The sequence below is a fragment of the Ochrobactrum sp. BTU1 genome, assembly GCA_018798825.1.
Classification (GTDB): domain Bacteria; phylum Pseudomonadota; class Alphaproteobacteria; order Rhizobiales; family Rhizobiaceae; genus Brucella.
Map to the genome: position 1 here is coordinate 1,395,172 of CP076355.1, position 57,671 is coordinate 1,452,842.

Sequence of the window (57,671 nt, forward strand, 5' to 3'; positions counted from 1 at the left end):
GGTCTTTTGGCTGGCGCACAATCTTCTGGCCATGCTGCATAGAGCAGGCAGAATGATAGGCAACCGTCAGCATCTTCGGCTCTTCCGGTTGCGGCAGTTCAATGGTCGTCAGATATTCGGTGATATCTTGGGCGAGCGATGATACAAGCGCAGCTTTATCCTTGTAGGCTGGGTCGAGCCGCAACATGTAACCGTAATCCTTGATCGTCGTTCCGCAGCCAGAAGCCGTCACGATAATCGCATCGAGACCGCCCTTCTCGATCTCTCGCGTCCAGACATCGACATTATGCCGGGCCTGATCGAGCGCCTGCTCCTCACGTCCCATATGGTGAACAAGTGAACCACAGCAACCTTCATTCTTCGGGGCTACCACTTCAATGCCAAACCGATTGAGCAATCTGAGTGTCGCGGCATTGATGCCTGGATTAAGCACGGGTTGCGCGCATCCATTGAGGATCGCAACACGTCCGCGCTTTTCGCCCTTGGCAACGCTTATTTCTACAGGATCCGCTTTGGCGGGAAGGTTATGCGGTGCGAGTGCCAGCATGGCTGCGATAGGCTTCAGGCTCGCACTTTTCTGCATAAGCGGTGCGAATGGTTGTCCGAGTTTGGCGAGCTTCAGCGCTAAACGAAACCGGCCCGGATAGGGTAAAACTTGCGCCAGCACACCGCGCAGAAATCGGTTCATAAAAGGCCGCTTATAGGTTTTTTCAATATGGGCACGCGCATGATCGACCAGATGCATGTAATTGACGCCCGACGGACAGGTGCTCATACAGGAAAGACATGAAAGACACCGATCAACGTGGCGTACAACTTCTTCGTCAGCGGGACGCCCGTTTTCGAGCATATCCTTGATGAGATAAATGCGTCCACGCGGACTATCGAGTTCATTACCAAGCGTAACATAGGTTGGACATGTCGCTGTGCAAAAGCCGCAATGCACGCATTTACGCAGGATTTTATCTGCTTCGCTGACACCTGGATCGAGCAATTGTTCAGGGCTGAAATGGGTCTGCATGGCTCACACTCCCGCCTGCTCAGGATACATACGTCCCGGATTCAGAATGTTTTCCGGATCAAACTGGTATTTCAGCCGCTGTGAAAGCGCTGCAAGCGCTGCCGGTTGCGGTTCAAATACATCAATGTTGGCACGCATAAATTCCGGTGCGCGTATCAGCGTTGCATGGCCGCCACCGTATTTGACGACCAGCTTCCGCAGTGTCCGAGCTTCCGGCTCGGCTTCCATACGCAACCAGATCAAGCCACCCTGCCAGTCATAATAGGCATCGACGCCTGCATGGCGGCGAAACTCATCAATCATACGCCAGCCCTGCAACGGTGCCATTGAAACACGCCAGACCGCGCGGGCATCGCCAGCCTGCGCATAGGGCAGCACATCGCGAACTTCTGTCCAGAGCTGTATCGATTGAGGCTCGTCAATCACGTCGACTGTTACCGCCCGGCCAAATAAGGCTTGTAACTGCCTGCTTCGATGCGCGACGGACGGTGCGAAACCTTCCAGCCGCAGAATGGTTGCGGCTTCCCAGCCAAGCTTACCATCGAGAAAACGATTGGCGACAGTGGGCGGCAAATGGGCGCTCGATGACACTTCCTCACGTGATCCCATAGCCATGGCCATGATACGGGATGCCTGCTCGTCATCCAGTCCGCGAACGGCGAGCGTCACAGAGGTTTCGGGCTTGGGCAGAACCTTGAACGTTACTTCCGTTGCCACCCCCAGCGTACCCCAGGAATTAGCCATGCCCTTGGAAAGATCATAGCCCGTCACATTCTTGACCACACGCCCACCGGATTTGAACAATTCACCCCGACCCGAAACCACCCGCACACCCAAAATATGGTCTCGCGCAGCGCCCGCCTTCAACCGACGCGGCCCCGACAGATTGGAAGCCAAAACACCGCCAATTGTCCCACGGCCTGCCTTGCCACCCAACAATGGCCCATAATCCATCGGTTCAAAATGAAAGCACTGGTTGTTTGCGATGAGAAGTTTTTCAATCTCGGCAACAGGTGTGCCAGCCTTTGCCGCCAGCACCAACTCATCGGGCTCATAGAGCGTGATACCCGAAAGCTGCGACACATCCAGAACATGGTCCGCCTGAACAGGGCGACCAATCCCACGCTTTGAACCATTGCCGATAATCTCCAGCGGGGTGGACGTCCCGAGTGCCCATTGGACGGCCTCAACGACACGCGCTTCATCCTGCGGTATTAAAATATTTGCATCAGTCATCTTCACAACCAAAGATCAGAAACGCGGAATGTCGGGGAAGGCGAGCTCGCCCCGATGGACATGCATACGGCCAAGCTCGGCACAACGGCGCAGTTGCGGAAAGACCTTGCCGGGATTGAGCAGGTGCTTGGCATCAAAGGCACATTTCACACGCATCTGCTGATCGAGATCAATTTCGTTGAACATCTCCGGCATGAGATCGCGCTTTTCGATACCCACGCCGTGCTCGCCAGTCAGCACGCCACCAACCTTCACGCAAAGACGCAGAATGTCGGCGCCGAAATCTTCCGCTGCCTCCAGCTCTCCAGGAATGTTTGCATCATAGAGGATGAGCGGATGCAAATTGCCATCGCCTGCATGAAAAACGTTGGCGACCCGAAGGCCGTATTTTTCTGAGAGCTCACGCATTCCCGACAAGACCCGCGGGAGTTCCTTGCGGGGGATAGTTCCATCCATGCAAAGATAATCCGGCGAGATACGCCCCACCGCTGGGAAGGCCGCCTTACGACCAGCCCAGAAAGCCAGTCGCTGTTCTTCCGACTGCGACAGGATGCAAGTGGTCGAGCCATTTTTGAGTGCAATGCTCTCCACCGCTCCAATCAGGTGATCGACTTCAATCGGCGGCCCATCAAGTTCCACGATCAAAAGCGCCTCGACATCAAGCGGATAGCCAACGCGGACAAAATCTTCTGCTGCGCGGATAGCAGGCCGGTCCATCATTTCCATACCACCCGGAATGATCCCGGCACCAATAATATCAGCGACGCATTGTCCAGCCTGCTCGCTCGATGGAAACCCGACCATCACAGCACGGGCAGTTTCAGGCTTTTGCAGAATGCGAACGGTGATTTCTGTCACGACCCCAAGCAAACCTTCTGAACCCGTCATCAGTCCCAGAAGATCATAGCCTTCGCAATCAAGGTGCTTGCCGCCAAGGCGTAACACTTCGCCTGTTATAAGCACCATTTCGATGCCAAGCACGTTGTTGGCAGTAAGCCCATATTTCAAGCAATGCACGCCACCTGCGTTTTCGGCAACATTGCCGCCTATCGAGCAGGCAATCTGAGATGATGGGTCAGGCGCATAGTAAAATCCCTCATGCTCGACTGCCTTGGTAATTCCAAGATTGGTTACACCAGGTTGCACGACAGCCACACGATTGGGATAATCGATTTCCAGAATCTGATTGAACCGCGACATGCCAAGAAGCACGGCATCGGCCAGCGGCATGGCCCCCCCAGACAATGAGGTGCCAGCACCGCGTGGCACCACGCGAATACCGTTGTCATGACAATATCTCAAAACACTCGAGACTTGATCGACTGTTTCAGGCAGGACAACGACGAGGGGAAGCGAACGATGAGCGGTCAGCCCGTCACTTTCAAAGACGCGCATTGCATTGATCGTGTCGACTATCCCTTCCCCGGGTACGATATTGCGTAAGTCTGCAACAATTGCAGCCCGTCTTTGCAAAACGTTCGCATCCGGCTCCGGCATGACCAATCCGCTCATATTTCCTCCGCCTCCCAGCGACTTTGCATGATTGGTAAACTATTTTTACCAATCATGCCTATGGCGAAACAGTTTTGACACTGCGGCATAATCGCCTTGCGATCCCAACGATGCCTCGGCTAGATGAAGGTCGGCACAAAAGGCTGTCGGGGAGGATTTGAAACTATCATGATGAGCAGTCTGGCCGATATGGAGATTTTCGCGCGCGTTGTCGCAACCGGCAGCATGTCAGCAGCAGCACGCGATCTCGGCCTGTCACCTGCCGTTGTCTCCAAGCGGCTCGGCCGTCTTGAGGAGCGCCTCGGGACTCGTCTGCTCCAACGCACGACGCGCCAAATAGCACTTACTGAAGCAGGTCATGGTTATCATGAACGCGTGCTTGCTATTCTATCCAACATCGAAGAGGCGGAAGCCTTTGTGGCGCGGCGCTCTGCGGATGCCCGCGGGACACTGAAAATCTCCGCTCCCACAACTTTCGGCCGAATGCATATTGCGCCTTATCTGGTGCCTTTCATGCGTGCCAATGCCGACCTTACCGTCAATATGCAGCTCTCAGACGAAATGGTCGATATTGTCGGTGACGGTTATGACCTTGCCATCCGGATTGGCGAACTATCCGATTCTACCCTAGTCGCTCGCCGCCTTGCGCCAGTGCGCAGAATTCTCGCAGCATCCCCGCACTATATTGCAGAACGCGGGAAGCCGGAGACGATCGATGATCTTGCCGATCATATCTGTCTCGCTCCACACAACAATGATCCGTGGCGGCTTGAAGGTCCGAAAGGACCGATCACCATTCGACCAGTAGGTCCGCTTCAGACCAATTCGAGCGAAATGGTACGCGAGGCAGTACTGGCGGGTCTTGGAATCGCACAGCGTTCAACCTGGGATATTGGCCCTGAACTCGCTGAAGGCAAGCTCGTCCAAGTATTGCCGGAATATGCCGCATCGCGAAATGTTGCCATCCACGCCGTTTACCCCTCTAAACAGTTCCTGCCAGCCAAGGTGCGTCTCTTCATCGACTATCTGGCAGACCTTTACGGGCCGATTCCTTATTGGGAAAGTGGCAGCTCACCAGAAAGCCCGCCTAAGAAATAGACTAAGTTTAGCTATTTGCGTATGAACGCGCTTGACCTTCGCTGAAGGCATCTAAATAATAGTCGGCTAAGCATCTGTTTTTCAACAAGCTTATTGCCATCCAGCCCGTCAATCAAACGAATCAAATGGTTTTCCTCCCTGCCATTTCGATTTTCGAGGAATGATGATGAACACACCTACACGCCTTATTCTAGCACTCATTGTTGCCGTCATTGTCGGCTGCGGCTTCATGTTCTACGACAAGTCGCGCGGCGCAGAATGGGTTGTTTCCCCCCAGCAGATCGAGCAGGCAAAGGCCGAAGGCAAAACCGGCTTTGAAAGCCGCCCTGGTACTGTGACTGTGCTTCCAATCCGCAGCGAAACCGCAGATGTCCTTCCCTTCAAGTGGGCAATGTATGGCCTCGTAGCTGGGATCGTTGTTTTCGTTTCAGGCCGCAAACGCAAGAAGGCTTGATAAAGCCCCTGTTCCCCCCACCCCGGAAGCCTCGTTTCCGGGGTTTTTATTTATCAAATTTAAGACCCGTTGCTCCCCTGATGGCTTAGGGATAGTTTGCAGCCATGACGGAGGCTGCAGACGACATGGTCGAGACAATTTTTTCCCGCATTCACGCAAGCCGCACGGCGGACGATGTTGTACATCAGATCGAGAGCCTGATTCTCGAAGGCGTTCTGCGAGGCGGGGATCGTCTTCCTGGCGAGCGTGACCTTGCACGGCAATTTGATGTCTCGCGTCCCATTCTGCGTGACGCGCTCAAGCGTCTTGAAAGTGCCGGACTTCTCAACTCGCGCCACGGCGAAGGAACATTTGTGGCCAACGTAATTGGTCAAGTGTTCAGCGCGCCTGTTGTGAAGCTTTTTGGTGAGCATAAAAAAGCAACCACCGACTACCTCGAATATCGCCGTGAGATCGAGAGCGTGGCAGCCGAATATGCGGCCCTTCGCGCTACGTCAGCCGACAAGGCTCTCCTGGCCGAAATTATGACCGCTATGGAAGACGCCAACCGCGCCAGCGATCTTAATAAAGGTGCGCAGCTCGATGTCGAGTTCCACAATGCCATCGGTGAAGCTGCACACAATATCGTGCTGCTGCACACTTTGCGTTCCTGTTATCAATTGCTGAAGGATGGTGTCTTTTACAATCGCGGGCTTATTTACAGCTATCCAGGCGTCGCTGATATGCTGCTGTCACAGCACCGCACTATTTACGACGCCGTTATTGCCGGTAATCCCCAAGCCGCACGCGAAGCGGTGCAAAAACATATCCGCTTTGTGGAACAGGCAACGAACGACCGTGAACTCAACGACGAACGCGAACGCGTATCGCAATTGCGCTATCGTCAGCGAGTGGGCAAAGACACCACCGCATAATCTTGCCTTGTTATGTTTCCAACGAGCTAAAATTATGCAGAAATTCAATGCGTTATAGCGTCAGTTGTGCGTCTGTTTTGACGCGGCGCTTTACTGAAGGCAACGACTATGAGTGGCGTTACTCTACAGCATGCGAAAGGCCCGGAAGGCATCCGGCTATATGCAATTGGCGATGTGCATGGTCGCCTTGATCTGTTGCAGGATATGCACGGATTAATCCATGCCGATATTGATCGCAACCCAACCCACGACTGGCGCATCATTCATTTAGGCGACTACATCGACAGAGGACCGGATTCCAAAGGTGTTCTGGACTTTCTGATCCACGCGTCAACACACGATCCCCGCACTCTCTCGCTGATCGGCAATCATGACGACGGTTTTCTGCGCTATCTCGCCACCGGCGATACGAATGGCATTTTTGCGCTTCATGGTGGCAGTGACACGGCTAGATCATACGGCGTGGAAGTAGACTATACCAACACGGCTTCGGCTGCAGAAGCATATAAGCAACTGGTCAACAGGATCCCGGCGGCGCATATAGATTATATTCGCTCGATGCCGTCCTGGTTGAGTTTTGGTGATTTCTTTTTCTGTCATGCAGGCGTGAACCCGGCAGTTTCTCTCAATGCACAGGATCGCGACGACCTGATGTGGATCAGGACTCTGTTTCTGAGATGGACTGATCCATTGGAAAAGGTCATCATCCACGGGCATACCCCGCAGAGTGCTGTCGATGTTCAGACCAATCGTGTCAATCTTGATACTTATGCATGGAAAAGCGGCAAACTTTCAGCCATCGTGATCGACGGGCTGGAGAAGCGTTTTCTGGAAGCGACTGGCCCCGCCGCCACCAACACTATAATTTAACGCGCGCTTGAAATGCCGTAGCCGTCAGTAGACGTCATGCTGTTTCCAGCATCGACGGTGAAAATGCCAACTGCCATAAACACAATCGCAGAGATCATCAGGACAGTGAGAAGTGCGGCATGCTTAGCGGTCATGGTCGAAAACTCTTTCGAGGTTACCAAGGGAAACGATGAACCGAGCTTTCCTGATAGCCAAGGCCTGAACCTTGCCTAGTCACTGACCGCCCAGAAGTTGGCCTCAGTTACACCTGAAAAAAGTTACCTGCAACTGAACGAACAGACTACAATTGCCGCTTTCCGCTGGAAAAACCCAAATGGTTTTGCCCTGTGGCAAAGTCGCAACGCCTTATCCGTCCATGACGTTGTTTGCCGCCAATTTTTTAGTCGTTATTGCCGATTACACCAACCCAGGCACGCGCCAAAGCAGCCCCCGCCTTGTCCGCTGCAGCGCCCGATTGCAGAAGATTATCCGGGAGTGCCGCCGCCCAATCAGAATCGAATCTGGCAATCGTATCGCAGAGCGTTTCGCTCCATTCAACGACGAGTTTGGTATCGGCCTCGAAATGAAACTGTGTAGCGTAAACTGCACGCCCGATGCGGTAGGCCTGATGAGCCGTCATGTCGCTGGTCGCCATATGAATAGCGGCCTCCGGCAGGGTGAATGTGTCCCGGTGCCAGTGAAAAATAGGGAAGGTTGAACCGGCCGCAGACAGAACCGGATCGCTTTGCCCCTCCTTCGTCAGGCGCACCTGATGCCAGCCAAATTCCATCGGGCGGTCGAGAATATTTTTCCCGCCATAGGCGCGCGCAACGAGCTGACTGCCAAGACAAATGCCAAGCACAGCCTTGTCGTTCTTGCCAAAGGCCCGAATTAGATTGAGCAAACGAGGGAAATATGGATAGTCGCCATCGTCTAGCGCGTTCTGCTCGCCACCAAGCACGATCAAAGCCTCGTGCTGATTGTCATCCTGGGGAAGCAGATCGCCATTATAGGCGTGTCGGATATCGATTGTGTGACCCGCCTCAATCAGAATCGGCTCAATCTGCCCCAGGCCTGAATCTGGATAATTCTGGACGACCAACACGCTCATGTTTCAGTTCCCAAGCTTTTGCTAACAAAGAGCTATCATGAAAAAAGCCCGGGCAACAGCCGGGCTTTGACTTGCGTAAATTACATCGTTTGATCAGTTAACGACTGAAACGCTGACAGTTCGCCCTGCCACCAGATGCACACCCTGCGGCACATCTTCAAGCTTCACACGCACAGGAACCCGCTGCGCCAGACGCACCCAGTTAAATGTCGGTGAAACATTGGCCAGGAGACTGGTTGAATCGCTACGTTCGCGATCTTCAATACCGCCGGCGATGCCTTCAACCTGCCCCTTAAGCTTCAGCTTGCTACCCATCACGTCGATCACAACTGGATCGCCGATATTGATGCGTTCAAGTTTGTTTTCCTCAAAATAGCCCGACACGTAGAACGAGTCCGTATCGACCAACGCCGTGACTGCGGAACCGGCGGTTACATAATCGCCGGGCTGAAGCGAGAAATTGGTGATGACACCATTTACCGGCGCTTTGACAGACGAACGTTCCAGATTGAGTGAAGCGAGATCACGGTCGAGTTCGGCCTGACGATAGGTGGCCTCTGCCTGCATCGTCGTGGTTTCGATCTGCTCCATCTTCTGTTGTGTGACCGTGGTGTCATTCAGCTTGCGATAGCGGGTAAGATCACGATTGGCCATATCGAGTGCGGCCTTGCTGCTGGCAAGCTTAGCTTGTGCCTGCTGCAAGGCAAGCTTGTAGCGTGCCTGATCGATACGGAAAATCACATCACCCTGTTTGATGTCCTGATTGTCGTGCACCAGAACCTCGCTCACCAGACCCGAAACATCGGGTGCAAGACGCACCACATCGGCGCGGATCTTGCCGTCACGTGTCCACGGGGCGTTCATGTAATAATCCCAGAGGTGCCAGCCGAGAAGCCCTGCCATTGTGACCATGACGAGAGTTAGAAAGACCCGGCCCGAATGTGCGAAAAGCTTCTTCATAGTGGTATTCCATTTAAGATGACGGCGCTTGCGCCAAGAATGCAGAAGTACATGGCGGCATCAAAAAGAGGCCTGTGCCACACAAAACGGTAAAAACGGGCGCGTGCGAGCAATCGCTGCATTAGCGAATTTGCGAAATAAGCGCCCAACGCCAGAACCGCGAGGCTCGGCAGATAGATCCCATAGATGTCGAATTCCGGTCTCATGAGCCTAAATTTTCCATTCTCTGAACGTGTTTCAGGCGGCCTGCGGCAGTTCCAGTTGCGGCTGTGGTGGCAACTGGAAAGGCGGCGCCTTCGGGAAGAGGTTGAAGCGCAGAGCGACCAGCGCCAGACGTGGTCTTTTGGCGACCGCTGGCGATCCATGATCGATGATCACCGCAATAGCGCTATCGATTGCCGAAAGGAGCCGCTCATCAATTTCGATACGCGTTTCAACCTTCTTGTTGCGCAGAAGCGCGCGATAGTGAGCACCGATGCCGTCGAGCACCCTATCAACCGCTTCACGACAAGGCTCAGGCAGCTTCGCCCGATATTGCTGAAGATCGATCGTATTCATGCCGTTGCGCAGATCACGCAGCAGATCGACCTTGGCGATATCCGCTGACGGGATCAGAGCCAGTCGCGGCGTCATCATACCAATGCGATCAATCATCCTAAGCAACAAGCGGTTCATACGCTGCCGGCGATGACGGCCGGGCTGTCGCTCTGTGGCCAAAGCAAGATCATTCCAACCTGCTTTGACCAATCGTTGCACTGTCCATTCTGCGCCCACCGAACGAACGATCGAGGTGACCACTGCTGCAATCACAATCCCCAGCACAGTCGCAAGATTGGCATTGGCAAAGCTTACAAAATCATGCGTGAGATGGCCTTGCAGCATCAGCATATTTGGCAAGTTTACGCACAGCACCATACCAAGGAGGAATTGCGATGGGATTGCCAGAAGCAGCCCTGCCGGGACAAGAAACAAGCCCAGTACCAGCATTAGCGGGAAGAACCCATCAACCAACGGCAGCAGTGCAAACTCAAAGACGAAGGCCGCAACAATAACAATAAGGAGCAACCAGCCAAATTTGCGCATAACCGGAACCGGATCATCCATCGCTGCAAAGATACAGCAGAAGATACCAGCCATCATCGCAGCCGCGCTGCCTTGCGACCAACCGGTGGCGACCCAGAATGCGGTTGCAACACAGGTCGACACCAGAGCGCCAAAGCCCGAAAGAATGGCCATGCCGTAATCTCTGTGCTGCGGACGGGCTGCGAGATGAGCGTCGTAGCGACGCCACCGAAGCGAATGACGAGAACCGGAAACGATGTCCTGACGCAGCGTAATACAGTCGCTCCAGATTTGCACCAGATCTCTCACGCGGGCTGCAACATTGAATGGCAGTAGTTCGCCCCAAGTTCGCGCGTCTTTGCCAAACCGGTCAATCTCATCAATATAGCTCAGCAAAACTGCACGACGCTGCTCCGTGAGGCTCTCTCCGCTGTCAATCCAATCGCAGGCTTCATCTAGCAATTTCTGCACCGCCGGATGCCACGGCTTTTGGCCTTCACCGGGCTTGAGTACCAAGACATCATGCAGGCTCGAGATGATCGGCAAAACAGCGACCATACGCTGCTGAAGAACATGCAGGAGTGTTCCAACATTGCGGATCGATGACGTATCATAAGCCACATGCGTCGTGAGATTGCGCAGTTCAAGCGCGTCAGCTGCAAGCCGCTGGCGGTCGCGGCGAAATTCCGGGCTATCGCCCTCTCCGCGCAATGTCTCAAGTGCGAGCTTGGAACCATCGCGCAACCAACTGTCGATACGAGCCATAAGGACCGGCCCACTATGGCGTGGGAATATCAATCGGTTGACCACCGCTGCACAGATGATTCCGATTGCAATTTCTTCGACGCGGCCCACCGCATAATCAAACGTGGTTTCAGGAACGGAAACCACGGCAAAGCTCGCAATAGCCACGGTGTAGCCAGCCAGCATGAATAGATAACTGCGCGGCGTCCCATCAAGGAGGCTGATCGCCAGACAAAGCCCCATCCAAAGACCGATGGCCAATGTCAAAATCTCAGGCGAATTGACCAGATGTGGGACAAATAAAATCGTAACAGCGCCACCAATGATCGTGCCAATGAGCCGATAAAAGCCTTTGGAAGTCGTCGCACCCGAAAGCGGGTGCGCCACAATATAGACAGCCGCAACCGACCAATATGGATTGGGCAGGTTTGCGATCAGGGCGATCCACAACGCAAGCATTGCTGCCGCAAATGTCTTCAGCGAGAAGACCACGTCCCAAAAGCGCGGCAATGTTTCAAAGGGCTTCATCATTGGTGTTACAAGTTACAAATATCAATCAGAGTTCCTGCAAAGCCTTCCTTGTTAAGAAGACTGGTTCTGGAATTTTTCGCTGAGACGGCGCAGCACATCGATTGCTATGTCGACACTTTCCGGATCGAGATCGCTTAAAAACTGAGCGCGAAGCTGAGCAGCCGTCTTGTCGACTTTTGTCGCAAGCGCTCGCCCCTCGGTCGTGAGCTGAATGAGCTTCACCCGGCGGTCGCTATCATCGGCGACACGGCGGATTAGATTATCCCTCTCCAACTCGTCGACCACGCGGACAATCGTTGCACCTTCAATGCCAACTCTTTCCGCAAGCACACCCTGCGGAATGCAGTCGCCATGTCGTAAAAGCGTCATCAGCGGAATGGCCTTAGCATCAGAAAGATTGTGCTCCGCCATTGCCGCATCAAAAGCCTTACGCCACCCTCGCGCGTTGGCGGAGAGCAGCGGTGCAAATTCGACCCAAGTCTGTTTCATCGGATAAATTCCATTTAAATAGATAGCTTCATATCTATATGGATACAATCTAATTCATTGCAACCAGTATCTTCATCCCATCAAAAAAACGTGTGCTTGCATAAGGGGATTTATCCAATGCAACCAAAACGCTTGACCATTACACGGTGCCTCTGCCATCCATGCAGACATGCGCGCAAATTACAAAATGCAACGAATTTACATCGAAAATGGCCTTGGCAACGGCGTAAGCGTCGAAGCGCCGACGCAGGCCGCCCACTATCTAACTCACGTGCTGCGGTTGAAGGACAATGATCAGATACTTGCCTTCAACGGACGTGACGGCGAGTGGAAGGTCAGCCTGCGCGCGGAAGGTAAGAAACGGCTCTTTCTTGACACGATCGAGCAGACGCGTGTGCAGCCAGCCCCGCCCAGTTTAATCTACTGCTTTGCACCGTTAAAACAGGGGCGGCTTGATTATATGGTGCAAAAAGCCGTGGAAATGGGCGCTGGCGTTTTACAACCGGTGATTACACAGCACACGCAGGTACAAAAGCTTGGAACAGACCGCATAAAGGCCAATGCCATTGAAGCTGCTGAACAATGCGGTGTACTCACAATCCCCGAATGCCGCGACGCTGTCCGTTTTGACCGCTTTCTCGACCAGTGGGATCCATCGCGATATCTTATTTTTTGCGACGAAGGCCACGAAACAGATGATCCGCTGACTATTCTAGGCGGCCTTAAACCTGGCGCTTATGCTGTTTTAATCGGACCGGAAGGTGGATTTTCTGAAGCTGAGCGCCAACAGCTGCGCAGCCTGCCTTTTGTAACTGCGATACCCCTCGGGCCGCGCATCTTGCGTGCTGATACAGCTGCCGTGTCAGCACTCACCCTTGTTCAAGCAATACTGGGCGACTGGAAATCATCAGCATGATTTTAAGAAAATCCAATCATCAATGAAATTGACTTGCGTGATTTGACAAATTTGTCCAATCACGCTGACAAAGACAAATTCGACTAGGGACGATATGCATGGCGCGCGACACGACCGATGAAACAGCACTGACCGGTGTTGAAGAACTCGCAGCCTATCTTGCGGAAGGTAGCAAACCCAAAGATGCATGGCGCATCGGCACCGAACACGAGAAATTTCCTTTCTACGTTGCAGATAACAGCCCCGTTCCTTATGAAGGTTCGCACGGGATCAAAGCCATCCTTGAAGGTATGAAGGCCAAGCTTGGCTGGGAGCCGATCATCGATGAGGGCAATATTATCGGCCTTGTTGAACCAACCGGGCAAGGCGCAATTTCTCTTGAGCCAGGTGGCCAGTTCGAACTGTCCGGTGCGCCACTATCTTCGATCCATCAAACGTGTCGCGAAGTGAATGCACATCTTTCGCAGGTTCGCGAAATTGCCGAACCGCTAGGCATTCGGTTTCTAGGCCTTGGCGGTAGCCCAAAGTGGACACTTGCCGAAACGCCGGTCATGCCGAAATCGCGCTATAAAATCATGAGTAACTACATGCCGAAAGTCGGGCATGAAGGCCTCGACATGATGTACCGCACATCGACGGTTCAGGTGAACCTCGACTTTAGTTCGGAAACTGACATGCGTCGCAAGATGCAGGTTTCAATGAAGCTCCAGTCAATTGCCACGGCGCTCTTTTCGAGTTCGCCTTTCACCGAAGGCAAGCCGAATAATCTTCTGTCTTGGCGTTCCAATATCTGGCGCGACACCGACAACCAGCGCTCGGGCGTTTTACCTTTCGTTTTCTCGGAAAACTTCGGCTTCATTGATTATGTGGAATGGGCACTTGATGTGCCGATGTATTTCATCCTGCGCGACGGTCGTTATCACGACTGCACACACGTTACCTTCCGCCAGTTCATGAATGGCGCATTAAAGGGTGAAGTCAGCGATCCCGTCCCGAATATGGGGGATTGGACCAACCATTTATCAACCCTGTTCCCTGAGGTTCGCCTCAAGCGTTTCCTTGAAATGCGTGGCGCCGATGGCGGTCCTTGGCGTCGCATCTGCGCTCTGCCCGCTTACTGGGTTGGCCTGCTTTATGATGACGAAGCGCTCAGTGCTGCCGAAGATCTGACAAAGGACTGGACCTATGAAGAGGTTCTGGCGCTGCGCAACGATGTGCCTGCAAAAGCCCTGAATGCCTCGTTCCGTGGCAAGCCAGTCGCACAAATTGCACGCAAGACGCTGGAAATTTCCCGTCTTGGTCTTCTCAACCGCAAGCAGCTCAACGGCGATGGCTTTGACGAAACCCATTTCTTAGCGCCGCTCGAAGAAATCGTGGCGGCTGGCACCACCGATGCCGAACGTATGCTCAAAGCCTATAACAGCGTTTGGGCAGGTTCAGTCGAACCGATCTTCCTCGAATACGCCTACTAAGCTTTAAAATCGGTCGAGCTGAACTTCGACCGTAACCAGCGATGCGCCGGGTCACTCTCCCGGCGCTTATGCCATACCTGCACAAAAGGTATCGATGGCAAAGCTACGGGCGCAGGCAGCACCACCAGATTATCATCCGGCGGCAGATTCTTAAGCCCGCCGCGCGCAGTGGTCAAAATGAGGTCCGTGCCTGCAATCAGCTGTGGTGCCACGCCCCAATGCGGAACTACCACGGCAATGTGGCGTGTATGTCCTGCAAGCCTCAAGCTTTCATCGATTTCTGTTGTCGCATCGCCACGCACCGCCACCAGCGCATGAGGGCGGGCGAAATAGGCATCAGCATCAAATGTTCGCCCTTCAAGGCTTCGGCGATCCAGCAGGCAGACATATTCGTCCTGCATGATGATATCCGCTCTAATCTGGGCTGGCAGATGAGGGAAGACACCAAAGCCCAGATCAATTTCGCCATCCAAAATTCGAGCGACCATGCCTTCCCGACTGAATTGACTGACAGCAAGATCAATCCCCGGTGCATCCTGCCGCAACGCGCGCACCAACCCTGGCAGCAAGATAGTGCCGCCATAATCCGACATCGAAAGATGAAAGCGATACTGTGTCGTTGCCGGGTCAAATCCCTGCGGCCCAAGTACCGCACGAACACCTGTCAGAACCTCTGTCAGTGGTTTTGCAATTTCCATGGCCTTAAGGGTTGGCACCAGCCCTGCGCCTTCCCGGACAAGCAATGGATCATCAAGCAGATCACGCAGACGCGCCGATGCATGGCTGACTGCAGGCTGGCTCATATTGAGCCGTATAGCAGCGCGGGAGACGTGCCGCTCCGTTAAAAGCACATCCAGAATGACCAGCAAATTCAAGTCAACATTTCTTAGATTATTCATCTGGTGCATAACTATCTCTATATTTCGAATTTCACATTCAATAAGCGTATAACTAGATCAGAGCTAAAGGAATAGACGAAAGGATTTTCCATGCAGGCTCAGGGATCAATTACATTTCTTGTTGCTGCGCTTATCGCCGGTGCGGTGGTGCCATTTCAAGCCGGTGCGAATGCAGCACTGGGCCGAGCCCTCGGCCATCCACTTTGGGCAACGATCATTTCGCTGATTGTCAGCATAATCTGCGTCTTGCCGGTTCTGCTCGCCATGAAAGTGTCCCTACCCACTTTCACCGGCCTTTCGGCACAGCCGAAATGGATATGGATCGGCGGCATTGCGGGCGTGCTCTATATCACCGCCGCCATTGTGCTTGCACCAAAGCTTGGCGCCGCCGGTTTCATGACTGCGGTTATCGCCGGGCAACTCATCGCCTCTGTGCTGATCGATTATTTCGGCATCATGGGATTTGTTTCAAGAGAAATAACGCCTTCTCGCATAATCGGCGTGCTGCTGGTCGCCATTGGCGTCATCGTCATGCAGGGCCCATCGCTATGGCGCGGAATGCAGGCACTGGCCGCATCCGGACAGAACTAAACCGAAGGAACGCAAAATGAATTCGCAATCAACCAAACAGTCAGTCACCCTTGGTGAAGGCGCTGTCCCCGTTCAAATACGCGTTGCCCGGCCAACGGATAAACTCAATGACGTCGTCGCTTTCTATCGTGATGGTCTTGGGCTGCCGCAGCTTGGTGCCTTTGCAGCCCACGCCGGATATGATGGCATTATGTTCGGCCTACCGGGAAAGAGTGCCCATCTGGAATTCACACAACATGAAGTGCAAGTTTCTTGCCAAGCGCCGTCGCACGATAATCTTCTGGTGATCTATGTAACCGATGAGACGGCCTATGCGCATTTGAACAAACGAATGCAGGACAGAGGGTATGCGCCTGTGCAGCCAGAAAACCCATACTGGCTCAACCGCAGCTTCACCTATGAAGATCCGGACGGATGGCGTGTGGTGATCTGCAAGGAAACAGGCATTTAACATTGCTCCATAAAGAAGGCGCGGAAACCCGCGCCTTTGCTTCATTATGCCGAAACCTGTGTTCCCTTTGTCGGATCAGGAATGACGACAATTGTGCTTCCGTCTCTCACATTATTGTAAAGATCAATGACATCTTGATTGAGCAGCCGGATACAACCGGAGGACACCGCTTTGCCTATGCTCCATTCCTCGGACGAACCGTGAAGTCGATAAATTGTGTCGCGACCATCTTTGTGAATGTACAGCGCACGAGCACCGAGCGGGTTTTTCAAACCTGGCGGCATACCGCCATTGGCGATGCTGTAAGGTTGAAGCGCGGGTTGGCGCGCAACCATTTCGTCCGGCGGCGTCCAGCGTGGCCACTGACGTTTATACGCAATGATCGCTCGCCCCGCCCAAGAAAACCCATCACGCCCTACCCCAATGCCGTAGCGCATAGCGCGGCCATTGCCACGAACATGATAGAGATATTTGTTAGGCGTATCGACAATGACCGTGCCAACCTTCTCACTGGTTGGATAATCGACTTCCTGGCGCCAGAATTTCGGATCAACCTTGGCAACATTCACCGCAGGGAGTGGGAACTGTTCATAGGGCATTGCCTCATACATTGGCGGCACGGCGCGCACCGGGGCAGGCGTAGCAGCTACTTTGGCAGGTGCGGCCTGCTGAGTGGCCGAAACGCAACCCGAAAGTGCAACCGCACTCGCTCCGATCAGAAATGCCCTCCGGCTCGTGACCCCTTTGGGCAATAACGCCATATCACTGCCTGCCGAAAATTTACGCGACATCGAAAAACTCTTTCATTTGCACGACTTGAAGCCACATGCCTTCCAGTTGAGAACGCATGTCAACGAATGTGCGAACAGAAAGAAGAGACCAAACTTAAGTCAGCCTTAAGGAAAAAGCCTAATCGGCAACCTAGGCGCTGTCGTGAACATTTATGACCCGATGAACAGGCAAGTGTTGCTAAAATAGCGATCCCTGCCCGCCGGTGCCTGATGAAGCCTTGCGCAGCCCACCCTTTGGCGACGATATATCAAGGCCATTTCCCACAGTAGCCGAAACATCTCCATCCCGGAACCGGATCGATAAAGCGTCACCTTCAGAAACGCTTTGAGCCAGTTTGACGGGCTTGCCATCCGCATCAAAAACAACTGCAAAACCGCGATCAAGAACGCTTTCATAAGAAAGCGTCCGCATCAGACGCTCCAGTTCCTGCCCGCGTCTTTTTGCGCGATCAAGTAAGATTTTGATCGCCTGGTCGCGACGGCGATCCAGTTGTTCGATTGCGTTTTTCGCAACCACCGTACGCCTGAGTATCGGCTCAGGTGCCAACCTGTCGGAGCGTCTGGCAAGCAACGTCCGGCGCTCGCGCAAAAATGCTTCAAGCGCGCGCGGCAAACGCTGTCCGATCAGCTTCATATGGCGTTTTTGTTCGTCGAAACCACGTTGCAGCAGACGCGGAGACAACTGACGTGCGCGGCCATCAAAATGAACGCGCTTCTTTTGTGTATTCACAAAAAGCGCTCGCGTAAGCCGCGAGGCGGCTTCATCAAAACGGCGCCGTGGCAATGCTAACAGCTGATCAGAAGAAGGCAGTGCTCGGCTTGCTGCGCGATGTGCCTGGCGCTTGAAGTCGACAAACCGGGACATAGCAGACGCTAAGCGGGCAGATTGCGTCGCAACGGTGGCAATCAGATCAGCTTTGACGGGTACGGCCATCTCGGCAGCGCCGGTCGGCGTCGGTGCACGCACATCGGCAGCCAGATCGATCAAGGTCCAATCCGTCTCATGGCCCACAGCCGAAATAACGGGAATATGCGAAGCCGCTACCGCGCGAACGACAATCTCATCGTTGAACCCCCAAAGGTCTTCAAGACTGCCACCACCGCGAGCCACAATTACCACATCAGGACGGGCGATCGTACCGCCTTGAGCTAAAGCGTTGAAGCCATCCACCGCTGCGGCCACTTCCGCACCGCTCGTCTCACCTTGTACACGCACCGGCCAGACAATCACATGCAGCGGATACCGATCCGAAATACGGTGAATAATATCGCGGATCACAGCCCCTGTTGGCGAGGTGACGACACCGATCACCCTTGGCATGAAAGGAAGCAGCTGTTTAATCGCCGGATCGAATAGGCCCTCTGCTGCCAGCTTGCGCTTGCGTTCTTCAAGCAGCGCCATCAGCGCGCCTGCACCCGCAGGTTCCATCTGTTCGATGACGATCTGATATTTGGAAGAACCCGGATATGTCGTCAGCTTGCCAGTGGCAATGACTTCCATCCCCTCTTCAGGACGGAAGCGCAGACGCCCCATCGACCCCCGCCAGATCACGGCCTCAAGCCGCGATCGGTCGTCTTTTAATGCAAAATAGGCATGCCCAGACGAATGCGGTCCACGATACCCCGAAATCTCACCGCGCACCCGCACATGCGAAAACGTGTCCTCGACCGTGCGCTTTAATGCGCCGGAGATCTCGGAAACGCTATATTCCGCAACATTTGATGCGCTACCGCTTAGTATAGAAATAGAATCTGAACCCATGCTCATCCCATCATAGGTACTCAGCGCTCTTGCCCGGTCAACCGGTCAAGACGTCACCCTGTATCTTTTGCACCATCACCAACCCGGCAACAATTCATTACTTCGCACACGGCGTGTCCGAACAGACGGGAAAGCTGCGATTTCAGCCGATGCAAGAGCTGCCGGCGCTGGCGATGAGATATTATCAAGACTTTCAATAATATGCTGCGCCAGCGCGTCAACAATTGCATTCTGCTTGGTATGCCCACGCATGATCCCGATGCCAAACTCCGGCAATGTACCAAAGCCGTCCGCTTCGCCCAAAACACGCATCCCGGGTCGCAGAGCGCATTCAGGTAACACAGAGACCGCAAGTCCCGACAAAACCGCAGCTGCGAGTACCGTTGCAGACCAGCTAGTAATAATAATCCTATAATCGCGCTCAGCCTGATCAAGGACATTCATTGCCGCATGTCGCCAGATGCAGGTCGGACGACCGACAGCGAGCGGCAACACGGCCTCTTCGTGAACCGCATGACTAGCAGAAGCTACCCACAAAAGTGGCTCGGTGCGGACGACTTCTGAACGCCGCTTATCATCACATTGCGTGACAAGAGCGATGTCCAGCGTTCCACGGCGGATCATTTCGTCAAGATTAACAGTCGGCTCGCAAACCACGGAAAGTTCCACACGCGGGTTAGACCGCGCGAAACGCGCCATGATTTCGGGCAAGAAACGATCCGCATAGTCGTCTGGTGTGCCAATGCGCACATGCCCTTCAAGTTGCTTATCATCGAAAGCTGAGATGGTTTCGCCATTTAGCAGCAGCAAGCGCCGCGCATAAAGCAGCAGCCTTTCGCCATCCTCGGTCAGACGATTGACCCGTCCATCGCGTTCGAAAAGGGGCTTACCGATGCGCTCTTCTAGCCGGCGCATCTGCATGGAAACGGCTGATTGTGTTTTAAAAACCGCATCAGCTGCTCTGGTGAAACTACCCAAGTCCGCAATGGCAATGAAGGTCTGCAACTGGTCGAGATCCAAAGGCGCGCTCATCAAACCCATCCATCACTATTTTTGAACTGTTACATTAAAAACATTCGTTGGAACAATCAATTCCATTATTGGATAAAGCCAACGTCGTAGAAAATGGAGACGCGAAAGCGAATGACCTGACGACCTTAACAGTTTGACCAAGCACGCTTGAAGGAGAGCGGCGATGACAGCGATCAGCAAGACCACCATGACACATTTACCAGCCACGAGTGCGCCGACTTCCGTGCTCAAGCAAGTTGTAAAATCGGTGTTTACGTCGGTTCTGCGTCGCTGGACGCTATTCCGAAACCGGCGTCACGTGCTCCACCTCAATGAACTCGATCATTACCTTCTGAAGGATATCGGACTTCACAGTGGTGACCTCTATACAGCGATCAGCCAGCGCAACCCACAAGATCCGACGTCCGTTCTTGCGGCGCTCGCAGATGCACGCTCACGCGTGGAGGCCGCTCGCAATATCTGTTGAATGAACATCTGGCAGGCGCCACCTTCACATGCCGGGTCCCCTCTCGGCCAGCCTGCCCTTTGCCCGGCCGCACCTCTGCTGCCGGGCTTTTTTTATCCGCACTTTGCTTTCTGCGATGAAATCCCTTAGCTTTTTGAGCACTGCTAAGAAAACAATGAATTTGCCACATTTTTTTAAAAGAAGGGCTTGCGCTCATCGTTTGAGTTCGCTAGATGGTGGCCACCGACGAACGAAGTAACTCACTTCCTTCGTGATCGCGCTTCAGAAACTAGCTGATACGTGACCCTGCTGGGGAATAGGTTAACGGTAGACCCACGGACTCTGACTCCGTTAGTCCTGGTTCGAATCCAGGTTCCCCAGCCAATTTATTCTATTACACAATCCTTATTTCGAAACTGTACCGCTTTAGCGCGGTTTACTCCTTAGTTTACAGAGTTGTTCATTGGCTCAAGCTTTCTGATCACTGATTCACCGAGCTTTGGATCGCGATTTAGATAGTGTGCGTTGAGGATCGAGCGGACATCACGGAGGCTGTGACCAGTGATTGTAGCTATCTCCGCTTCCGTACATCCTGCGAGTGCAAGTCGTGTCGGTTCCGCGCTGTACATGGGCGGCCATACTACAAAGACTTTTGGGGGAAGTAATGACGAGAGCGGGACACCTCTATAGCTGGGCTGGAACATGCTAAGAACGACCCATTCAATGAATATGGCTTGAAAATGTCGGTGTTAGTGGCGCGTTTCGCTGGCGGTATTCTTCGAGCGCTGTCGCGAAACAAGTCAATTTTTACGTGAAACAATCGCATCACCGATATGCGGTGCATTAGCTGCGGAATACATCACCGGCCCGATCATCCACTACCTTCGGGCAATTAACTTTCCATTACCTCCAGACGATGGTTCAGATGTTGGCCTTCACGCTGCAGCATTCGTCGTCGACGTGTATGGGATGTGGATCAGCGATGCGCTGGTCGAAGCTGGCACCGATAGGTTGAAACGTAAACCTTAGCAACTATCTAACTTTTTTCATGGCTGTCACCCGGCTCCTGAAGGCCAGGTTATCTACGTCATTTAGAATGGCGAGCGCTTGAATCTCTGCCGTTGGCGGTGCAACTTTTCGTAATCCCGCCAGCATCGGCAGATCACTTGCATTGCTGGGTATGACTAACTCAAATCTATTCGCCGCGACGCCTGAGCGATAGTCGATGGTCGATGTGCGACAAGAACACGGCTGATCTTTAAGGCTGAAACCGCCGCGTTTATGCGGCGCTCGTTCGCTTCATCCAGAGCGCTTGTGGCTTCATCCAGAAATAGGAACGAAGGGCGGCGATACAACGCACGCGCAAGAAACAGCCGTTGTTTCTGACCACCCGATAGCGAGCTTCCCAGATCGCCAATGAGCGAGTCGTACCGCATAGGCATCGCCATGATTTCATCTCGCATGGCAACCATTTGAGCGCATTCTTCTATCCATACCTGATCGGAATGTGGATCAAAGCAAGAGATATTTTCTGCGATGGTACCTGCAAACAACAGGTCGTCCTGCAACACAGTAGCAATGTGCCTGCGATAGGCAACTAGACCTGTCTCTCTGACGTCCACATCGCCCAGCAGAACTCTGCCTTCGCTTGGTTCAATAAGACCCGACATGATTTTCAGTAAAGTGGTTTTACCGCACCCAGATGGACCGGTGATGGCCACGCATTCTCCGGGTTCAATTATCAGGTTGATATTCCTGAGAACCTCTGGCAATCCTTCACCATAGGTATAGTGCACGTTCTCAACCCGCAACGGTAAGGAGTGCTCAATGGGTATTTGCAGTGGTAGCGCAGATAGGGTTGCGGCAGGTTCAGTTGACGTCAGAGCAATATCCGCTATGCGTTCGGTGTGAAGGGTAAGCATTTTCAGGTTGATCGCCAAATCAATTAGCCCCCCCCACACGCCCTACAAGCTGATCCTTGTAAGCAAGGAAGGCGATGAGCATCCCGACTGTCATGGCCCCATCCATTACGGACCTTGTGCCGAGTATAAGCATGATAATTCCGTCGCTGGCTGCAAGGAACGTACCGATGATACCGAAGAGCATATCAAGCTTCTTGATCCGGAGATCTGAGTTGATCACGTTGATCAGCAAAGTGAGCCATGCGCCCCTGCGGCGGTCATGCAGGTCCATGGTTTTAATGCTGGCAACACCACGGATGGTTTCGATGAAATGCGAATCCTCTTTTGCCCCCTGTATGATCGCTGCCTCATTGGCTGCGCGATATGGATGATAGGCAGCGACACGGATGGCCAGATGCAGCACAAGGGTGATTAATGCAACCACTGCAAGCCAGCCGCCATAAAGCACCATCATGACCAATGCCCCGATGGTCATGATGCCATCGAGGACCGCGCTCACCATGTCCGTCGTCAGTGCTGACTGAATGCTTGCCAGTGATCCGAAACGCGAGACCACATCACCAACGTGTCGCTTCTCAAAATACGAGAGCGGCAGACGCAGCAGGTGATCGAACAGCGCGGTTGTCCATTGCAGGTTCAGGTTTGTCCCCATGATGAGCACGGCCCATGTTCTGGCCAAACCAAAGATGAGTTGCAGGATTGTGAGTACACCAAGGCCAATCGTAATCAGTGTCAGGAGATTGTGATCCGACGCCACGATCACTTCATCGAAGATGATCTGCGATCCAATCGGTGTAAGCAGCGCAATGGCTTCCAGACAGAGTGACAAGGCAAATATCTGGAATAGCGCCCGCTTCAATCCGCTGATGCGCCGAAACATATCTGTAAGACGAATGCGTTCTTTCTCAACCTTGCGCTCAAAACCTTCTGCGGGCCAGAGTTCGAGAGCAACACCGGTAAAGCATTCTGACAACTCTTTAAGCAGGACCAATCGCCGACCACGAGCCGGATCATGAATATAGGCACCCTTAGCAGTTACCTTTTCCAGCACCACATAATGGCGCAGTTCCCAATGCAGAATGCAGGGTGTCTGAAGTTTTGACAGGTCCTCACGCTCGACGCGCACCGGGCGGGTGGCCATAAACAAACCGCTTGCGATGCGAGATATATCGAGGAGCGAGAGTCCTTTGACTGAAACCGCAAACCGACGCCGTAAGCTACTCAGATCAATCTCATGGCCATAGTACCCTGCGGTCATCGCCAGACATGCCAGTCCGCATTCCGCGACTTCGGTTTGCAGGATGACTGGTAGTTGCCGCTTCAATGACAGGGAAAAGTTCAATCTGCTCATCATGACGGGTTATTGTCGGCCTGCGTGGTGGCGCGGCCTCGCAGACTGTAAATCGGTTCAAGCAGCCATTGATATAGCGGGCGGGTATCAAGAAGCAGATCGGCTTCGACGCTCATGCCTGCTCTCAACGGCTCAGCTTGCCCATATGCCATAACGTTCGGCTGATCTGGCTGGGCAGTGATCCGATATTGTGCCTGTGTCGGTTGCGGCTGAGCCGCCAGCGCGTCCGCATTGGCTTCTCCCTGCCGTAATGTCACGCGAGAGACGTTTGTAACCCGGGCACCATATTGGCCGAACTTCTGATAGGGGAACGCCGTGTACCGCAACAGTACAGGCACGCCTTCCCGGATAAAGCCAATCGCTTTGCTGTCTGCAAGCAGATGCACTTCCATCTTCTCGCCGGTGGGCAGGATCGACACCAGTGGCGTTCCAGCTGCGACAAGCTGACCAGAATGTGCAAGGACCGCTGCAATCGTACCGTCGGCAGGTGCTGCAATTACAATGGCTCTGCGCGCTTCGGACTGAGCCAGTTGCTCTTTGAGCGTTGCTATTCGCTGGCGCATCTCACCAAGCCCGATTGCAGCTGAAGCGTCGAAACCGTCGAGCTTGGACCTGACATCTGATGCTGTACTTTCAAGTTGCACCCGTTCTCTGCGCAGACTTTCGAACTCCTGGCGGTTTTGCATATAGCTTTGCTCAGCAGCTTCGTAGCTGCGCTCGAGGGTAATGCCCTTGTCAACCAGCTCTCGGTATTTGACGGCACGGGGCCGTAACACGGCAATATATGTTTCGGTTTGTGCTATCTGCGCATCAACACGCTCTATCTCCTGTGTAATAGAGCGAGCACGTTCTCCCAAGGCACGCTTTTCAACCTGATCAAGCAGAGCGCGCTGCCTTATAGCCTCGTCAAGTTCATCAATACGGCTTTGAAGCTGGTCTTTGACGACACTCTCCGTCTCGCCAAGCCCAGTCTTGATGTCTGTAGCCACCAGAAATAGAGGATCACCTGCTTTAACAGTGTTCGCCTCTGCAGCGTGCACTTGTACGAGACGCCCGGTTTGCGGCGTAAAGATATGCAAAACACCCGCACTCGGAACGACAGCGCCATGGACGCGCACGCGGCGGGTGTATTGGCCGAACATCAGCACTACCAGAATGAGCGCAATAATGACCATGCCCACTCCTGTGGCTAGCTGAACCGAAATTGGTTGAATTAATCGAGGGTTACCTAGCCACGCAACGCGACGGGCAACGATGGCCTCATTTCGGAATAGAGAGACGTATTCCGCAGGGCCATAGGATGCTTCTCTAGCGGTATTCATAAGTCACACAATTGAATGATAAAAAATTCTCATAGTGATAAGTTTTCACGACGCGTCAAATATAGTCGTCGTGAGAATCTCAAAAGAAATTACACTAATTATAATTATCTAAATAATAGTATTGCTCTGTACGGCATCAGATTAAATTTAAGATTTCGAAATATATAACTTGCGAAAATATCACAGAATTCTAACGACCGTCGTGAAAAATATAATCATACTTATCGATAATATATTTACAGGTAATCCAAATCAACTCGAGAATTAAGCTCAAAGTAAAATAAAAAAACATTAGCGAACAAGATTGGGCCAAGGACAAAAGTTACCCAATATATTTTGTAGGCGGCACCCTCAGGAACTTTGAAATGTCGGAGCGATGAGCCCTTCCAGCCCCAGAGAGAGAAGTGTTCGCTAATGTTTGCCATCTGCAGGTCTACTTTATCTTTCGCCCCAACGAGATTTGAAACCTCCGAACTTCGGACCGAACTCGTTAGTCAGCTTCTCCATCAGTGTTCGCTCGTCGGTAGCGTTGAAGATATGTTTGCCAGAGTCAAACACTTCCCAATGGATTTTCCCTGTCTTTGCATCCATGATACGTCTGGTTTCAACTGTACCGCTTTGCCATGTGCCCCAGATTAAGAATCTTCTCGCACCTGCTTGAAAATACTCCTATTTTTCTTAATCTTTTTTAGACATTCAATTATAGTTACTGGAAAAGAAATAATGATAATTGTAAATAATGAAGAATAAAAATAATTCTTTAAATCCATATTCATATCAAAAGTTCCGTTACCTATAGAAAACATAAGTATAAACAACCCTAATGGGAAAACCCAAAAATTTAATATGATAGATTTAATCGACATACGTTACACTCATAAACTGAAATACAGGCAAGCAACATTGCTTGCCTGCTTGAATTTTAACGCCCTCCTCCACGGCCACCGCTATCACCGCCGCCTTTTTCCCGTCCACCGGAGTAATTTCCTCCCCCACGATTGCTCGGACTTGGGGAAGTCCACCCGCCACCTGATGAACCATAAGCGCCCCCTATCGCTCCCGCAATAGCGCCTTTCAACCCACCAAGAACGCCACCAATGGCGCCACCAATCGCTCCCCGAGCCACATTGGGATTTAGCCCAACAGCATTCGCACCATATACGTCTCTGCCAAGATAAGAATCCATAGCAGCATCTCTGCCGTCATTATTTCTTCCGCCGCGAGATTGGGGGCCGCGAGAAGCGCCAAAATCCGTGTTACGAGCCCCGCCATAATCTGGAGAATCTAGGCGACCACCGCCACTGACAATCTTCATTTCTTCGAATGTTAAAATGCGCATATTTATACCCTTTAATACTAATTAACTTTGGTAAAATGGCAATTTCTATTGGATCGCAACTTATTATGTGTGAATGCCATTTTCGAAAATGGCGTTCTTAAAGCTATCGACACTGTCGCAAAGAATCGCGGTTTAACGCGTTCAGCTTCCTTAGCTCAAGCTGCCAGACACGAAATTGATGTAGGCGTTTAAGCGCCCATCTTACAAAAAAGCGCTTGTTCCAAGATTGGTAGCAAATCGCGATTACATAAGTAGAACAGTAAATGACCGGTGGCATTCGTGTGAACTGATTAAACGAACCGCACTGAGCAGCAAATGCTCCATTCTCAAGCAATGAGATTGAGTGGGAAGCCATCGGTATCGTACGCTGCAAGCAGCACACTTATTTTTTTTGCGCAAAGTGCGTCCAATGCTTACTCCCTCAGATACAATGCCGGTCTCGATAGTGGACCTCGAAATTTCAGCGAGTGGCCAAGCAGTATTTTTTGCCGCCTTAATAATAGCTGTAGTGTTTGTAAAGATGATCGGAACGTACCGGGACGCATCTTACCGGCTTTTGGGGCTGGGCCCACGTTTTAGGCGCTTAGCATCCATAACCAAGGTTTGCCCTTTTGGCTTCTGCGCTAGTCGGGCCCTTTCGGGTGAGGCTGCCAAGACGTCTTCACGCCACAATTAACCAACATCGGCTATTTTCGCTGCCTGTCAGCAACATGCGAGGTATTCGCTCTGATATGCTAATTCTGTGCAACACATCCAGCATCCTGTCGAGGCGACTCCTCGCAAATGACCCTCAGTTGAACTATGTATTTCCGGAGGCAACAAACGTGTCTTTATAAAAGGTTACTTTATTGGCATTAAATAAAATCCGTTCTCTGTCTGTTTTAATCTCTGAATCTCCCAACCTGATCACCGCATTCCCGCTGAGTTGATTTATTTTTTTCGAAACTTTCTCGATGCGGTCTGCACTCATCTCAAATTAAGCTTCTTCGTTTCCGCATTCGCGCTGAAGAATACCGAAGATTCGGCCAAATCGATCAAAATTAAAGCTATTTTACAATGCATTTTTATCTCCTTTTCTTTACGATGAAGTAAACCACATACGTATTAAAATAAAAGTCCTATAAGTTCCTCACAACAAGTGAGGTATACTACTTCGACTTCCTGCACGCGACAGGCGGGTAAACTGATTGGAGAAATCGGACGTGCACGATGATTTTTATCCGTGCGAGTGAAGCGCGGAGGTGGCGCTGGGGAGCGACTGATCTTTCTGATGGCAAGCTCAGCATCCGTCAGCGCACCAACCGTTACGGTGAAAGAAAGCAAATGGTTTGGTGTTCGCCGACCTTCCCGAAAATATCGACAATCACCAGAACATAGTGAAGCGCCGGCGATTGGTTGCAGAAATAGCGGCTGGAGTGACCGTTTCTACTGGCAAAAAGACGCTACCTGCCAGTTTTCGGCCGAGATATTCAGGCTTCCACGCTCTCCGGCAATGGTATGCGTCTAATCGGCTGAGGCATACTTCCGTTTAGGTGAGGTTCGACACCTACGGCAATTTATCCCCATCATTGTATGCAGGAGGCGAACTGCGCGACGCTGAAAAAGCTCTGTTCTCAATCGACGTGAAACGCATCTAATTATCTAATAATTTCAGTGCTGAGGCGAATATCCTAACTCCGCTATTCCGGCTTCGAATCCGGGTGCCTTCGCCTGGGTTAGAAGTCGGATACGTGCTACAAAAAAATAGATATGAGTTCTTAGGGCATCGTAATCATTAATTTTTTACCCCGCACATTGAAAAGTATCTCGTGAAATTTCCCTTAGCCTTCGTTCAAACAACCGCGGGCCCTTCTCGGACATCACAAATTCTTATCTTAGCCTGAATAATTTGGCATTGAGTTGCCATATTATTCAGGCTACAAGGGGAAATCGACTTTGTTATCGACTGCCTCTCATAAGTAATTGAAGGCTTTTTCTTTCAATATCGTAAAAACAGCCGCGAAGTTCTATTCGCTTTTTTTTGGCTTGATCGAATTGAAAGGAATTCGTTATGGCAAATGGTACAGTAAAATTCTTTAATGGTACAAAAGGCTTCGGTTTTATTCAGCCAGATGATGGGTCGCCGGACGTTTTCGTACACATCTCGGCAGTAGAACGTGCGGGTCTTCACGGCTTGAATGAGGGCCAGAAGGTCAGCTTCGACTTAGTGGCAGACAGACGCTCTGGCAAGCAGGCTGCTGATAATCTTCAGGCACTATAAGCTTTATTGCTATCTGGATTTTGTCTCGTCTCCCTAAACACTGACAGAGGCATTTGGCATTTAAGAAGGTCGGCGCTCACCGACCTTTTTTATATTTGCGCAGTGTCCAATCACTCACGTTAGTCCCCAACTCAACACATCCGTTGGAGTATAGTTATGTCTAATGAGGATCAGTACCCGACAAGCGAAGCTCTTTTCAAATCGTCTTTATCGCAGGCCGAAATCAGGAGGGCAGACAAAGATAGTCGCGCAAAATCAATACTTGAGAATGAAAAGCTAGCCTTAGATACGAAAACTCAACGGCTGAAAGCAGCCAGGCTGCAGCGAGACAATCTCGCTTAATAAGCGCCTGAATCCAAGACGACCCCCGTTACCACTCCAGGTCATTTTTAGACCACAGGACAGCCGTTGTTAGATGACGAAGATAAAAGAGACATCATGGAACACTCTTATTTTCTTCCAGGCCAGGTTTGCGGCGATGGCTTTAATTCTCCAGCCCCACAAAATAGCCACCTCCGCGGATAGAAAGAAGCGCTTGAGGCTTCGCTGTCTGTATTTCGAAAATTCTGAAGTCGCCGTCGCGCTCCAGTCGCTATCTATGGGGTGTCTTTATCCAAATTTTTCATTAGCGGCAGGGAAATTGAGGGAAGCAGCTGCCGAGGTCCGGTTCGCTGATCGTTTCAACAAAAATTGAAGCTGTTTAATAAGCCATTTTGCTATAAGAGCCTCGCAGGACATAACAGCTTGGGAATGTACAGATTATGGATTGGTTTATTGTAGTCTTTGTTACGTTCAAGGTTCTCGTATTGGGAACTGGCATGTTCTTTGCCATCAAGTGGCATTACGATCAGGGCAAGAAGACGAAATAAAAATTCCACCGAACAGTTGCCGGGTAAAGCCCAGTTTACTCCCTGGAGAGTGTGGCCCGCCGCCGCTAAATGAAACGCTTAAGCATTGCCAAGATGATTGAATCTCAATGGTATGGCTGCTTGGCCTCCGCGCCACTAAATTTCGGACTTGGCAAAAATATCTCTCGCCAGGTCGATGTTGATGGGCGGCTTTCACTCCGACAATTCGGCTGCATTGTGCCCGACACAACTGTGATGGCACTGCTAACTTGCAAAGTCGGACACCATTTCCTAGAGATAGGTTCTTGCCCTTCCATTGTCTTGAAGGATTCAGTTAGAGGTATGACGACAGGATTTCGAAATATGCTGCTTTTGCTCGATATCTCGAATGATCAGTCAGCATTCCCCCTGATGATGGATGCTCGATCAGAAGATGCCATAGGGTTGCTGCGCGTCTAATCCTGCAGCGACCCCAATCCTTTTCACACAAAATGCGAAAAGTCCTGCTGGGCGACCAGTAGTGCTCACGTTTGGGATTTATTATGGCTATCTGGACCGAACTGGCGCGCGCCGGCAATATTGCTGGCGACGAAATAATATTGCGTCAAAGAGACGACATCTACGAAATCCGGTATAATGGGCTCGAGCTGATGTCGAACATTAATTTCCAATCGGAAACCATCCTTGCCGAGCGCTCGCTAAGACTGTTCGGAGGCTCGCCAAAGAGCGTGTTGATCGGGGGGCTTGGAATGGGTTTTACGCTCAGAGCCGCTCTTGACAACCTGCCCGATGATACTGAGATTACCGTTTGCGAATTCGTACCAGAAATCGTTGATTGGAACCGGACATATATTGGTCACCTAGCAGGCTTTCCTCTCGAAGACCCGAGGGTTAATTTATGTGTGGTCGATGTGATGGACAGATTACATCAACATCCATCAACATTCGATCTAATCCTCATGGATACCGATAACGGGCCGGATTTTTTGGTCAGGCACGAAAATGAAGCGATCTACAGCGACTGCGGTCTAACGGTCATAGAGCGCGCGCTCTCACCATCAGGGATTGCAAGTTTTTGGTCAGCAACAGCTTCGTCAGAGTTCGAGAATAAGCTCGCTGCTATAGACTGGCATTGGACCCGCCAGGATATTTGTTTGATCGGTGGAAGAGCAGATGCGTTCCATTACATCTATCTCGCCGAGCATCGCAGGGCGCTGACCGAGGGCTTATTGGCGAAAAAGTCGGATCACGGGATAGCGGCTATCACGCTCCTTTAATGTGCCACCCGGAATGGCGCTTTTCGCCATTCCGGGAACTGCCAAGGGTTGCAACGCTCGAGGTTACAGTCATGCGAAAGCTCTCTTTCATGAGGGCCTGATCGGATGGAGCCGGCACGGCTTAATTTTGGCTTTGATGACAATTCCCTCGCAAACCTTGGTGATGTTTCAGGAAGCCCAAATGACGTATTAGGTCATTGTTGGCTCCGTAAAAGCTGGAAGTCGCGTCAGATTGCGGATAAGTCCCTCTGGATTAATTTGATTAAGAGGGGTCTATGTCCTACTTCCCGAATTGGCGTTTAACCAACAACACGACCGTTTTACCTGACGAACGGCTTCCAGCTGCTGCCGCAGTTCCAATGGGCATTCAGCACTTACTGGCAATGTCCGGCTCCACCATTGTCGCGCCCCTGCTTATGGGCTTTGACCCAAATGTTGCGGTATTCTTTTCTGGCATTGGAACGCTTCTCTTCTTCTTTATGACTGGAGGGCGCGTGCCGAGTTATCTTGGCTCGTCCTTTGCCTTTATCGCAGTTGTAATCGCAGTTACCGGCTATGCAGGTAGCGGCCCTAATCCGAACATCGCTCTCGCTCTTGGCGGAATCATTGCTTGCGGCGCGATCTATGCCGCGATCGGGCTTATTGTCATGGCGGTTGGTACGGGTTGGGTTGAAAAGCTCATGCCTCCAGCCGTCACAGGCGCGATTGGCGTTGCAATCGGCCTCAACTTGGCGCCTGTCGCGGTAGGCCAGCTTAAAGGTACCGGTGCGCATATGACGATTGCGCTTTTGACGGTGCTTTGCATGGCGATGATTTCTGCCTATGGCGCGCTTGCTACCAAACGTGTGGCTGTCTTGCTGGCCTTGCTGTTCGGATACTGCTTAGTATTAATTTTCGGCAACGGCTTAGGCATCGTTCCTGGCATTAATTTTGCTGCAGTTGGTTCTGCGCCATGGTTCGGCCTGCCCGCGTTCACTACCCCTGTTTTCACGTGGCCGGCGATCACTTTGATCGCACCTGTGGCGATCGTGCTTGTGGCGGAAAACCTGGGGCATATTAAAGCTCTTGGTTCAATCACTGGCCAGAACATGGACCGCTATATCGGTCGCGGGTTTCTCGGCGATGGCATCGCGACAATGATTTCAGGCTCCGGCGGCGGCACCGGCGTCACAACCTACGCTGAACACATCGGCGTCATGGCAATGACGAAGGTCTATTCGACATTGATCTTTGTGATCGCTGCAGTGGTCGCAATTGCGCTTGGCATGTCGCCAAAATTTGGTGCCATCCTGCAGACGATCCCAGCACCCGTGCTCGCTGGACTTGCAGTATCCGTTTTCGGTCTTATTGCCTCGGCGATGGCGCGCATCTGGGTCGTCAACAAGGTAAACTTTGCTGATCCACGCAATCTATTCACCGTTGGTGTTGCGCTGATTTTCGGCGCAGGAGACTTTACTGTCAATATTGGTAGTTTTGCTCTTGGCGGAATTGGAACATCCACTTTTGCAGCTCTAATCATGTACCAGCTGCTGAGCATCGGCCGATCAAGCAGTGACGGGAAAATCTAGCAACGTGTCGCGCAAAACCCCTGGAGGTCTTGCGCGACACTCCCCCCGCCCCTTATCAGGCGCGACGTGTGCCTGAGGATACGATATCGAGATAGACCGCCAGCACCAGGATGCTGCCCTTTATTATCTGCTGCCAGAATGTATCAACGCCGAGCATCGACATTCCATTATCCAGGCTTGACATGATGAGGGCACCAACCAATGCGCCAATCACGGATCCGACCCCGCCGCGCATCGATGTTCCCCCGATAAAGCATGACGCGATGGCATCAAGCTCGCCACCGAACCCTGCTGAAGGGGTACCAGCTGCAAGACGAGCTGTGGTCGTTAGTCCTGCGACCGCCGCCATCAAGCCCATCAAGGCAAACACAGCCATTTTGACGAAGTTCACATTGACACCAGAAAACCGCGTCGCTTCGAGATTTGAACCCACAGCGTAGATGTGGCGGCCAAACACCGTCTGGCGCGAAATGACGGTAAAGACGCCCAGAATAACCAGCAACACCAGAACCGGGACCGGTACGCCCTGATAGCTATTGAGGATCAGAATAAAGCCAAGAATAAGGATTCCTGTGCCTACAAGTCGTGCAGTTTCCATCGCCGGGGTGAGTGTTTGAAGACTATGCTTGCGTTTACTGGCACGGGTTCTCAGCGTGATAAGAATTAATACCGTAAACAACACCATGGCACAGACATTGCCAAGCCAACCCGGCAAATAACCCTGACCGATATATTTGAATCCGGGCGAAATGGGCGCAATGGTAACCCCACCCATGATGCCAAGAACGATGCCACGAAATACCAGCTGTCCACCGAGTGTCACAATGAATGACGGAATCCCGAGATAGGCTGTCAGCCAGCCATTAAAGCCTCCAAGAATGACTCCAAGCACCAAAACGGTGCTGATTGTCGCCCAAAGTGGCCAACCATAGACGACATCAAGGACGGCAGCGACACCGCCCAACAATCCAAGTAACGCGCCCACCGAAAGATCAATTTCACCAGCCACGATTACAAACACCATGGCCGAAGCCAACATGCCAGTTATTGCCATCTGACGCAGCAGATTGGAGAAATTCCGCGCCGTCAGAAATTGTGACCGACCCATTTCTGGGTCATAGGTCATGATGGCAAAAAAAGCCCAGATCAGCGCAACGACAATGAGCAGCGCGACGATCTTGTATTCTGAGAGAAATTTTCTGAGGCTTTTGCCTGTCAAAGTCATATCATGCACCAGTTAGATTAGCTGCGGATTAGGCCGCGTTGGTTGCAGGCTTGCCAATTGCAGCGGCAAGGACCTTCTCCTGGGTGAGATTCGCATTCGGGAAATCGCCTCGCAGTCTGCCCTCGCCTATGACGAGAACTCGGTCACTGATGCCAAGCACTTCCGGCATTTCTGATGAAACCATCAAAATCGAAACACCCTGTTTGGCGAGCGCGAATATCAGCTTGTAGATTTCATATTTCGCACCGACATCTACGCCGCGTGTCGGTTCATCCAAGATGAGAACCTTCGGGTCTGGGAGCATCATTTTCGAAAGAACAGCTTTCTGTTGATTGCCGCCTGACAGCGATGCAATCGCCAGCATAGGATCGGCGGTTTTCACTTTGAGCCGCAAAATCTCGCGCTGAATCGTCGCCAACTCGGATTCTTTGTCGATAAGCCCACGCAGCGAAAAACGATCGAGCACCGAAATCGTCATGTTGTGACCGACTGGCATAATTGGCAGGATACCATCGCGCTTGCGATCTTCCGGCACCATGCAGATGCCCTGTCGCACGGCGTCGCGTGGCGTGCGAATCTTAATTTCTTTGCCTTCGAGAAAGACTTTACCCTGATGAGCGCCGGGCCATACACCAAAAAGGCTCGATACCAGCTCTGTGCGCCCCGCTCCCACTAGACCCGCTATGCCCAGAATCTCCCCCCGTCTGAGCGCAAAGGAAACATCATCCACGACCTTGCGGTCAGGATTGGTAACATCCCAACATGTGATATTGCGAGCTTCAAACATAACCTCACCGATGTCGTGAGCTTCACGTGGGAAGAGATTTTTCATCTCGCGCCCAACCATCATTGTAATGATGTCAGCTGTTGCAAGCTCCGCCATCGGACGTGTCGCGATATGCGCGCCATCGCGGATAACCGTCACTGTGTCGGAAATTTCCGCCACCTCATCGAGCTTGTGGGAAATATAGACACAAGCCATCCCTTGCGTCTTAAAGTCTTTGATGAGGTCGAGCAAAACCCGCGTTTCTGAAGCAGTGAGTGCCGATGTCGGCTCATCCAGGATGAGCAGCTTGGCGTTTTTGTTGATCGCCTTTGCAATCTCAATGAGCTGCTGCTTGCCACCAGAGTAATGATAAACTGGCAAGGCAACGTTGATGTCGTTGATCTTGAGACGAGCGAGCAGTTCAGTCGCTCGCGCATTCATTTGATCATAATCAATGAACCCACCGGTGGTGGGCTCTGAACCAAGAAAAATATTCTCAGCAACCGACAGATGCGGCACCATCATCAGTTCTTGATGGATGATCACAATCCCTGCAGCTTCAGTATCACGAATGCCGCTAGCTTTGAGCTCTTTGCCTTGCCAAAAGATTTCGCCAGTCCAAGTGCCGTAGGGATAAACACCAGACAAAACTTTCATCAGTGTGGATTTGCCCGCACCGTTCTCGCCGCATAGCCCGACACATTCTCCTGCGCGCACTTTCAGATAGATGCCATCCAGCGCCTTCACGCCGTTGAACTCTTTACCGATGTTTTGCATTTCCAAAAGATAGTCGGACATTCGAAACGACCTTACAGTATTTCCAAATAAACTTACTTCGGTTTATCTTTAAAAGCGGGCACCGAAATTTGCACTGGCAGACAACGCTGTCAAAGACGGACCAAAAGATATCGTTTGGAGGCCGGACGTCAGAACCTCAAATTCCAACCTCCGGCCACGCAACCTGCGCATAGGTTCACAGACCCGAAGGGTTATTTCCCTTCAATCTGCTCCTTGGTGTAGAAACCGTCAGTCACATAGACATCGATATTGTCCTTGGTGACGGCGGTTGGTGTCAGAAGGAGTGTATCGACTTCCTTCGAACCATTGTCGATCTTGCCGTTGAACTCGGGCTTTTCATCGCGAACCAGTTGCACAGTAAGCTTTGCTGCTTCTTCAGCAATCAGCTTGAGCGGCTTGTAAACCGTTACGGTCTGCGTGCCGTCCACGAGGCGCTTAACGGCTGCCAGATCGCTATCCTGACCGGAAACTGCAGTCTTTCCTGCAAGACCCTGTGCGGCGAGCGCCTGAATTGCGCCGCCGGCGGTGCCGTCATTGGAGGCAACAACAGCATCAATCTTATTGGATGCGGCGGTCAGGGCATTTTCCATGATGGAGAGCGCTTCGGTTGGGCTCCATTCTTTGACCCACTGCGAGCCCACGATCTTGACCTTACCGGAATCGACGGCATCCTTCAGCGCCTTTTCCTGACCAGCACGCAGCAGCTTCGCATTGTTGTCCGTCGGCGAACCGCCGAGCAGATAGTAGTTACCTTCCGGCTTTGCCTTCAAAACGGCTTCTGCCTGCATGAACCCTACGCGCTCATTGTCAAAAGAAATATAAGCATCAATGTCAGCATTCAGGATCAGGCGATCATAGGAAAGAACTTTGATGCCCGAAGCCTTTGCGTCGGCTACAACCGCATCAAAAACCTTCGAATTCATCGGGACGATCACAATGGCATCAACGCCTTGTGAAATCAGGTTTTCGACCTGCTTGACCTGCTTTTCTTCATTGCCGTCAGCCGACTGGACATTGACCTTCGCGCCTAGCTTTTCAGCAGCTGCGATAAAATAGTCGCGGTCACGTGCCCAGCGCTCTACACGCAAGTCGTCGATAGAAAAACCGATAACCGGGTTTTCAGGTGATGCATAAGCAGGCGCAGCATTCATTGCACCAAGTCCGAGAGCCGCTGCAACAAGCGCACCCGTTAGAAAATTACGACGTTTCATGCACGTTTCCTCCAATCACCGCCGGCTTGATGCCGGTTGATACAAGTCCTCGCCCCGAACGAATCCGCCCCCCGGAGTCTGGCACGACAAAACACCCTCCGAAGAGGTTCTATAGTTAGTGTCTGGCTGATCCTCCCTGCGGTGGCATGCACCAAGATCACTCCAGTAAAATCGCACTCAGACGTGCAATCTCATCCTCGGCTGCAATTGATACGTAAAGAAAATTGAATAGCAAGCATTTTTTGATTTACGTACCTCATTTTTACTCCTATGTTCCGCTCCGAGGAGTGAGAATGAAACCCACCGTGCATGATATAGCCAGAACCGCGGGCGTCAGTCTCGCCACGGTTGACCGTGTGCTTAATGATCGACCCGGTGTCAGAGCGAAGACCCGCACTCGTGTAACGGATGCGATGAATGCGCTCGGCTACGTTCGGGACGTGGGTGCTGCAAATCTTGCCCGAAGCAGGCTGTATCAGTTTGATTTCATTTTGCCGGATAACGAAAACACCTTTATGCAGAACCTGCGTGCTGAACTTGAAGCAGCGACAGAACGGGGTTTGTCTGAACGGGTTTTGATCAATCTGGTGCTTGTGCCAGCATTCGATGAAGCGGCACTCGTGAAGGCGTTGAATGATAGCGCCGAACGTAAGCCCGACGGCGTCGCTTTCGTTGCGGTCGATACTGATCCGGTCCGCGAAGCCTGCGCGAAACTGACCGAGGCGGGTATTCACGCTGTGACCCTGGTATCCGATCTGGGTCGTTCAACTCGTGCTCATTATGTTGGTATTGATAATGGTGCTGCAGGACGAACTTCTGCACGTCTATTGGGTCTTTTTGCGAGCGGTACTATTGGTCCGATTGCCGTCATTGCGGGCTCGCTTAAAGTCCATGACCACCAGGAACGCTTCGAGGGCTTCAAAAAGGCCATGGAAACGGATTTCCCGGACCGAGAAATCCTTCCCGTGCTCGAGGGTTTTGACGAAGGCGCGCGCGTAGAAAAGCTCGCCCTTGAGCTGCTCAAGGGCCAGAGAGACCTCGCAGGAATCTATAATCTTGGCGCCGGCAACAGCGGTCTCGTCCGTGCGCTCGCTGCTTTTCAAGATCATAAACGGCCGCTGGTCATTGCCCACGAACGAGACGGAATCACATCGCAAGCACTGAAGGATGGCCTTGTTCACGCCGTGCTGGCGCAGGACGCGGGACACGAAATTCGCAGTGCCGTTCGTGTTTTAAAAGCGACTGCAGACCGCCTCGCGATCGTGCAAGGGCAGGAACATATCCGCATCGAAATCTTCCTCAAAGACAACCTGCCACAGCTTGACTGAGGCGCGGAACACAATAACTCGACTGGAGCAAATATGTATCTCGGGCTTGATCTTGGAACATCGGGCGTAAAAGCGCTTCTGATCGATAGTCAACAGAATATTATCGGTTCTGCCCATGGTGAACTCGATGTCTCTCGCCCCCATCCAGGCTGGAGTGAGCAGAACCCCACGGACTGGATCAGGGCCTGTGAAGCCGCTATCGACGGTTTGCGCACAGCGCATCCAAAGGAATTTTCAACCGTTGCTGGCATAGGTCTTTCCGGCCAGATGCATGGTGCAACACTGCTTGATGAAAACGATCAGGTGCTTCGGCCGTGCATTCTATGGAATGACACGCGCAGCTATAAAGAAGCTGCCGAACTCGACGCCGATCCGGCCTTCCGTGCCATCACCGGCAACATCGTTTTCCCGGGCTTTACCGCGCCCAAACTCGTCTGGGTTGCACGCAACGAACCAGAGATTTTCGCTAGAACACGCAAGATTCTCTTACCGAAAGATTATCTACGGCTTTGGCTCACCGGCGAGTATGTTTCAGACATGTCGGATTCGGCAGGCACAAGCTGGCTTGATACCGGCGCACGCCGTTGGTCGTCTGAATTGCTTTCGAAAACTGGTCTGACGGAAAGCCACATGCCCAAACTTGCCGAGGGCAGCGAGGCCACAGGAAGATTGCGTGCAGAACTTACCTCACGCTGGGGGATCTTGAACGCCCCCGTCGTTGCGGGAGGCGCCGGCGATAATGCTGCTTCGGCCTGCGGCATGGGTACTGTTCAACCGGGTCATGCTTTCGTTTCACTTGGCACATCAGGTGTGTTGTTTGCCGCTAATGCCAGCTATCAACCAAAACCTGAAAGCGCAGTCCACGCTTTCTGCCATGCGCTTCCAAATACGTGGCATCAAATGGGTGTCATTCTATCCGCGGCAAGCGCACTCGAGTGGTTCTCTCGTATCACGTCCACCAGCCCGCAGGCGCTTGATGCGGAGCTCGGAGATAGACTCCAAGCCCCCGGAAAGATCAGTTTTCTGCCCTATCTATCGGGCGAGCGAACCCCATACAACGACGCGCGGATTCGAGGCATGTTCAACGGGCTCGAGCATGAGACAGACCGCAAAGCAATGACGCAAGCGGTGCTTGAAGGCGTCGCATTTGCGATCCGCGATAATCTCGCCGCGCTGCAATCGGCAGGTACCGAGATCAAATCGCTCATCGCAGTTGGTGGTGGTTCGCGCTCTGCCTATTGGCTCAAATCTATTGCCACAGCATTGAATGTTCCAATTTCTCTTCCTGAAGAAGGCGACTTTGGTGCCGCATTCGGCGCAGCACGTCTTGGCCTGATCGCTACAAGTAACGCTGATCCTTTTGCAATCTGCACGCCGCCGCGCACGGCCCATACCATTGAACCCGAACACACGCTGACCGCATCATACGACGAAGCATATCAGCGTTACCACGCACTTTATCCCGCGCTGCAACCTCTGGCTCAGTAAGCCCGAGGCGGAGCGTTACCAGCATCAACATTGGAGGAGCATGATGAGCACCGGATTTTTCGGCGACATCCAGAAAATACGTTATGAAGGTCCAGATAGCGATAATCCGCTAGCATTCCGCCACTATAACCCGGACGAAATCGTCCTCGGCAAGCGTCTGGAAGACCACTTACGTTTTGCAGTCGCCTATTGGCACAGCTTCGCGTGGGAAGGTGGAGATCCTTTCGGCGGACGGACATTTGACCGTCCCTGGTATAAGGATGACCTAGAAGCCGCAAAACTAAAAGCCGATGTTGCGTTTGAGTTCTTTTCGCTTCTCGGCGCACCTTTCTATTGCTTCCACGACGCCGACGTGCGCCCAGAAGGCAATAATTTTGCTGAGAACACGAAGAACCTCGAAGCCATTGTGGATATTTTCGACCGCAAGCAGGCTGAAACCGGTATCAAGCTTTTGTGGGGCACTGCCAATCTCTTCTCACATCGTCGGTATATGTCGGGTGCTGCGACCAATCCCGATCCGGAAGTGTTTGCTTTTGCAGCTGCAACCGTGAAAACCTGCCTCGATGCAACCAAGCGCCTTGGCGGTGACAATTATGTGCTTTGGGGCGGTCGCGAGGGTTATGAAACCCTGCTCAACACCGACCTGACGCGCGAGCTCGACAATATGGGGCGATTCCTCAACCTTGTAGTCGAGTACAAGCACAAGATTGGCTTCAAGGGTACAATCCTGATCGAGCCAAAGCCACAGGAACCAACAAAGCACCAGTATGATTACGATGTCGCAACGGTTTACGGCTTCCTGAAGCGCTACGGTCTCGAAAACGAGGTGAAGGTCAATATCGAGCAGGGCCACGCAATTCTCGCAGGCCATTCATTCGAGCATGAACTGGCACTGGCCCGCAGCCTTGGAATTCTTGGCTCAATCGACATGAACCGCAACGACTACCAGTCTGGCTGGGATACAGATCAGTTCCCGAACAATGTACCGGAAATGGCGCTCGCTTATTATCAGGTGCTGCTCAACGGCGGCTTGAAGAATGGTGGCACCAATTTCGATGCCAAGTTGCGTCGTCAGTCGCTTGACCCACAGGATTTGCTGATTGGCCATATCGGCGGCATGGACTGCTGTGCACGCGGCCTCAAAGCCGCCGCCCTGATGTTGCAGGACGGTGCTCTGAGCAAGCCGCTCGATGAGCGATATGCTGGCTGGTCTGGCGATTTCGGGAAAACGATTGGAACCGGCATGTCGCTGGAACAGATCGCATCAGAAGTCGAAGCAAAAGACATCAATCCAAAGCCAAGATCCGGCCGTCAGGAATATCTGGAAAACGTCGTCAACCGTTACGTTTAATCTCACAGAGAAACAAAACCCCGCTTTTGAGCGGGGTTTTGAGTTTAATTCGACGCAACGTTGTGTGGTGTTCGACAAGCGGCAAAGCGGTCCAGCTTCTGGTCGTAAGCAGACGTTCTAACCGCCATCATACCAAGCACCGTATGAAACAGATTATCATGCGATGATGGCTCAGCCGTCGTCTTGCGCAAGCAATCAGGATTGAGACCTGTAGCGGCCGCATATTCTGGTGCAAACCATGTGATAAACGGTATGTGTGTCTGCTGCGATGGCGCGATGAAATAGGGCGCGGCGTGAAGGTAAAGACCGTCCTCACCAAGCGACTCGCCATGATCGGACATATAAATCATCGCGGATGCAAACTTTTCCTCATGCGCCTTGAGAAGATCGACAATCTCGGACAGAATATGGTCCGTATAAAGGATCGAGTTGTCATAGGCGTTGACGATTTCTTCCTGCGAGCATTTAGCAAAATCATTTGAACGGCAATCGGGTGCAAAGACCGCATATTCAGCCGGGTATCGGCGATAATAGGCAGGGCCGTGGCTACCCGTCATATGTAAAACGATGGTCGCATTGCCCGAAATTTCATTCAGCTCGTTGGACAGGCTATCAACCAATATCTGATCGAGACATTCGCCACCTTCGCAATAGCGCTTGTCCTGCGCGCCTTGCAGATCGGTCAGCTTGATGCGTTCTGCAACGCCCTTGCTGCCAGTATTGTTCTCATACCAACGCGTCTGTACGCCTGCATGTTGGAGCACATCCATCAAGTTTTCGGAACCGCGGAACTTTGTATTGGAATAATCTTCACGAGTGAAAGGCGAAAACATGCAAGGCACTGAAACCGAAGTCTCTGTTCCGCAGCTCGTCGTGTCAGTGAAGGCAACAACGTCGCGTTTTTTCAGTTCAGGATTGGTTTCACGCGCATAACCGTTGAGGCTGAAATTCTGCGCCCGCGCCGTTTCACCAACGACAACGACCGTTACCAGCTTTTTGCCTGCGGGCAATTGAGTCAACGTTTGCTTGGCATCGAGCCCCAATGGCTCCATTGTAATGTCACGGTTTTTGAACACATGCGAGACATATTGGATCGTGCTGGTGATCGGCGTGCTCGGCATGAGCTTCTGCATAATATCAGCGCCATGCTCGCGAAACATTGATGAATAAGCCGCGTAGTTTGTTCCAAGTATGGCAACGGCCGCGATCAGACATGTGAGAATGACACCCGTATTCACCATCAGCTTGCCAAGCAGTCGTCGGTGCTTAACCCGCACCCAAGCAATCAACAGCGATGGTACAACGCCGAAAAGCATCATGTGCCAAATGAAGCTCGGCGTCAGCAAAGCACCGGATTCAGCCTGCGTAGTTGTAAGAGCTGCTTCAACGACATTCTTGTCAATGATCGTACCGAAGGTATCAGTGAAGTAGGAACCACCTGCCGCAATTATCACAAATAGGATCAACATCGGTTTGACGACGTATTTTGCCGAAAACAACACAAAAAGCGCGGTGTGCAACAGCAACAGTGCCACGACTATGCCAGCAAGCCTTAATGGAGAATCAGCATAATAGGTGCCGATTGCACGCCAGAACGACGTGTTTGTGAATATGAGAACGTAAAGTGCAGTTAAAAGACACAGTGGCCCGCTGGCAATCACAGGGCGGAATTTCTGCATGGCACGCGCTTTCGAAAAGCTTTGAATTCACGCACCTGACGGATCCAACCTATAAGAAGCCGGCTTTATCAGGCACATTTCAATCAAACATGAAATCAAGATGGCTTTTCTACGACGGCTGAACCGGCCCATAAGTGAGATCGCGTTACGCAAACAAAAACGCCGCCCAAATGGCGGCGCTTTCCAAATTTTTTGCTTCAGAGGCTTACCCATCCGCCATTTTTATTTGACGAGCGCACACAAGCATCGATGAAAGCAACGCCTTTGACACCATCGTCGACGGTTGGATAAATGATTGCACTGTCAGGGTTGGTGTTGTCGCGTCGGGCCTGAATTGCGTTTGCAGCTTCACTGTAGATCGTGGCAAAGGCTTCGAGATAGCCTTCCGGATGCCCGCCCGGCACGCGCGTTACGCGGGTTGCAGCATTGCCAACGCCTGCTCCACCTCGGGTGATCAGCCGCTTCTGTTCACCAAACGGTGTGAACCACAGGCGGTTAGGATCTTCCTGCGCCCACTCAATGCCGCCCTTAGTGCCATAGACACGCAAACGCAGCGCATTCTCATTGCCCGGTGCCACTTGACTGCACCAGAGCATACCCTTGGCTCCACCGGTGAAACGAAGCATCACATGTGCATTGTCATCCAACCGACGACCCGACACGAAACTATCGAGATCGGCCGCTAGACTTTCAAGCGTCAGACCCGTGACAAAGGAGGCTAGATTGAAGGCATGGGTGCCGATGTCGCCTGTTGCGCCTCCAAGACCAGATTGCGCCGGATCAGTGCGCCACACAGCACCCTTTGCGCCCGTTTCTTCAACCGCTTCCGTGAGCCAGTCTTGCGCATATTCAACCTGAACCACACGCAAATCACCAAGCTCCCCATTGGTGACCATTTCGCGCGCCTGCCGAACCATCGGATAACCGGTATAATTATGCGTCAGCACAAACAATGAACCGCTCTCGTCGGCCACCTTCTTCAGCTTCTTTGCATCAGCCAAGGTCGAGGTCAGAGGCTTGTCGCAGATCACATGAATGCCGCGACGTAGAAATTCCTTGGCGGCATCATAATGCACATGATTTGGCGTAACGATTGCGACCGCTTCAATACCATTCTTTAGACGCGCTTCGCGGATCGCCATATCCTTGTAGCTGGAATAAATGCGATCTTCTGAAAGCCCAAGCTCGCGCCCTGATGCTTGGGCTCGTTCGGGCGATGACGAGAGTGCGCCTGCCAACAGTTCAAAGCGATTGTCCAGGCGTGAGGCCATGCGATGAACTCCGCCAATAAAGGCCCCTGCACCGCCGCCAACCATACCAAGTCTAATGCGTGGATTGGCCGCTTCTTTGGTTTTTGCTTCAATGGTCATTGAACTACCTATAATCCCAGCATACGACGATTGGCAGCATCATCGGTGCCGCCCGCAGCAAAGTCATCGAACGCTTTGTCGGTGACGCGAATGATATGGTGCTTTACAAACTCCGCACCCTCACGCGCACCGTCTTCAGGATGCTTCAACGCGCATTCCCATTCGACAACAGCCCAGCCATCAAAATCATTGGCCGCCATCTTGGAGAAAATGGCACCAAAATCGACTTGACCATCGCCCAAAGAACGGAAACGGCCCGCACGGTTTACCCAGCCCTGATAGCCACCATAAACACCCTGACGACCGGTCGGATTAAACTCGGCATCCTTGACGTGAAACATCTTGATGCGGTCTTTGTAGATGTCGATATTGTCGAGATAGTCGAGACATTGCAGCACGTAATGCGACGGATCATAAAGCATGTTCGCACGCGGATGGTTCTTGACCCGTTCAAGGAACATTTCAAACGTCACACCATCATGCAGATCTTCGCCCGGATGAATTTCGTAGCAAATATCCACACCATGCTCGTCAGCATGGTCAAGGATTGGCAGCCATCGGCGGGCGAGTTCATCAAACGCTGCCTCGACCAGACCGGCCGGACGCTGTGGCCACGGGTAGATGAAAGGCCAAGCCAATGCGCCTGAAAAGGTTGCATGTGCTCCTATGCCCAGATTGCGCGATGCGCGGATTGCCATCTTCACCTGTTCGACCGCCCATTGCTGGCGCGCTTTTGGATTGCCACGGACTTCCGGCACAGCGAAACCATCAAAAGCTTCATCATAGGTCGGATGAACAGCAACAAGCTGCCCCTGCAAATGTGTGGAAAGTTCGGTCACTTCGACGCCGTTTTCGCGCGCGATGCCAGCAAACTCGTCGCAATAATCTTTGGATTCAGACGCCTTTTTAAGATCGATCAACTGGCTTGCCCAGGTGGGAACCTGCACACCGGCATAGCCCTTCTCTGCAGCCCATTTCGTGATGCCGTCCCATGTATTGAACGGCGCTTCATCAGCTGCAAACTGCCCGAGAAATATCCCTGGCCCCTTGATCGTCTTCATCAAAAGTCCTCCGAATGAAATTCAAAACTGTTTAGGGGAAAGTCAAATGCGCGCCTGCCAATGCAGGCGCGCAAAAATGACATTAGAAAGGAGAGTCCGGGAAGTAGAACTGCTCGGCATTGTCCTTGGTCACCAACGTAGCGTCGAGGATATAGTTGCCGCTTACCGGGATCTGATCGTAGAAATGACCAGCTGCCAACTGCATGGCTGTAGAAACCATTGCAGGCGGATAAAGCACATCCACCGGCATCAGCTTATCGCCGTCCATCACCTTCTTGATCATGTCCTTGGAACCAGCGCCGCCGATGACATATTGAATGTCTTCACGATTGGCCTGTTTAATGGCTTCAAGCACGCCCACAGCCATGTCGTCATCCTGACACCAGACAACGTCGATCTTCGGGTACTTTGTTAGGAAGTCCTGCATGACACGAAACGCATCATCACGGTTCCAATTGCCATACTGGCGATCAAGAATCTTGACGTTGGAGCCTTCGATACCCTTGTCAAATCCATCCTGACGCTGCTGGTCAATCGGAATAGGAAGACCACGAATAACTACAACCTGCGCATCAGGTGTCGTTTTCTTGATGTATTCGCCAGCGACCTGACCGAGAGCCGGATTATTACCCGCCACATAAAGATCACGGATCGTATTGTCATTGCTGCTCGGCGCACGGTCGACGAGAGCTACGAAAGTGCCTTTATCCTTGATTTCCTTAATAGCGTTGACGAGTGGATCCGGATCGGTTGGCAGCACGACCAGACCGTCAAGCCCCTGAACGGCAAGATCCTGCAATGCATTTGCCTGACTGGCTGCGTCCGGCGAAGTCTTGACGATCACGTTGAGACCTGGATGCTCCTGCATCAGAAGCTTGGCAACGCGTTCGGCATGATAAACTACACCGGAAGTCCAGCCATGATCCGCAGCAGGGATCGATACACCGATCGTAACCTTTTTATCCTGTGCATTCGCGCCACCGGCAAATGCCAATGCCCCAGCCGCCAAAGCAGCAAAAGCAACACCTAGAAATTTTCCTCGCATTCATTCCTCCCAAATGGTCAGGGGGCTATATCGATGTGTGACCGGACTGCCCCTTGAATCCCGTCAAACCTGTCATTCAGGGCGCGAAAACACGATGCCTCACGCCTTGATTTTCATCGTCGCGAAAGCGACCTCTGCACCAGCATCGCGATAATGATGATTGCGCCTTGAATAGCACCAATCAGGTACTCGCTGATGAAATTGGAGAGCAACATGATATTGCCGACGATTTCGAGGATGAACGCGCCGCAAATTGTGCCCCAGACCCGTCCCACGCCCCCGCGCAATGCCGTGCCGCCGACGACGACCGCAGTGATTGCCTGAAGTTCCCATAACATGCCCGTCGTTGCGGACGTTGAACCCAGTCGTGGAACGTACAGCAATACCGCAACAGCGACGCAAAGTCCCTGAACCACATAGGCAATTGTGCGAACGCGCTTGACGGAAATCCCTGAATAGCGTGCCACGTCTTCGCTGGAACCGACTGCGATGACGTGGCGCCCATATCGCGTACGATAAAGAACAAACGCTGCGATCGCTGCTGTGACGAAAATAGCGATGACCGGGATAGGAACACCAAAAACCGAACCGAAATATGCAGGGCGATAGAGCGCCTGAATCTCAGGGTTACGCAGCGTGATTGCGCCGCCCTGAGATAGCCACGTTGTCAAACCACGGTAAATCCCCATCGTTCCAAGGGTCGCAATGAACGGCTCTATTCCTCCGAGCGTGGTAATCAACCCGTTGGTTAACCCACAAAGTGCACCGACCACCACGGCAAGAAGGACGGCCGCGATCAACATCATGACGGGATCAGCGATGACACCACTGTTCATGAACATGATCATGATACTGCCCACGAAAGCAGCCATAGCGCCAACAGAAAGATCTAATCCTCCTGAGGAAATCACATAAGTCGCACCCAACGCGATGATTGCGATAAAGGCACTGCGTGTCGCGACATTCAGCAGATTATCGATGCTGATGAAATTTGGATTGGCAATTGTTCCCAGAACAAGGAGCAGAAGCAGTGCAACAAATGGTGCTATTGCCCGCAGATCCCAGTCTCGAGACGTCTTAGGCACCCTGCTTTTGTCAGTTACATCGTCAGTCATTGACTCCCCTTTTTTTATTTTATGCTGCTTCTTCAGTGCTGACGCCTGTAGCCAAAACGACGATGTCGTGTTCCGTCATTCGGTCACCGGTCACTTCACCAACGACCCTGCCCTCGCGCATGACCACAATACGATCGCATATGCCTATCAGTTCAGGCATTTCAGACGAAACAACGATAATCGATTTGCCCTCATCGGCTAGGTTGGCGATGAATTGATAAATCTGCTCTTTGGTGCCCACATCAATGCCGCGCGTTGGCTCGTCGATGATCACAATGGACGGGTTGAGCATCATCATCTTTGCCAACAAAAGCTTTTGTTGGTTTCCGCCTGACAATTGTCCTGCAAGAATATCCTTGCGACCAGTGCGAATATCGAATTCTTTGATCGCATCATCAAGCGCCACACGCTCTCGTCGACGGTCTATCTGCAAACCACGCACAAATTTACTGATAGATGCAAGTGTCAGATTGATGCCAAGATCCTTGGCAAGCAACAATCCCTTGCCCTTACGGTCTTCACTTAAATAGGCAATACCGGCGGAAAGACTTTCATGCGCATTGCGAAAGTTTACAGACTTTCCCCTGTGCAGCAGATGTCCTTTGCCAGGTCGAAGCCCGACAATGCCTTCCATCAGTTCTGTTCGTCCTGCCCCGACTAGCCCCGCAAAGCCTAGGATTTCACCCCTGTTCAACTTGAAGCTTGCTGTTTTCACGTAGCCGGGGACGCTGAAGTCTTCGACTTCTAGCACCCGTTCCTGTCCACGCTGTGCTGAACGATCTGGATAAAGCTTGGCAACATCGCGACCAACCATAAGCCGAGCCATGTCGTTCGGCTGAAGCTCTGCTGCCATATGAGCCGCAACGAGCGTTCCATCGCGCAGAACCGTAACGCGATCCGAAATCTCTTTCACTTCCGGCAGACGATGGGAGATATAAAGAACCGCAACACCCTTCGCTCTGATATCCATGATAACCTTCAGCAGCGCTTCGGTTTCGACCGGTGTCAAAGATGCTGTCGGCTCATCGAAAATCACCACGCGATGCGGTACAAGCAGTACCCGCGCAATCTGCACTAGCTGGCGCTGCGCTATCGATAGGCTACCGACGATTGCATCAGGATTGATGTCCGCGCCCAGATCGCGAATGGCTTTCCGAGCTCCTTCGCGCATTGATCTATCATCCACGACAAGTCCATTGGAAAGTTCTCTTCCGAGATAGATATTCTGCGCGACCGTCAGATCCGGCGCGAGCAAGATTTCCTGATGCACAAGGACAATACCCTGCGCTTCGGCTTCCACGGGATTTGAAAAAGCGATTAGCTTCCCATCGATACGAATTTCACCGCTCGTGGGACGCTCATTCCCTGCCAGCAGTTTCATCAAAGTCGATTTTCCGGCGCCATTTTCGCCGATAATGGCGTGAACTTCGCCACCATAAATGCTCAAATTAATGTTTTTGAGAACCTGAACTGGGCCAAATGACTTTGACAGCGAGACAGCTTCAAGGAGTGGCACCGTGGTCTGCGTGTGTGCCAGAATCATGCGAACCTACCGTAGACAACGTTGTCGGAACCGGTCGCAAAACGACTTCTATGTGCGAAAAAACCAATCTTCACGTGAACTCCTCCCAAAGCGTCACATCACAACCTTAGCGTCGCTCTTGAGGTACGTAAAGCAAAATTGTTCATAACACAAAAACAATCGCGCCATGCAATACTGGCAGCTATCAGCGGAAAGTATTGAAAAGGGGTCCTTCAACGAAGCGAGCCGCCTCACATCACAATTTGGACCGATGTTCCGCCAAGTTGTGTCAAGATCTCAAATTCAGGCATCCCGTCACATCGCATTCCCATCGAGGTCCGGCACATCTATGTCGATCGACGCTTTTCCACCCTGCAAATCAGTCAAAACAGGCATTCGGCGACGCTTTGATCGTAAAGCAATAAGACAATCTTAAAGTAGTATATATACAGCAAGACACGCGCATTTTTATATACTATGAAGCGATACGTCCAAGGCGTGTTGAATTGCGGATAAAGACATTATGAACTCCAATTTAGCGCAGTCACAGTGGCGCATGCTAGACATGCTGCCAGCCGTCTCTCTTTTCCTGATAGGCCTGATGGTGCTGGTCTATGCAGTTCTGTTTCCACGCGGTGAGAATGGTCAATTTGCAGTGCTGATGCGGCCCTGGGCCGACGCTTCGCAGGTGTCCACCCTCCTCAAGGAGGCAGACGCACAGATACTTTCTTTCAATGAACGAATGAACGTCGTAGTTGTACATTCTGATCGCCTCGACGCAATTTCCGCACTTTATAACGCAGGCGCATGGCTTGTCTTTGAACCTGCCCAACTTTCCAGCTGTTTTGACCTTGCCGTCACCGGGGCCTAGTACATGATCATTGAACTCGACGATATCCGCAGACGCTTTGCGCGTTTTCTTGTGGTTCTGTTCTGGCTGCATGTACCACTTTTCGCCGCGATCGCTTATGGGGCCGGCGCTTCCGTTACGGGCGGTGCATTGGCGGGCACGTTCCTCGCAGCAAGCTACAACTTGATGTGGTGGCGTGCAGACATTGCACCAGCTACCCGTTTTTTATCTGCCGTGGCTCTTGTTGCGGAGCCCGCCATTCTGCTTTATCTGCTCCGCGGCCATATCTGGCAGATGGATATGCATATGTATTTCTTTGCCATGCTGGCCCTGACGATTGGCTGGTGTGACAGAAGAGCGACCATCATTGCAGCCGTTGCAATTGCCCTCCATCACCTTACGCTCGACTATCTGCTCCCCTCTCTCGTCTTTCCAACTGGAAGCGATGTTCGACGCGTTATGATCCATGCCGTAATCGTTGCTCTTGAAGCAGCCGTGCTCGTATGGTTTTCCGACATGCTAGTGAGTTGCGTGAACAGCATTAGCAATATGCGCGATGAGATCTTGGCCAAGAACTCAGCGATTGAAATGCACTCGGCCCAGGTTCAGCAGGCTTACAAAGCCAAGGGGATGTTCCTGGCCAATATGAGTCACGAAATCCGCACCCCTCTTAATGCAATCCTGGGCTTTTGCCATTTGATGCTTCGCACAGACATGACGGAGCGCCAGCGTGACTACCTGTCGAAGATCAACAGTGCCAGCGGCTCACTACTTCGCCTGATCAACGATATTTTGGACTTCTCCAAGAATGATGCGGGCAAGCTCACTCTGGAGAACCGACCATTCGAGTTGCGTGCTCTCTTTGATCGCAAGCTTCAGATCACAGGCACCGATGCCCGGGCTAAAAACGTGACCGTTAATCTGCACATTGATCAAGGCGTCCCAGAACGGTTAGTTGGCGACGAGATGCGGCTTGGCCAAGTCTTGCTTAATCTCATGAGCAACGCCATCAAATTTAGTGAAAATGGCTCAGTTATGCTACGTGTGAGCGGCAAGCCGTCAGAGGATGGCAACTATCGTTTGCAGATAGCTGTTGCCGACACCGGCATCGGCATGACCGCCGATCAGCAATCAAAGCTCTTCAGTTCCTTCTCCCAAGCGGACAGTTCGACAACGCGTCGCTTTGGCGGAACGGGCCTAGGACTGGTGATTAGTAAGCAGATCGCCGAACAAATGGGCGGCGACATTACGGTGTCGAGCACACCCGGCAAAGGCAGTGTCTTTACCGTGACAGCAACACTCGGCAATGTTGACCGCACGCATTCGATAATCGAAAAGCCTCAACTCCATATTCAAAAGCTACGAATCCTTGTCGCAGACGACAATCCAGCTTCCCGCGAGATTTTGCAGAGCATATTTGCTGATTGGTCCATGCAAGTCGATCTGGTTGCTTCGGGCACAGAAGTGATCGGCGCCTTGGAAACAGCATTCCAGCGCGGAAACCCTTATGATGTTGTTCTGCTTGATTGGAAGATGCCAGGCATGGATGGCATGGAAACTGTCAGTACCCTATACGCGAATACAAAACTCACCAAACTGCCGGAAATTGTTCTTATCACAGCCTATGGCAGCGACGAATTCAAAGCACAGGCTTCTCGTGCCGGTATTGCAGCGTACCTGCCAAAGCCGATAGAATCGCAGCAAATCCTGCAAACTTTGAATATGCTGTTCCCGCTTTCAATAGATTCAAGCAACCAAGCAAGCGATTCTGAACTTATCGCAGAACCGTTGCGCGGAGCGCACGTGTTATTAGTAGAAGACAACACGATCAATCGCGAAATCGCCTACCAGCTGCTCAGTGATGCTGGTCTCGATGTCGATATCGCTGAGAATGGACGTATTGCCTGTGAAAAGGTAGCGCGGTCCGGATCACTCTATTCTGCCATATTGATGGATGTACAAATGCCTGAGATGGATGGGCTGGAAGCAACCACCCATATTCGGCGCAATTGGTCAGCAGAGGCCCTGCCAATCATCGCGTTGACTGCTCACGCCTATGAAGAAGAACGACGCAGATGTGCCGAAGCGGGAATGAATGATCACGTTGCCAAGCCCATCGACCCAAATATTCTCATCGGGACTTTGGAACGCTGGATGAAACCTCGTGAACTGAAGACCGCCCCTCAAGCATCACAGGACAAAAAATCTGAACAGCTGCAAACTGACCTCCCTGAACGTCTCCCGCCTTTCGACCTGACGCGCGCTCTTGTCCGCGTCAACGGAAAGCAGGCCTTGTTGCGCCGCCTCATTATCAGTTTCCACGATGATTTTGTCGATGTCATTCAGACACTGATGGACCAGATAGCAAAGGGCGACCTTACAAGCGCGCGCCGTTTAGCCCATACGCTGAAGGGCGTTGCGGCCTCGCTTGAATTGCCTGAAATTTCGCGCATCGCTGCTGAAGTGGAGCTTGCGATTGCCAACGAGCAGTTGGTCGGATTAGAGCCAACATTATCTGCGCTCAACTCAGCCTTGAAACCTGCATTGAAGGCTGCCGAGAACTTGAAGGAACGATCGAACGCGCCCATTCTACAAAGGGCGGATGCCATCCAAAAGACGGATTTAGCAGCCGAAGTCGCAACGTTGCGTGATCATCTGACACGCAGAAGTATGCGGGCACGCACTAGTTTCGATGCCTTGATGCAGACCCTTGAAGCAACCGCAGACAGTCGAGCAAAAGGCGCAGCAATAGGTGACGCGAAAACTGCATTGGATAAACTTGATTACGAGTCCGCCTTGCGAAGCCTTGATGCAGCTTTTGACGACTAACTTCCGTTAAGCCGCGAATGATTGATGTTTGGCGTAAGCAGCAGCTATTTAAGACCGACCGCAGATGAAGTTGTGGTACTTTAAGACTACCGGAGTTGATTAAATGCCTAACCGTGCAACCGTGTTGATTGTCGATGATGAAGTATCAAATATCGAGATCATGAATGCCGTGCTGGAAGAACATTACGAAATTTGCTTTGCAACTTCCGGCGAACAGGCAATCGAAGTTGCCAGAACTGTATTGCCTGACATCATTTTGCTCGACGTCATGATGCCCGGTGTTGATGGTTACGAAGTCTGTGTGCGCCTGAAGAACGATCGCTTGCTTGCCGACGTTCCGGTGATCTTCACAACGGGCCTTGATGATCAGGAAGCTGAAGTTCGCGGCCTGTCGCTGGGTGCCATCGATTACGTAACCAAACCAATCAATCCTGTGGTTCTGCGTGCCCGCGTATCCAATCACATCGAACTGAAGCGTTTGCGTGATCAACTAGCGCAGATGGCTGTAACCGATGCCCTCACCGGACTGAGCAACCGCCGCCAACTGGAAGTGACCCTTTCAGCGGAAATCACCCGCCTCGCACCTTCCGGTGCTTGGCTTTCGGTCATTATGCTGGATATCGATTTCTTTAAATTGTTCAATGACACCTATGGCCACCCTGAAGGCGACCGATGCATTGCCATGGTTGCAGCGGCACTCACACGTGCAGTGCATAAAGTGTCGGGGATGACAGCGCGGTATGGTGGCGAAGAATTTGCCTGTGTTCTACCTGGCGCAGATCCGCAAACTGCGCTCGCCACCGCACAAGAAATTCAATTTCAAATTCAGTCGCTCAACATTCCACACCCCGGCTCGACAGTCAGCACGAATGTTACCGTCAGCATGGGGATTGCTTCAGCACGTACGCACCTCGAGATGGCAGGTTCACTCTGGTTGCAGCAGGCAGATCACCAGCTTTACACCAGCAAAAAGAGTGGTCGTAATCAGATCGCGAATGTCCAGTTTTCGTCTCCCTCTCACTGAAAACGGCGTTAAGTTCGAATTCTAGTGCAAATCAAGATGTGCTTTGAGCGGCATATCATCGTGAATGGATACGGTCTGCCGCTCGATCATGCGATGCACCAAAGGAGGAGTCGACCCCTTATGCAATGCCAAGAGCCGTTCTGAAACTTCAGCATCCGACTGGGTTCGACGCTGATTGTGGCGTACATATTCCACCCATGTCGGAACGTGATAACTCTCCGTCCAAGTCTCGGGATTTTCAAGATCGCGCAGCAACGCCCATTGCCGTGCGCCATCTCGAATGCGAATTCGTCGTCGCAACGCCATTGCCGCCAAAAATGCCTTAACGTCCTCCTGAGCGATCTTGTAGTCCACCATGATCATGATCGGACCACTCCGTGAACGAAGGTCAAGACGAAGCTTCGGTTCACTGAAACGATTGAGCGGATCAAGATTGAGCGATTCAAATTCTGGCTGCGGCAGCAATAACCCAACAAGGGCCCCCAACAGTAAAACGCCTGCTGCTGCAAGCAAAGCACCTGGCACGCCAAACTCGTCAGCCACCGCTCCCCAAAGCCAGCTACCTGCCGCCATGCCACCAAAAGTAGCGGTCTGATAAAGCGCCAGCGCGCGCCCAACCACCCAGCGGGGGGTCGACAACTGGACGGTCACGTTGAAAAGCGACAACGCTAAAACCCACGACAGACCAGCCGGAAGCAAGAAAATACAGCTCATCCAAATGCTGCGGCTGACCGAAAGCAAAAGACAACTGATGGCAAAGGCGGCAAAGGCACTACGGACAAGCCACTCATTACCCAGGACTTCGCGCAAACGAGCACTTGAAAGCGCGCCACCAATGGCACCAATGCCGAAAAAGCCGAGCATGATGCCATAGGTTAGTGCTGTGCCGTTAACGAGATCACGCGCCACAAGCGGCAAAAGCGCAAGAATAACGATCGCAGACAAGCCGAACAGAAAGCCACGAAACATGACTTTCAAAAGATTGGGCGACATGGAGACGTAGCGCAGCCCCGCGATCATTGCCGGCCCGAGTGCTTCACGTGGCAATGTTGATTTTGCGATCTGCGGTTGCCACCGCCAAAGCGCAAGGATCAACGCACAATAGCTAAACGCGTTGAAGATGAATGCAAAAGCGGCACCAGCGGCAGCAACGATTGCGCCACCAATCGCCGGTCCGATACTGCGCATCAGATTGAAACTCATGGAATTGAGCGCAACGGCAGCAGGCAAGTCGGTTCGCGGGACAATATCACCCATCGACGCCTGCCATGAAGGATTGTGCAGGGCCCCACCACAGCCGATCAGAAAGGTAAAGCCAAGCAACATCCATGGCGTCAAAATGCCAAGATATGCGGAAACCGCTAGCACCACGGAAACGAGAAGAAGGAGAACCTGCGCTGTCAACATGATGCGGCGGCGATCGAAATTATCGGCAAGCGCACCGGCCGCAACGGAGAAAATCATCACAGGAAGAGTGGTGGAGGCCTGAACCAGCGCAACCATATCATCGGAGCGCGCAATGGTAGCCATCATCCAGCCCGCGCCGACCGTCTGCACGAGGCCGCCAAGGTTCGAAAATAGTGTCGCAGACCAGAGCGCCCGAAAGGTTCCGTATTGGAACGGTGCGAGGGGGGAATTTCTTTGCGGCATTCGGACGAACCTCCATCCTCATCCGTTACCTTAAGGCGATACGCGAATCGCATCAACGGAACAAGCGAGTTCCATCGAGCGCGACCGGAAGACACAGTTGAACTGTCGAAACCTCGCATAATGAATTGCGGATACTGCCCCTTTCTGATGCAATCGTGTAAGCAGACTTATTCCGTTCATAGAAGCCATTCGAAATGACACAGCTATCTCGCTCTTCACTATTTGGGTTCGCGTTTATTTTTCTATCAAGTGGAGTGTGCGACACGTCGCTCGCGCAAAGCACATTGCTGCAACTTAAACCCGACACCGATGTCGAAGCTCAGGTTAAGAAAACTGAAAAGGGTTACTTCATTGTGCAGCCCGATGGTTCCGAGCTTCAGATGATCGATGCAGAATGGGTTAAAAATTTCGAAGGCGATCCAATTTTCACCGTCGCCGATTATAATTTCGACGGCTTTCCCGATGTCGCAATCGGGGCAAAGACAAGCGACAGCCCAGATACAGGCTCTGGCATCTTTCTCTATGATGCTGACAACAAATCCTATGTGCCGCTCCATTTTTCCGAAGCATTCAATGATCGCCTCAACTGCAGGGGATTGTGGAATGTAGAGCTGATTGAAAGCCAGAATGCTATCAAAAGCAGCTGCTATTTTGAGGGTGACGACGATACACGTGTCGATATCCTACAGATTGATCCGGATGCTTCGCCTCATTTGCTTGAACAATCGCGCGCAAAAGAAGAAGCCTGGCACTGGCCTTATATCGACAGGCCGGCCCGCATGATAACTTATGATCGTGAAGGCAACATCACTCTGGAAACAATCGCGGACCAAGATGACACAGAGAATAGTTGGACTGTTCCGGTCATTAAGCTGGAAATATATAGCAAAGCCGACCCACAGACCCGTACGCCTGCTTATCTTCTTGAAGGCGAAACAGTCCGCATTTTAGCATTTAGTGGCGAATTCATGAAATTCGCGCGCGAAGGCACTACCGGTATGTCTCAAGGCTGGGTCTCACTCACGCAGGCCTATGACCTTGTCTCCCGCTACGACACCGATGGAACCAAGCCGCAAATGGCCTCTCTTGCTCTTTCCGACTATAAAGACATTGCGGAAAACCCTGACTACTATCGCAACCTGTTCACTCTGACGCTGAAAAACACCGGCAATTCGGATATGGACCTCTCCAACGCAGAACTGTTTCTCCTCTTCAATGGCGACAATGGCACACGCGTCGCGCACAAGCTCTATGACATTTCAGGCCCGACGCTCAAACCCGGCGAAAGCCATATGATCGACGATAATCCGATTGAACAACGAGACGGAAAATATGTGATCTATCATAATGAAGACGGTCAGGATTCCTATCCGCTGTTCTTCCCGGCAGGTCTGCCAGATGGCAAATATCGCGTCATCCCAATGATAACAGATCCGGCCCTCAGCGGTTTCATCTATGGTAAGAACGAAATCGAGCTCGAATTCCCGCCAAAGCTCGATGCTAGTCTGATCAAGAATTAAACGACCTGACCAGCACTCCAGCCGGACGACCATGCCCATTGGAAGTTGTAGCCGCCAAGCCAGCCGGTGACATCAACCACTTCGCCTATGAAATAGAGCCCGGGGGCATTCTTTGCTTCCATCGTTTTGGAATCGAGATCGCGCGTATCAACACCGCCCAACGTGACCTCAGCCGTGCGATAGCCTTCTGAGCCTGCCGGTTTCACACGCCAGTCATTGACCGCGGCAGCAGCGCGGCGCAATACGGCATCTGACAGGTCAGCGAGATTGCCTGCTGGAAAATCAGCGGCAATCAGCTGGGACAGCTTCTTGGGTATGAAATAAGAAAGTGCAGTTTGCAGGGCCTGCTTGCCATTTTTGGATCGCTGTTCGCGCAGTGCTTCAAACAGATCGGTTTGGGGCAGCATGGAAATGACGATTTCATCCCCTTCCCGCCAATAAGAGGAAATCTGGAGGATAGACGGACCACTGATGCCGCGATGCGTGAACAGCATTGCCTCTGTAAATTTCGTCTTTTTGCACGCAACCACGGCATCAACGGCAACACCCGCAAGCGGCTTTAGCCTTTCAAGCAGATGCGGCTCAAACGTTAAGGGCACAAGACCGGGACGTGTCTCGACGAGACGAAGACCAAAACGCGTCGCAATCTCGTAGCCAAAACCGGTGGCCCCCATCTTCGGGATCGACTTGCCACCGGTAGCAATAACAAGCGATTTTGCTGAAACTGTGCCGCCCGAATGGCGAATGACAAAACCGTGTTCGGTTTTCTCGACATTCTCGATTGCTGTTTCGAGCTGCAAAAGCGCACCGTAGCGGTGCATCTCATCAAGCAACATATCAATGATCTGCGTTGCCGAACCATCGCAGAAAAGCTGCCCCAGCGTCTTTTCGTGATAGGCAATCCGATAGCGCTCAACAAGTTTGATGAAGTCGCGCTGCGTATAGCGGCTCAATGCGGAAATGCAAAAGTGCTTGTTCTGCGACAGAAAATTCTTCGGGCTTGCATGCATATTGGTGAAATTACAGCGACCGCCCCCAGAGATACGGATTTTGTCACCCGGCTTTTTAGCATGATCCAGCACTAGAACGGAACGACCGCGCTTCGCGGCTTCAATCGCACACATCATGCCAGCAGCGCCAGCGCCTATCACCAAAACATCGACGCTCTGCAACATTCAACTCCGGTTCAATTCTTCGCGGCACCATATTATTGTATATCGCAAGCGCAAGACGTGTTTTGGAGTTTTTAAACGTCTAGCGGTTAGGAACAATATAAAGTTGGACCATTTTCAAGGAAGCGGGGGCAGAATTTGAAAGCTTCGGTCTCTTCAACGTCGAATAAAAAATCTGGAAGATCACGTTTCATAAGCGGTCCGGTCTTCTGGATGGTGCTCGTTCTTGCCTTGCTTCTAGTCGTTTTGGCCCTGCCGCTTGTTGTGCCAATCGGCCCGATGTATTGGGACACCTACATCTATCTCGATGCAGCTCAGCGCATAGATACCGGGCAGATTCCATCGGTTGATTTCTTCACTCCTGCAGGGCCACTGGGGTATTATCTATTCGCTTGGGGACTGAACGTCTTCTCTTATGCTCAGCCAATGCTGCTCGCGCA

General features: G+C 52.2%; 47 protein-coding genes, 1 tRNA gene and 1 pseudogene (2 of these 49 only partly in view). 22 read left to right on the forward strand and 27 right to left on the reverse strand.

Annotated features, from left to right (window positions below):
- The 3 genes in view from glcF to KMS41_17820 are tightly spaced (at most 15 nt apart) and all read right to left on the reverse strand, a layout consistent with a single transcriptional unit that may run on beyond the window.
- Positions 1–1,021, reverse strand: the 5' portion of a protein-coding gene (gene glcF / locus KMS41_17810; GenBank protein QWK79334.1) for a glycolate oxidase subunit GlcF. The gene continues 290 nt to the left of window position 1, outside the view; 1,021 of the gene's 1,311 nt are visible here — the first part of the coding sequence; it begins with the start codon at positions 1,019–1,021; the stop codon falls past the left edge of the window.
- A 3-nt stretch (positions 1,022–1,024) separates the two neighbouring features.
- Positions 1,025–2,257 carry a glycolate oxidase subunit GlcE gene (gene glcE / locus KMS41_17815; GenBank protein ID QWK79335.1) on the reverse strand — a complete coding sequence of 411 codons (1,233 nt, stop codon included), beginning with the start codon at positions 2,255–2,257 and terminating at the stop codon, positions 1,025–1,027.
- Between the two features lie 15 nt (positions 2,258–2,272).
- Positions 2,273–3,769 (reverse strand): FAD-binding protein, encoded by a 1,497-nt coding sequence (locus tag KMS41_17820; GenBank protein ID QWK79336.1) that lies wholly within the window; start codon positions 3,767–3,769, stop codon positions 2,273–2,275.
- Between the two features lie 168 nt (positions 3,770–3,937).
- Between KMS41_17820 and KMS41_17825 the strand changes: the two genes are divergently transcribed.
- From KMS41_17825 to KMS41_17840, 4 genes are all read left to right on the forward strand, one after another.
- The gene (locus KMS41_17825; protein QWK79337.1) at positions 3,938–4,867 is read left to right on the forward strand and encodes a LysR family transcriptional regulator; all 930 of its coding nucleotides are present in this window, start codon (positions 3,938–3,940) and stop codon (positions 4,865–4,867) included.
- 166 nt (positions 4,868–5,033) lie between these two features.
- The gene (locus tag KMS41_17830; protein ID QWK80301.1) at positions 5,034–5,321 is read left to right on the forward strand and encodes a hypothetical protein; all 288 of its coding nucleotides are present in this window, start codon (positions 5,034–5,036) and stop codon (positions 5,319–5,321) included.
- Positions 5,322–5,446: 125 nt separating this feature from the next.
- Positions 5,447–6,235: an FCD domain-containing protein gene (locus KMS41_17835; protein ID QWK80302.1), complete on the forward strand. Its 789-nt coding sequence runs from the start codon at positions 5,447–5,449 to the stop codon at positions 6,233–6,235.
- A gap of 108 nt (positions 6,236–6,343) precedes the next feature.
- Positions 6,344–7,105, forward strand: coding sequence for a metallophosphoesterase (locus KMS41_17840; GenBank protein QWK79338.1), 762 nt, complete (start codon positions 6,344–6,346; stop codon positions 7,103–7,105).
- On the opposite strand, the gene KMS41_17845 is transcribed toward KMS41_17840, so the two are convergent.
- From KMS41_17845 to KMS41_17870, 6 genes are all read right to left on the reverse strand, one after another.
- On the reverse strand, positions 7,102–7,239 hold the full coding sequence (locus KMS41_17845; protein ID QWK79339.1) for a hypothetical protein: 138 nt from the start codon (positions 7,237–7,239) through the stop codon (positions 7,102–7,104). The genes KMS41_17840 and KMS41_17845 overlap by 4 nt on opposite strands.
- Before the next feature lie 245 nt (positions 7,240–7,484).
- Positions 7,485–8,195 (reverse strand): type 1 glutamine amidotransferase, encoded by a 711-nt coding sequence (locus KMS41_17850; protein ID QWK79340.1) that lies wholly within the window; start codon positions 8,193–8,195, stop codon positions 7,485–7,487.
- Between the two features lie 93 nt (positions 8,196–8,288).
- Positions 8,289–9,155, reverse strand: coding sequence for an HlyD family secretion protein (locus KMS41_17855; protein ID QWK79341.1), 867 nt, complete (start codon positions 9,153–9,155; stop codon positions 8,289–8,291).
- A complete protein-coding gene (locus tag KMS41_17860) occupies positions 9,152–9,361 on the reverse strand; it encodes a DUF1656 domain-containing protein (protein ID QWK79342.1) in 210 nt (69 codons plus the stop codon). Before KMS41_17860 ends, KMS41_17855 begins: the two co-directional genes overlap by 4 nt.
- A gap of 31 nt (positions 9,362–9,392) precedes the next feature.
- On the reverse strand, positions 9,393–11,492 hold the full coding sequence (locus tag KMS41_17865) for an FUSC family protein (protein QWK79343.1): 2,100 nt from the start codon (positions 11,490–11,492) through the stop codon (positions 9,393–9,395).
- 51 nt (positions 11,493–11,543) lie between these two features.
- Entirely contained in the window at positions 11,544–11,981 is a 438-nt protein-coding gene (locus KMS41_17870) for a MarR family transcriptional regulator (protein QWK79344.1), read from the reverse strand.
- Between the two features lie 187 nt (positions 11,982–12,168).
- On the opposite strand from KMS41_17870, the gene KMS41_17875 reads away from it, so the two are divergent.
- Both KMS41_17875 and KMS41_17880 read left to right on the forward strand, forming a co-directional pair.
- Positions 12,169–12,897, forward strand: a complete 729-nt coding sequence (locus KMS41_17875; protein ID QWK79345.1) for a 16S rRNA (uracil(1498)-N(3))-methyltransferase — start codon at positions 12,169–12,171, stop codon at positions 12,895–12,897.
- A 98-nt stretch (positions 12,898–12,995) separates the two neighbouring features.
- On the forward strand, positions 12,996–14,369 hold the full coding sequence (locus KMS41_17880) for a glutamate--cysteine ligase (protein ID QWK79346.1): 1,374 nt from the start codon (positions 12,996–12,998) through the stop codon (positions 14,367–14,369).
- On the opposite strand, the gene KMS41_17885 is transcribed toward KMS41_17880, so the two are convergent.
- Positions 14,366–15,277 carry a LysR family transcriptional regulator gene (locus KMS41_17885; GenBank protein ID QWK79347.1) on the reverse strand — a complete coding sequence of 304 codons (912 nt, stop codon included), beginning with the start codon at positions 15,275–15,277 and terminating at the stop codon, positions 14,366–14,368. The genes KMS41_17880 and KMS41_17885 overlap by 4 nt on opposite strands.
- 81 nt (positions 15,278–15,358) lie before the next feature.
- On the opposite strand from KMS41_17885, the gene KMS41_17890 reads away from it, so the two are divergent.
- Together KMS41_17890 and KMS41_17895 are read left to right on the forward strand one after the other, a co-directional pair.
- The gene (locus tag KMS41_17890; protein ID QWK79348.1) at positions 15,359–15,859 is read left to right on the forward strand and encodes a DMT family transporter; all 501 of its coding nucleotides are present in this window, start codon (positions 15,359–15,361) and stop codon (positions 15,857–15,859) included.
- A gap of 16 nt (positions 15,860–15,875) precedes the next feature.
- Positions 15,876–16,310 (forward strand): VOC family protein, encoded by a 435-nt coding sequence (locus tag KMS41_17895; GenBank protein ID QWK79349.1) that lies wholly within the window; start codon positions 15,876–15,878, stop codon positions 16,308–16,310.
- Between the two features lie 44 nt (positions 16,311–16,354).
- On the opposite strand, the gene KMS41_17900 is transcribed toward KMS41_17895, so the two are convergent.
- From KMS41_17900 to KMS41_17910, 3 genes are all read right to left on the reverse strand, one after another.
- Positions 16,355–17,101 carry a L,D-transpeptidase gene (locus KMS41_17900; GenBank protein QWK79350.1) on the reverse strand — a complete coding sequence of 249 codons (747 nt, stop codon included), beginning with the start codon at positions 17,099–17,101 and terminating at the stop codon, positions 16,355–16,357.
- A 178-nt stretch (positions 17,102–17,279) separates the two neighbouring features.
- A complete protein-coding gene (locus tag KMS41_17905) occupies positions 17,280–18,863 on the reverse strand; it encodes an exodeoxyribonuclease VII large subunit (GenBank protein ID QWK79351.1) in 1,584 nt (527 codons plus the stop codon).
- A 75-nt stretch (positions 18,864–18,938) separates the two neighbouring features.
- On the reverse strand, positions 18,939–19,895 hold the full coding sequence (locus tag KMS41_17910) for a LysR family transcriptional regulator (GenBank protein ID QWK79352.1): 957 nt from the start codon (positions 19,893–19,895) through the stop codon (positions 18,939–18,941).
- Between the two features lie 163 nt (positions 19,896–20,058).
- Between KMS41_17910 and KMS41_17915 the strand changes: the two genes are divergently transcribed.
- Positions 20,059–20,361 (forward strand): hypothetical protein, encoded by a 303-nt coding sequence (locus KMS41_17915; protein QWK79353.1) that lies wholly within the window; start codon positions 20,059–20,061, stop codon positions 20,359–20,361.
- Between the two features lie 289 nt (positions 20,362–20,650).
- A tRNA-Gln gene (locus KMS41_17920) sits at positions 20,651–20,724 on the forward strand.
- An 800-nt stretch (positions 20,725–21,524) separates the two neighbouring features.
- Here the strand turns inward: KMS41_17920 and KMS41_17925 are convergent.
- The 3 genes and pseudogenes from KMS41_17925 to KMS41_17935 form a co-directional block, all read right to left on the reverse strand.
- Positions 21,525–23,616, reverse strand: a pseudogene (locus KMS41_17925) (peptidase domain-containing ABC transporter).
- On the reverse strand, positions 23,613–24,788 hold the full coding sequence (locus KMS41_17930; GenBank protein QWK79354.1) for an HlyD family efflux transporter periplasmic adaptor subunit: 1,176 nt from the start codon (positions 24,786–24,788) through the stop codon (positions 23,613–23,615). Before KMS41_17930 ends, KMS41_17925 begins: the two are co-directional and overlap by 4 nt.
- A gap of 1,069 nt (positions 24,789–25,857) precedes the next feature.
- Complete coding sequence (locus KMS41_17935; GenBank protein QWK79355.1) at positions 25,858–26,274, reverse strand: hypothetical protein; 417 nt, start codon at positions 26,272–26,274, stop codon at positions 25,858–25,860.
- 2,050 nt (positions 26,275–28,324) lie between these two features.
- On the opposite strand from KMS41_17935, the gene KMS41_17940 reads away from it, so the two are divergent.
- From KMS41_17940 to KMS41_17955, 4 genes are all read left to right on the forward strand, one after another.
- Complete coding sequence (locus KMS41_17940) at positions 28,325–28,534, forward strand: cold-shock protein (protein QWK79356.1); 210 nt, start codon at positions 28,325–28,327, stop codon at positions 28,532–28,534.
- 415 nt (positions 28,535–28,949) lie between these two features.
- Positions 28,950–29,228: a hypothetical protein gene (locus KMS41_17945; GenBank protein QWK79357.1), complete on the forward strand. Its 279-nt coding sequence runs from the start codon at positions 28,950–28,952 to the stop codon at positions 29,226–29,228.
- 696 nt (positions 29,229–29,924) lie between these two features.
- Positions 29,925–30,659, forward strand: a complete 735-nt coding sequence (locus KMS41_17950) for a hypothetical protein (protein ID QWK79358.1) — start codon at positions 29,925–29,927, stop codon at positions 30,657–30,659.
- 275 nt (positions 30,660–30,934) lie between these two features.
- A complete protein-coding gene (locus KMS41_17955; protein ID QWK79359.1) occupies positions 30,935–32,227 on the forward strand; it encodes an NCS2 family nucleobase:cation symporter in 1,293 nt (430 codons plus the stop codon).
- Between the two features lie 55 nt (positions 32,228–32,282).
- On the opposite strand, the gene KMS41_17960 is transcribed toward KMS41_17955, so the two are convergent.
- The 3 genes from KMS41_17960 to xylF all read right to left on the reverse strand — a co-directional run bounded on the left by KMS41_17960 (position 32,283) and on the right by xylF (position 36,227).
- Complete coding sequence (locus KMS41_17960) at positions 32,283–33,452, reverse strand: sugar ABC transporter permease (protein ID QWK79360.1); 1,170 nt, start codon at positions 33,450–33,452, stop codon at positions 32,283–32,285.
- A gap of 28 nt (positions 33,453–33,480) precedes the next feature.
- Positions 33,481–35,016: a xylose ABC transporter ATP-binding protein gene (locus KMS41_17965; GenBank protein QWK79361.1), complete on the reverse strand. Its 1,536-nt coding sequence runs from the start codon at positions 35,014–35,016 to the stop codon at positions 33,481–33,483.
- 191 nt (positions 35,017–35,207) lie between these two features.
- Positions 35,208–36,227: a D-xylose ABC transporter substrate-binding protein gene (xylF, locus tag KMS41_17970; GenBank protein ID QWK79362.1), complete on the reverse strand. Its 1,020-nt coding sequence runs from the start codon at positions 36,225–36,227 to the stop codon at positions 35,208–35,210.
- A 293-nt stretch (positions 36,228–36,520) separates the two neighbouring features.
- Here xylF and KMS41_17975 point away from each other — a divergent pair, with 293 nt between their 5' ends.
- From KMS41_17975 to xylA, 3 genes are read left to right on the forward strand one after another with little or no spacing between them, the layout of a single operon-like run.
- Positions 36,521–37,555, forward strand: a complete 1,035-nt coding sequence (locus KMS41_17975) for a LacI family DNA-binding transcriptional regulator (protein ID QWK79363.1) — start codon at positions 36,521–36,523, stop codon at positions 37,553–37,555.
- 33 nt (positions 37,556–37,588) lie between these two features.
- Complete coding sequence (gene xylB, locus KMS41_17980; protein ID QWK79364.1) at positions 37,589–39,043, forward strand: xylulokinase; 1,455 nt, start codon at positions 37,589–37,591, stop codon at positions 39,041–39,043.
- A 43-nt stretch (positions 39,044–39,086) separates the two neighbouring features.
- Positions 39,087–40,394, forward strand: a complete 1,308-nt coding sequence (gene xylA / locus KMS41_17985; protein QWK80303.1) for a xylose isomerase — start codon at positions 39,087–39,089, stop codon at positions 40,392–40,394.
- A gap of 44 nt (positions 40,395–40,438) precedes the next feature.
- Here the strand turns inward: xylA and KMS41_17990 are convergent, their stop codons facing one another.
- From KMS41_17990 to KMS41_18015, 6 genes are all read right to left on the reverse strand, one after another.
- Positions 40,439–42,073, reverse strand: coding sequence for a phosphoethanolamine transferase (locus KMS41_17990; protein QWK79365.1), 1,635 nt, complete (start codon positions 42,071–42,073; stop codon positions 40,439–40,441).
- A 197-nt stretch (positions 42,074–42,270) separates the two neighbouring features.
- Positions 42,271–43,443, reverse strand: coding sequence for a Gfo/Idh/MocA family oxidoreductase (locus KMS41_17995; GenBank protein QWK79366.1), 1,173 nt, complete (start codon positions 43,441–43,443; stop codon positions 42,271–42,273).
- 8 nt (positions 43,444–43,451) lie between these two features.
- Positions 43,452–44,504, reverse strand: coding sequence for a sugar phosphate isomerase/epimerase (locus KMS41_18000; protein ID QWK79367.1), 1,053 nt, complete (start codon positions 44,502–44,504; stop codon positions 43,452–43,454).
- Between the two features lie 82 nt (positions 44,505–44,586).
- A complete protein-coding gene (locus tag KMS41_18005) occupies positions 44,587–45,549 on the reverse strand; it encodes a substrate-binding domain-containing protein (protein QWK79368.1) in 963 nt (320 codons plus the stop codon).
- A 113-nt stretch (positions 45,550–45,662) separates the two neighbouring features.
- Complete coding sequence (locus KMS41_18010) at positions 45,663–46,664, reverse strand: ABC transporter permease (GenBank protein ID QWK79369.1); 1,002 nt, start codon at positions 46,662–46,664, stop codon at positions 45,663–45,665.
- Positions 46,665–46,683: 19 nt separating this feature from the next.
- The gene (locus KMS41_18015; protein QWK79370.1) at positions 46,684–48,207 is read right to left on the reverse strand and encodes a sugar ABC transporter ATP-binding protein; all 1,524 of its coding nucleotides are present in this window, start codon (positions 48,205–48,207) and stop codon (positions 46,684–46,686) included.
- 502 nt (positions 48,208–48,709) lie between these two features.
- On the opposite strand from KMS41_18015, the gene KMS41_18020 reads away from it, so the two are divergent.
- The 3 genes from KMS41_18020 (at position 48,710) to KMS41_18030 (ending at position 52,889) form a co-directional block, all read left to right on the forward strand.
- Entirely contained in the window at positions 48,710–49,057 is a 348-nt protein-coding gene (locus KMS41_18020; protein ID QWK79371.1) for a hypothetical protein, read from the forward strand.
- Positions 49,058–49,060: 3 nt separating this feature from the next.
- On the forward strand, positions 49,061–51,865 hold the full coding sequence (locus KMS41_18025; GenBank protein ID QWK79372.1) for a response regulator: 2,805 nt from the start codon (positions 49,061–49,063) through the stop codon (positions 51,863–51,865).
- Positions 51,866–51,968: 103 nt separating this feature from the next.
- Positions 51,969–52,889: a diguanylate cyclase gene (locus tag KMS41_18030; GenBank protein QWK79373.1), complete on the forward strand. Its 921-nt coding sequence runs from the start codon at positions 51,969–51,971 to the stop codon at positions 52,887–52,889.
- A 21-nt stretch (positions 52,890–52,910) separates the two neighbouring features.
- On the opposite strand, the gene KMS41_18035 is transcribed toward KMS41_18030, so the two are convergent.
- Entirely contained in the window at positions 52,911–54,539 is a 1,629-nt protein-coding gene (locus KMS41_18035) for an MFS transporter (protein QWK79374.1), read from the reverse strand.
- A 194-nt stretch (positions 54,540–54,733) separates the two neighbouring features.
- Here KMS41_18035 and KMS41_18040 point away from each other — a divergent pair, with 194 nt between their 5' ends.
- Complete coding sequence (locus tag KMS41_18040; GenBank protein QWK79375.1) at positions 54,734–56,059, forward strand: FG-GAP repeat protein; 1,326 nt, start codon at positions 54,734–54,736, stop codon at positions 56,057–56,059.
- Here the strand turns inward: KMS41_18040 and KMS41_18045 are convergent.
- On the reverse strand, positions 56,056–57,231 hold the full coding sequence (locus tag KMS41_18045) for an NAD(P)/FAD-dependent oxidoreductase (protein QWK80304.1): 1,176 nt from the start codon (positions 57,229–57,231) through the stop codon (positions 56,056–56,058). The two genes, KMS41_18040 and KMS41_18045, sit on opposite strands and share 4 nt — an antisense overlap.
- Before the next feature lie 252 nt (positions 57,232–57,483).
- Between KMS41_18045 and KMS41_18050 the strand changes: the two genes are divergently transcribed.
- A protein-coding gene (locus tag KMS41_18050; GenBank protein QWK80305.1) for a hypothetical protein crosses the window boundary here: on the forward strand, positions 57,484–57,671 show its start. The gene runs 1,390 nt beyond the window's last position; the window shows 188 of its 1,578 coding nt (coding positions 1–188); it begins with the start codon at positions 57,484–57,486; the stop codon falls past the right edge of the window.

Coding starts and splice junctions, on each gene's coding strand:
- glcE (QWK79335.1), bottom strand. CDS start 2,257: ATGACTGATGCAAATATTTTAATACCGCAGGATGAAGCGCGTGTCGTT.
- KMS41_17820 (QWK79336.1), bottom strand. CDS start 3,769: ATGAGCGGATTGGTCATGCCGGAGCCGGATGCGAACGTTTTGCAAAGA.
- KMS41_17825 (QWK79337.1), top strand. CDS start 3,938: ATGATGAGCAGTCTGGCCGATATGGAGATTTTCGCGCGCGTTGTCGCA.
- KMS41_17830 (QWK80301.1), top strand. CDS start 5,034: ATGAACACACCTACACGCCTTATTCTAGCACTCATTGTTGCCGTCATT.
- KMS41_17835 (QWK80302.1), top strand. CDS start 5,447: ATGGTCGAGACAATTTTTTCCCGCATTCACGCAAGCCGCACGGCGGAC.
- KMS41_17840 (QWK79338.1), top strand. CDS start 6,344: ATGAGTGGCGTTACTCTACAGCATGCGAAAGGCCCGGAAGGCATCCGG.
- KMS41_17845 (QWK79339.1), bottom strand. CDS start 7,239: ATGACCGCTAAGCATGCCGCACTTCTCACTGTCCTGATGATCTCTGCG.
- KMS41_17850 (QWK79340.1), bottom strand. CDS start 8,195: ATGAGCGTGTTGGTCGTCCAGAATTATCCAGATTCAGGCCTGGGGCAG.
- KMS41_17855 (QWK79341.1), bottom strand. CDS start 9,155: ATGAAGAAGCTTTTCGCACATTCGGGCCGGGTCTTTCTAACTCTCGTC.
- KMS41_17860 (QWK79342.1), bottom strand. CDS start 9,361: ATGAGACCGGAATTCGACATCTATGGGATCTATCTGCCGAGCCTCGCG.
- KMS41_17865 (QWK79343.1), bottom strand. CDS start 11,492: ATGATGAAGCCCTTTGAAACATTGCCGCGCTTTTGGGACGTGGTCTTC.
- KMS41_17870 (QWK79344.1), bottom strand. CDS start 11,981: ATGAAACAGACTTGGGTCGAATTTGCACCGCTGCTCTCCGCCAACGCG.
- KMS41_17875 (QWK79345.1), top strand. CDS start 12,169: ATGCAACGAATTTACATCGAAAATGGCCTTGGCAACGGCGTAAGCGTC.
- KMS41_17880 (QWK79346.1), top strand. CDS start 12,996: ATGGCGCGCGACACGACCGATGAAACAGCACTGACCGGTGTTGAAGAA.
- KMS41_17885 (QWK79347.1), bottom strand. CDS start 15,277: ATGCACCAGATGAATAATCTAAGAAATGTTGACTTGAATTTGCTGGTC.
- KMS41_17890 (QWK79348.1), top strand. CDS start 15,359: ATGCAGGCTCAGGGATCAATTACATTTCTTGTTGCTGCGCTTATCGCC.
- KMS41_17895 (QWK79349.1), top strand. CDS start 15,876: ATGAATTCGCAATCAACCAAACAGTCAGTCACCCTTGGTGAAGGCGCT.
- KMS41_17900 (QWK79350.1), bottom strand. CDS start 17,101: ATGTCGCGTAAATTTTCGGCAGGCAGTGATATGGCGTTATTGCCCAAA.
- KMS41_17905 (QWK79351.1), bottom strand. CDS start 18,863: ATGGGTTCAGATTCTATTTCTATACTAAGCGGTAGCGCATCAAATGTT.
- KMS41_17910 (QWK79352.1), bottom strand. CDS start 19,895: ATGAGCGCGCCTTTGGATCTCGACCAGTTGCAGACCTTCATTGCCATT.
- KMS41_17915 (QWK79353.1), top strand. CDS start 20,059: ATGACAGCGATCAGCAAGACCACCATGACACATTTACCAGCCACGAGT.
- KMS41_17930 (QWK79354.1), bottom strand. CDS start 24,788: ATGGTCATTATTGCGCTCATTCTGGTAGTGCTGATGTTCGGCCAATAC.
- KMS41_17935 (QWK79355.1), bottom strand. CDS start 26,274: ATGCGCATTTTAACATTCGAAGAAATGAAGATTGTCAGTGGCGGTGGT.
- KMS41_17940 (QWK79356.1), top strand. CDS start 28,325: ATGGCAAATGGTACAGTAAAATTCTTTAATGGTACAAAAGGCTTCGGT.
- KMS41_17945 (QWK79357.1), top strand. CDS start 28,950: ATGACGAAGATAAAAGAGACATCATGGAACACTCTTATTTTCTTCCAG.
- KMS41_17950 (QWK79358.1), top strand. CDS start 29,925: ATGGCTATCTGGACCGAACTGGCGCGCGCCGGCAATATTGCTGGCGAC.
- KMS41_17955 (QWK79359.1), top strand. CDS start 30,935: ATGTCCTACTTCCCGAATTGGCGTTTAACCAACAACACGACCGTTTTA.
- KMS41_17960 (QWK79360.1), bottom strand. CDS start 33,452: ATGACTTTGACAGGCAAAAGCCTCAGAAAATTTCTCTCAGAATACAAG.
- KMS41_17965 (QWK79361.1), bottom strand. CDS start 35,016: ATGTCCGACTATCTTTTGGAAATGCAAAACATCGGTAAAGAGTTCAAC.
- xylF (QWK79362.1), bottom strand. CDS start 36,227: ATGAAACGTCGTAATTTTCTAACGGGTGCGCTTGTTGCAGCGGCTCTC.
- KMS41_17975 (QWK79363.1), top strand. CDS start 36,521: ATGAAACCCACCGTGCATGATATAGCCAGAACCGCGGGCGTCAGTCTC.
- xylB (QWK79364.1), top strand. CDS start 37,589: ATGTATCTCGGGCTTGATCTTGGAACATCGGGCGTAAAAGCGCTTCTG.
- xylA (QWK80303.1), top strand. CDS start 39,087: ATGAGCACCGGATTTTTCGGCGACATCCAGAAAATACGTTATGAAGGT.
- KMS41_17990 (QWK79365.1), bottom strand. CDS start 42,073: ATGCAGAAATTCCGCCCTGTGATTGCCAGCGGGCCACTGTGTCTTTTA.
- KMS41_17995 (QWK79366.1), bottom strand. CDS start 43,443: ATGACCATTGAAGCAAAAACCAAAGAAGCGGCCAATCCACGCATTAGA.
- KMS41_18000 (QWK79367.1), bottom strand. CDS start 44,504: ATGAAGACGATCAAGGGGCCAGGGATATTTCTCGGGCAGTTTGCAGCT.
- KMS41_18005 (QWK79368.1), bottom strand. CDS start 45,549: ATGCGAGGAAAATTTCTAGGTGTTGCTTTTGCTGCTTTGGCGGCTGGG.
- KMS41_18010 (QWK79369.1), bottom strand. CDS start 46,664: ATGACTGACGATGTAACTGACAAAAGCAGGGTGCCTAAGACGTCTCGA.
- KMS41_18015 (QWK79370.1), bottom strand. CDS start 48,207: ATGATTCTGGCACACACGCAGACCACGGTGCCACTCCTTGAAGCTGTC.
- KMS41_18020 (QWK79371.1), top strand. CDS start 48,710: ATGAACTCCAATTTAGCGCAGTCACAGTGGCGCATGCTAGACATGCTG.
- KMS41_18025 (QWK79372.1), top strand. CDS start 49,061: ATGATCATTGAACTCGACGATATCCGCAGACGCTTTGCGCGTTTTCTT.
- KMS41_18030 (QWK79373.1), top strand. CDS start 51,969: ATGCCTAACCGTGCAACCGTGTTGATTGTCGATGATGAAGTATCAAAT.
- KMS41_18035 (QWK79374.1), bottom strand. CDS start 54,539: ATGCCGCAAAGAAATTCCCCCCTCGCACCGTTCCAATACGGAACCTTT.
- KMS41_18040 (QWK79375.1), top strand. CDS start 54,734: ATGACACAGCTATCTCGCTCTTCACTATTTGGGTTCGCGTTTATTTTT.